General features: G+C 70.6%; 46 protein-coding genes (2 of these 46 only partly in view). 20 read left to right on the top strand and 26 right to left on the bottom strand.

Annotated elements, in window-relative coordinates; genetic code table 11:
• Positions 1-1,049: the final stretch of a right-handed parallel beta-helix repeat-containing protein gene (locus ND450_RS15795; RefSeq protein WP_253326873.1), read on the top strand. Its footprint begins 2,296 nt before the window's first position; 1,049 of the gene's 3,345 nt are visible here — the last part of the coding sequence; the start codon falls outside the window, past its left edge; its stop codon occupies positions 1,047-1,049.
• A 63-nt stretch (positions 1,050-1,112) separates the two neighbouring features.
• On the opposite strand, the gene ND450_RS15790 is transcribed toward ND450_RS15795, so the two are convergent.
• From ND450_RS15790 to ND450_RS15780, 3 genes are all read right to left on the bottom strand, one after another.
• Complete coding sequence (locus ND450_RS15790) at positions 1,113-3,149, bottom strand: Hsp70 family protein (protein ID WP_253326872.1); 2,037 nt, start codon at positions 3,147-3,149, stop codon at positions 1,113-1,115.
• 147 nt (positions 3,150-3,296) lie between these two features.
• Complete coding sequence (locus ND450_RS15785) at positions 3,297-3,797, bottom strand: hypothetical protein (protein WP_253326871.1); 501 nt, start codon at positions 3,795-3,797, stop codon at positions 3,297-3,299.
• A gap of 207 nt (positions 3,798-4,004) precedes the next feature.
• Positions 4,005-4,250: a cytochrome b5-like heme/steroid binding domain-containing protein gene (locus tag ND450_RS15780; RefSeq protein ID WP_253326870.1), complete on the bottom strand. Its 246-nt coding sequence runs from the start codon at positions 4,248-4,250 to the stop codon at positions 4,005-4,007.
• A 546-nt stretch (positions 4,251-4,796) separates the two neighbouring features.
• On the opposite strand from ND450_RS15780, the gene ND450_RS15775 reads away from it, so the two are divergent.
• Positions 4,797-4,937, top strand: a complete 141-nt coding sequence (locus ND450_RS15775) for a hypothetical protein (RefSeq protein ID WP_253326869.1) — start codon at positions 4,797-4,799, stop codon at positions 4,935-4,937.
• Positions 4,938-4,967: 30 nt separating this feature from the next.
• Positions 4,968-5,201 carry a hypothetical protein gene (locus ND450_RS15770; protein WP_253326868.1) on the top strand — a complete coding sequence of 78 codons (234 nt, stop codon included), beginning with the start codon at positions 4,968-4,970 and terminating at the stop codon, positions 5,199-5,201.
• Between the two features lie 31 nt (positions 5,202-5,232).
• On the opposite strand, the gene ND450_RS15765 is transcribed toward ND450_RS15770, so the two are convergent.
• Positions 5,233-5,760 carry a hypothetical protein gene (locus tag ND450_RS15765; RefSeq protein WP_253326867.1) on the bottom strand — a complete coding sequence of 176 codons (528 nt, stop codon included), beginning with the start codon at positions 5,758-5,760 and terminating at the stop codon, positions 5,233-5,235.
• 300 nt (positions 5,761-6,060) lie between these two features.
• On the opposite strand from ND450_RS15765, the gene ND450_RS46045 reads away from it, so the two are divergent.
• Positions 6,061-6,657: a LuxR C-terminal-related transcriptional regulator gene (locus ND450_RS46045; protein ID WP_253326866.1), complete on the top strand. Its 597-nt coding sequence runs from the start codon at positions 6,061-6,063 to the stop codon at positions 6,655-6,657.
• An 18-nt stretch (positions 6,658-6,675) separates the two neighbouring features.
• Here the strand turns inward: ND450_RS46045 and ND450_RS15755 are convergent, their stop codons facing one another.
• From ND450_RS15755 to ND450_RS15745, 3 genes are all read right to left on the bottom strand, one after another.
• On the bottom strand, positions 6,676-7,059 hold the full coding sequence (locus ND450_RS15755) for a hypothetical protein (RefSeq protein WP_253326865.1): 384 nt from the start codon (positions 7,057-7,059) through the stop codon (positions 6,676-6,678).
• Entirely contained in the window at positions 7,026-7,655 is a 630-nt protein-coding gene (locus ND450_RS15750) for a GNAT family N-acetyltransferase (RefSeq protein WP_253326864.1), read from the bottom strand. The genes ND450_RS15755 and ND450_RS15750 overlap by 34 nt, the downstream gene beginning before the upstream one ends.
• A gap of 74 nt (positions 7,656-7,729) precedes the next feature.
• Positions 7,730-7,951, bottom strand: a complete 222-nt coding sequence (locus tag ND450_RS15745; protein ID WP_253326863.1) for a hypothetical protein — start codon at positions 7,949-7,951, stop codon at positions 7,730-7,732.
• 406 nt (positions 7,952-8,357) lie between these two features.
• On the opposite strand from ND450_RS15745, the gene ND450_RS15740 reads away from it, so the two are divergent.
• Positions 8,358-9,182, top strand: a complete 825-nt coding sequence (locus ND450_RS15740) for a hypothetical protein (protein WP_253326862.1) — start codon at positions 8,358-8,360, stop codon at positions 9,180-9,182.
• Positions 9,183-9,268: 86 nt separating this feature from the next.
• Here ND450_RS15740 and ND450_RS15735 read toward each other — a convergent pair whose 3' ends face one another.
• Both ND450_RS15735 and hutH read right to left on the bottom strand, forming a co-directional pair.
• Complete coding sequence (locus ND450_RS15735; RefSeq protein ID WP_253326861.1) at positions 9,269-9,967, bottom strand: O-methyltransferase; 699 nt, start codon at positions 9,965-9,967, stop codon at positions 9,269-9,271.
• A gap of 28 nt (positions 9,968-9,995) precedes the next feature.
• Complete coding sequence (gene hutH / locus ND450_RS15730; RefSeq protein WP_253326860.1) at positions 9,996-11,570, bottom strand: histidine ammonia-lyase; 1,575 nt, start codon at positions 11,568-11,570, stop codon at positions 9,996-9,998.
• Between the two features lie 1,053 nt (positions 11,571-12,623).
• On the opposite strand from hutH, the gene ND450_RS15725 reads away from it, so the two are divergent.
• From ND450_RS15725 to ND450_RS15705, 5 genes are all read left to right on the top strand, one after another.
• A complete protein-coding gene (locus tag ND450_RS15725; protein ID WP_253326859.1) occupies positions 12,624-14,159 on the top strand; it encodes an AMP-binding protein in 1,536 nt (511 codons plus the stop codon).
• Positions 14,160-14,550: 391 nt separating this feature from the next.
• Positions 14,551-15,774, top strand: coding sequence for an acyltransferase domain-containing protein (locus ND450_RS15720; RefSeq protein ID WP_253326858.1), 1,224 nt, complete (start codon positions 14,551-14,553; stop codon positions 15,772-15,774).
• Positions 15,775-15,777: 3 nt separating this feature from the next.
• The gene (locus ND450_RS15715) at positions 15,778-18,027 is read left to right on the top strand and encodes a beta-ketoacyl synthase N-terminal-like domain-containing protein (RefSeq protein WP_253326857.1); all 2,250 of its coding nucleotides are present in this window, start codon (positions 15,778-15,780) and stop codon (positions 18,025-18,027) included.
• On the top strand, positions 18,024-20,405 hold the full coding sequence (locus ND450_RS15710) for an SDR family oxidoreductase (RefSeq protein ID WP_253326856.1): 2,382 nt from the start codon (positions 18,024-18,026) through the stop codon (positions 20,403-20,405). Before ND450_RS15715 ends, ND450_RS15710 begins: the two co-directional genes overlap by 4 nt.
• Positions 20,405-21,640, top strand: a complete 1,236-nt coding sequence (locus ND450_RS15705) for a cytochrome P450 (RefSeq protein ID WP_253326855.1) — start codon at positions 20,405-20,407, stop codon at positions 21,638-21,640. Before ND450_RS15710 ends, ND450_RS15705 begins: the two co-directional genes overlap by 1 nt.
• A 430-nt stretch (positions 21,641-22,070) precedes the next feature.
• Here the strand turns inward: ND450_RS15705 and ND450_RS15700 are convergent, their stop codons facing one another.
• Genes ND450_RS15700 through ND450_RS15690 form a run of 3 tightly spaced genes read right to left on the bottom strand, consistent with a single transcriptional unit; the run spans position 22,071 to position 25,642 of the window.
• Positions 22,071-23,072 (bottom strand): zinc-binding dehydrogenase, encoded by a 1,002-nt coding sequence (locus ND450_RS15700; RefSeq protein WP_253326854.1) that lies wholly within the window; start codon positions 23,070-23,072, stop codon positions 22,071-22,073.
• Entirely contained in the window at positions 23,069-23,944 is an 876-nt protein-coding gene (locus ND450_RS15695; protein ID WP_253327931.1) for an alpha/beta fold hydrolase, read from the bottom strand. Before ND450_RS15695 ends, ND450_RS15700 begins: the two co-directional genes overlap by 4 nt.
• A gap of 12 nt (positions 23,945-23,956) precedes the next feature.
• Complete coding sequence (locus tag ND450_RS15690; RefSeq protein ID WP_253326853.1) at positions 23,957-25,642, bottom strand: acyl-CoA dehydrogenase family protein; 1,686 nt, start codon at positions 25,640-25,642, stop codon at positions 23,957-23,959.
• A 272-nt stretch (positions 25,643-25,914) separates the two neighbouring features.
• Here ND450_RS15690 and ND450_RS15685 point away from each other — a divergent pair, with 272 nt between their 5' ends.
• Positions 25,915-26,898 carry a hypothetical protein gene (locus ND450_RS15685; RefSeq protein WP_253326852.1) on the top strand — a complete coding sequence of 328 codons (984 nt, stop codon included), beginning with the start codon at positions 25,915-25,917 and terminating at the stop codon, positions 26,896-26,898.
• 61 nt (positions 26,899-26,959) lie between these two features.
• Here ND450_RS15685 and ND450_RS15680 read toward each other — a convergent pair whose 3' ends face one another.
• The gene (locus tag ND450_RS15680; RefSeq protein ID WP_253326851.1) at positions 26,960-27,796 is read right to left on the bottom strand and encodes an IclR family transcriptional regulator; all 837 of its coding nucleotides are present in this window, start codon (positions 27,794-27,796) and stop codon (positions 26,960-26,962) included.
• 324 nt (positions 27,797-28,120) lie between these two features.
• Here ND450_RS15680 and ND450_RS15675 point away from each other — a divergent pair, with 324 nt between their 5' ends.
• On the top strand, positions 28,121-29,407 hold the full coding sequence (locus ND450_RS15675; RefSeq protein WP_253326850.1) for a chorismate-binding protein: 1,287 nt from the start codon (positions 28,121-28,123) through the stop codon (positions 29,405-29,407).
• Between the two features lie 13 nt (positions 29,408-29,420).
• Here the strand turns inward: ND450_RS15675 and ND450_RS15670 are convergent, their stop codons facing one another.
• Together ND450_RS15670 and ND450_RS15665 are read right to left on the bottom strand one after the other, a co-directional pair.
• The gene (locus tag ND450_RS15670; protein ID WP_253326849.1) at positions 29,421-32,264 is read right to left on the bottom strand and encodes a LuxR family transcriptional regulator; all 2,844 of its coding nucleotides are present in this window, start codon (positions 32,262-32,264) and stop codon (positions 29,421-29,423) included.
• Between the two features lie 60 nt (positions 32,265-32,324).
• Complete coding sequence (locus ND450_RS15665; protein WP_253326848.1) at positions 32,325-32,573, bottom strand: hypothetical protein; 249 nt, start codon at positions 32,571-32,573, stop codon at positions 32,325-32,327.
• Positions 32,574-32,842: 269 nt separating this feature from the next.
• On the opposite strand from ND450_RS15665, the gene ND450_RS15660 reads away from it, so the two are divergent.
• Positions 32,843-33,043, top strand: a complete 201-nt coding sequence (locus ND450_RS15660; protein ID WP_253326847.1) for a hypothetical protein — start codon at positions 32,843-32,845, stop codon at positions 33,041-33,043.
• Positions 33,044-33,164: 121 nt separating this feature from the next.
• Here the strand turns inward: ND450_RS15660 and adhE are convergent, their stop codons facing one another.
• Both adhE and ND450_RS15650 read right to left on the bottom strand, forming a co-directional pair.
• Positions 33,165-39,290, bottom strand: a complete 6,126-nt coding sequence (gene adhE, locus ND450_RS15655; protein ID WP_253326846.1) for a bifunctional acetaldehyde-CoA/alcohol dehydrogenase — start codon at positions 39,288-39,290, stop codon at positions 33,165-33,167.
• Between the two features lie 175 nt (positions 39,291-39,465).
• Positions 39,466-40,017 (bottom strand): NUDIX domain-containing protein, encoded by a 552-nt coding sequence (locus tag ND450_RS15650; protein WP_253326845.1) that lies wholly within the window; start codon positions 40,015-40,017, stop codon positions 39,466-39,468.
• A gap of 265 nt (positions 40,018-40,282) precedes the next feature.
• Here ND450_RS15650 and ND450_RS15645 point away from each other — a divergent pair, with 265 nt between their 5' ends.
• The 7 genes from ND450_RS15645 to ND450_RS46040 are packed head-to-tail and all read left to right on the top strand — an operon-like array spanning position 40,283 to position 46,689.
• Complete coding sequence (locus ND450_RS15645; protein ID WP_253326844.1) at positions 40,283-41,314, top strand: NAD-dependent epimerase/dehydratase family protein; 1,032 nt, start codon at positions 40,283-40,285, stop codon at positions 41,312-41,314.
• Between the two features lie 2 nt (positions 41,315-41,316).
• Positions 41,317-42,648 carry a D-arabinono-1,4-lactone oxidase gene (locus ND450_RS15640; protein ID WP_253326843.1) on the top strand — a complete coding sequence of 444 codons (1,332 nt, stop codon included), beginning with the start codon at positions 41,317-41,319 and terminating at the stop codon, positions 42,646-42,648.
• 28 nt (positions 42,649-42,676) lie between these two features.
• Positions 42,677-43,561: a sugar phosphate isomerase/epimerase gene (locus ND450_RS15635; protein WP_253326842.1), complete on the top strand. Its 885-nt coding sequence runs from the start codon at positions 42,677-42,679 to the stop codon at positions 43,559-43,561.
• A gap of 38 nt (positions 43,562-43,599) precedes the next feature.
• Positions 43,600-43,911: an L-rhamnose mutarotase gene (locus ND450_RS15630; protein ID WP_089919555.1), complete on the top strand. Its 312-nt coding sequence runs from the start codon at positions 43,600-43,602 to the stop codon at positions 43,909-43,911.
• Positions 43,896-44,888: an aldo/keto reductase gene (locus tag ND450_RS15625; protein WP_253326841.1), complete on the top strand. Its 993-nt coding sequence runs from the start codon at positions 43,896-43,898 to the stop codon at positions 44,886-44,888. Before ND450_RS15630 ends, ND450_RS15625 begins: the two co-directional genes overlap by 16 nt.
• A 30-nt stretch (positions 44,889-44,918) precedes the next feature.
• On the top strand, positions 44,919-46,328 hold the full coding sequence (locus tag ND450_RS15620; protein ID WP_253326840.1) for a glutamate decarboxylase: 1,410 nt from the start codon (positions 44,919-44,921) through the stop codon (positions 46,326-46,328).
• Positions 46,258-46,689: an SAM-dependent methyltransferase gene (locus ND450_RS46040; protein WP_371927712.1), complete on the top strand. Its 432-nt coding sequence runs from the start codon at positions 46,258-46,260 to the stop codon at positions 46,687-46,689. Before ND450_RS15620 ends, ND450_RS46040 begins: the two co-directional genes overlap by 71 nt.
• Positions 46,690-46,897: 208 nt before the next feature.
• Here ND450_RS46040 and ND450_RS45730 read toward each other — a convergent pair whose 3' ends face one another.
• The 9 genes from ND450_RS45730 to ND450_RS15575 form a co-directional block, all read right to left on the bottom strand.
• The gene (locus ND450_RS45730) at positions 46,898-47,029 is read right to left on the bottom strand and encodes a hypothetical protein (protein WP_256557516.1); all 132 of its coding nucleotides are present in this window, start codon (positions 47,027-47,029) and stop codon (positions 46,898-46,900) included.
• A 204-nt stretch (positions 47,030-47,233) separates the two neighbouring features.
• Complete coding sequence (locus tag ND450_RS15610) at positions 47,234-47,821, bottom strand: hypothetical protein (protein ID WP_253326838.1); 588 nt, start codon at positions 47,819-47,821, stop codon at positions 47,234-47,236.
• A gap of 151 nt (positions 47,822-47,972) precedes the next feature.
• A complete protein-coding gene (locus tag ND450_RS15605; RefSeq protein WP_253326837.1) occupies positions 47,973-49,430 on the bottom strand; it encodes an aminotransferase class V-fold PLP-dependent enzyme in 1,458 nt (485 codons plus the stop codon).
• Positions 49,427-51,547, bottom strand: a complete 2,121-nt coding sequence (locus ND450_RS15600; RefSeq protein WP_253326836.1) for a molybdopterin-dependent oxidoreductase — start codon at positions 51,545-51,547, stop codon at positions 49,427-49,429. Before ND450_RS15600 ends, ND450_RS15605 begins: the two co-directional genes overlap by 4 nt.
• A gap of 10 nt (positions 51,548-51,557) precedes the next feature.
• Positions 51,558-52,421, bottom strand: coding sequence for a diaminopimelate epimerase (gene dapF, locus ND450_RS15595; protein ID WP_253326835.1), 864 nt, complete (start codon positions 52,419-52,421; stop codon positions 51,558-51,560).
• Between the two features lie 5 nt (positions 52,422-52,426).
• Positions 52,427-53,134 (bottom strand): 2OG-Fe dioxygenase family protein, encoded by a 708-nt coding sequence (locus ND450_RS15590; RefSeq protein ID WP_253326834.1) that lies wholly within the window; start codon positions 53,132-53,134, stop codon positions 52,427-52,429.
• Positions 53,135-53,174: 40 nt separating this feature from the next.
• Positions 53,175-54,200 (bottom strand): iron-containing redox enzyme family protein, encoded by a 1,026-nt coding sequence (locus ND450_RS15585; protein WP_253326833.1) that lies wholly within the window; start codon positions 54,198-54,200, stop codon positions 53,175-53,177.
• Between the two features lie 1,212 nt (positions 54,201-55,412).
• The gene (locus ND450_RS15580; RefSeq protein ID WP_371927711.1) at positions 55,413-56,789 is read right to left on the bottom strand and encodes an aspartate aminotransferase family protein; all 1,377 of its coding nucleotides are present in this window, start codon (positions 56,787-56,789) and stop codon (positions 55,413-55,415) included.
• Positions 56,780-57,671, bottom strand: partial view of a tryptophan 2,3-dioxygenase family protein gene (locus tag ND450_RS15575; RefSeq protein ID WP_253326832.1) — the 3' portion only. It continues 308 nt past the right edge of the window; only the last 892 of its 1,200 coding nucleotides appear in the window; its start codon lies off the right edge, out of view; the stop codon is at positions 56,780-56,782. Before ND450_RS15575 ends, ND450_RS15580 begins: the two co-directional genes overlap by 10 nt.

Raw genomic sequence — 57,671 nt, 5'->3', positions numbered from 1 at the left:
ACGCGGTCGACGTGCTCACCGACTACTTCGAGCGCGTGCCGAAGAACGACACGTTCGGCAACGGCCGCGTGGCCCGCAAGCTGTTCGAGTCGATGGTGAACAACCAGGCGTCCCGGCTCGCGCTGGCGCCACCGGACAAGGACACCGAGCTGAACAGGCTCACCGGGGACGACCTCGCGGCGGAGGTCACCGCCCTGGGCGAGGTGGCGCCCAGGACCGCGGGGCCGGACTCGGCCACGAACCCCGTCGCCGCCGTGGAGGTGACGCTCGGCTGGCAACGCGTCGTCGCGATGTCCGGGCTCACCGGTGTTCGCGAAGCCCTCGGCCGCACCCTGGTGCAGCTGTGCGGGCTCAAGGCGCGCAACAAGGGCGTCGGCCGGCACGCGAACGTGGTGCTGTCGGGCAGCAAGGGCATGGGACGGCGCGCGGTGGCCGCGCACTACGCGCAGGCACTGGCGGAGCTGCGGCTGGTCGACTCCGGTCACGTGACGCGGTTGTCGCTCGGCACGGACCTGTGCCCGCGCTGGCCAGGACAGGCGATGAGCCTCATGGCCACTGCTTTCGACGACGCGCGCGGCGGCGTCCTGCTGCTCGACGTGGACGACGAGTGGGCCGCCGACTCCGCGGAACGCCGCATCGAGGTGCTGGAAGCGTTGGTGGAGGTGACCCGGCGCAACCCGGCGGGACCCGTCGTCCTGCTCAGCGGTGAGGACGTCGCGCTGGCCCGCCTGCTGGAGTTCTCCTCTGAACTGAGCGGGTGCTTCGCCCAGCGGTGGGACTTCGAGGACTACGACGTGGACCAGCTGGCGGCGCTGGTCGTGCGCCACCTGACCCGGCGCGGGCACGAGGTGCCGGAGGAGGTGACGGCCGCACTGCGCGACCTCCTGCCGCACACCCGCGGCCGGACGGCCAGGGACGTGCACCGGCTCGCGCAGCGGCTCGCCACCACGGCGGCCTCCCGCACCCTCACCGCCGCCGACCTCGAACTGCTCATGAGGAACGGGATGCCGCGGGTCGCCGCGGAGGAGGGGCTGGCCTCCGTGGGCTGAGCCGCCACCGTGACCAGCGGTTCCAGCCGGAGCTGGAACCGCTGGTCACATCCAGGCGAGTGCTCAGGAGAGGTCGGCGCACGAGGTGACCGGCCCCGAACCCGTCGTCCCCGTGGGCTCCCACCGCACCTCGGCGAACTTGACCTCGAACGTGCCGGTGGTGTGCACGAGGAACGGCACGTCGACGGCGGCCGTGTCCAGGCCCTTGCCCGCGAAGCATCTCAACGGGATCCGCATCGTCGTCTTCTGCCCGATCGGCAGCCGCTGCAACGGTTTCGTGGCGTTGAGCTGCGCCGCGCACGGGTAGCCGCAGTGCGCGGCGAGCGACACCTCGGCGGTGGGCGCTTTGACGACGACCACGTCGAACGTCAGGGTGCCCGACTCCACGTAGGGCGTCGCGTCCAGGCGGCCCTGGGGGTTCTGCACGTAGAACTGCGCCGCGCCCTTGCCGGTCCACGTCACCTGCCGCCCGTCCTTCGAGCCGTTGACGTCGGCGGGGCGGACCGCGACCGCCTGCTGCGAGGCCTTGCCGTCGGCCGTCAGCGCGGTGCCCGCCCAGTTGGCCTCGGAGCCGACCATGCTGTGGAACGGCGCCACGTCCCGGCCGTCGTGCAGGAACAGGGGACCGGAGGAGGCCGGGGGAGCGCTGGTGCCGTTCGCCGCGGCTGGAGCCGGCGTTTCGGCGGAGTCCCCTCCCGAGGTCAGCACCACGGCCGCGGTGATGGCGCCTGCGGCCAGCACCGTCACGGCCGCTGTCGCGATCACGGCGGTGTTCCGCCTGCGCATGGACCGGGTGGGCTGTGCCGCCGTGAAGTTGCGACGCCGCACCGGGAGCTCGTCGACGGAGGCGGCGGGCCGGATGCCGGGCAACGGCGGGCCTGCGTGCGCCGACGGGCCCGAGGGAGTCGGCGGGTTCGTGTGCACCGGCATGCCCGCGGTCGGCACACCCGCCGGAACCGGCGGCCCGGCCGGACGTCCGGGCACTGCGTGAGCAGGCGCAGCGGACCGGCGGGCAGCGGCCGGCACGGCAGGGGAGCGCTGGAGTGCGTTGCGCGCCAGGGCAGCGGCGCCCAGGGCGACGGAGAGCTTGGGGTGCAGTCCTGCGCGGAGCGGTTTGCCGACGGTCTTGGACAGCGTGTCGGCCACCAGGGGGATCTGGGAGGACCCGCCGACGAGCAGCACGCTCGCGAGGTCGTCCGCGCGCAGGCCGGCCGACGAGATCGTGCGGCGGAACGCGTCCGTCGTGAGCGCGAGCTGGGGTGCGATGGCACGTTCGAAGTCCGCGCGGGTCACGGTCACCTCGCGGGAGCCGTCCGGGAGGTCGAGGTGCAGCAAGGTGTCCGTGGCGGCGGACAGCTCCTCCTTGGCCCTGCGGCAGACCTCCCGCACCGACAGCAGGATGCGGGCCTGCTCGGCGTCGGCCGGGTCGAGCCGGGTGATCTCGCCGTCCACCCGCTGGTCCACGAGCGCCAGGAGCGAGTCGTCGAAGTCGATGCCGCCCAGCCGTTCGACCCCCTCCGGGGTGCCGAGGATCTCCATTCCGTGCCGCCGCGCCTGCAGCACGGTGGCGTCGAAGGTGCCGCCGCCGAGGTCGTAGACACCGACGATCTCGCCCTCGCCGAGCCGGCGTTCCACCGAGTGGTGCATGGCAGCGGCTTCTGGCTCGGTGACGATGACGGCGTCCTTCACGCCCGCCAGCCGCGGCACCTCCGAGAAGTGCTCGCGGCGGTACGGCCCCCACACCGCAGGGCAGGTCAGCACGACCGACGCCGGCGGGCGTCCCCGCATCGCGGTCGCCAGCGAGATCGCGTCGCGCAGCTGCGCGGCCATCAGGAGTGCTGGAGACCGCACCACGTCGCAGATCTTCAACGGCGTAGGGTCGGCCAGCCTCCGCTTGTGGGAGTGGGAGGCCCGCAGCGGCTGCTTCCTCGACTCCCCGTCAGCGGCGTCACCGGTGATCAGCTCGCCGCCCTCGGTGGCGAACACGACGGAGGACACGACGACGTCGCGGCCGAGCGGGATGGCACGGGTGCCCGAGGCGTCCGACACCGCGGCGGCCGTGTAGGTGGTACCGATGTCGACACCCAAACCGTAAGACATGCGAGAGCTCCATGGTGTTTGCCGCAGTGCGGTGACATCCCAGTCAACTGGAGATCGCAGCACCCACCCGGAACTCGAACCGAACAGGCAGACATGTCTGCCTCCGGTCGGCCCGGATGTGCCGGTGACCGCGGAGCCGGTGCGACCTCAGCCGATGAGCGTCCGCGTTCGCACGGCAGCGGTGACGGACCTCGCCGGGCGCAGGCCGGGTGGAACCACCGCCATGAAGGCCGCCAGCACCGAGCTCGCGGACGGGAGCCGGCGGTCATCGGCCTTCGGGCAGCGCACCCAGGTCCTGTCCTGGGCGGCCGCGGCGGCGTGCACCACCGGCAGCTCGACCGTGCTGGGTGCCATGAGGTAGCGAACGCCACCGGGCATCTGGCACTGCCCGAGCACGGCACCGTCGGACTCCGCGAGCACCACCGCCGTCCTCCCGCGCCGGTCCAGCACCGTGGGAGGCATCTCGATCCCGCTGTCCTCCATGACCTTCCGCGCCCGGAGGAGAAGGGAAGCGGTGGTCTCGAACGCGACCAGCCCTCCGCCGAGCGACAACACGATCGACTTGCCGGCGACCGCCGCGTTCCAGAGCATGCGTTCGCGGTACCACTGCGCGCCGACCTGCGCCGGCTCGGGCTTGGTGAGCACCATCGGCGACCTCCTCGCTGAGCACCCGTGAGCGGGTGCGGTTCCGAGGTTAGGAGCCCGTTCCGCTCCGGTGGGGGAACAGGTGCTCAGGGGCAGCGCGGTTCTCCCTTGTGGTCCACCTGCGGGCGTGTTTCCCGTGATCTGGACCGATTTCGCCGTCCGGAAGGGCAGCGTCGTCCGCCAGGAGCAAGGGCCTGGCCCGAGTCGCGCTCAGGTCTGGTTCTCGTCCACCGCGAGGACGGTGCGCTCGTCCCTCGCCCGCTGAAGCTTGTCGGCAACGGCGGTCCGGGTGGCGTCGGCGAGGAATATCTGGTCGTGCGCGGTGCGCGCGTGATCGGGGACGCGGTAGAAGCCCGCGGACATGTTCCGGCCGAGGCTGGCGAGGAGCACGGACGGCCCACCGGGGTGGTGTTCCAGGAAGCCCGAGAGGTCCAGTACCCGGCCGTCCAGAACCACGAGGGGAACCGAGGTGCTCGCATTCCCCCTTCTCGAAAGCGTCTCACGATGTCTCCCGGTCCTGCGGGGTGATCCGCCCGGCGCAGGTCGCTGATGGCGGGGAGCTGCCGGCGTCTCGACCCCGAGCTGGAAGGACTGCTCGCCCCGCACCGGTTGTGCGTTCGCCGAGCTGGCCGGTCGGTGCCGCTGTGGCCGCTCACCGGACCGCCTGACCGGAGGTGCACGGCGGCGCGATTTCGTGTGCGTTCGGGCAGAACGGAATCGCGGCCGGCCTGATCGGAATACAGTGGCCGTCGGCTGATCCAGCCGTTGTACGCCGCGCCACGGTGTACCCGTCCCGGGTTCGTGCCATCAGGCCGGGCCCGGGATGCAGCCGCCCGCACGCTGACGTCTACTTAGGACTGTTTCGGCCGCTGGGATTCATGCAGAGTCCGGAGTTCGTTCGGGCAACGAGCTTGAGCCGCCGCTCGGCACACGGGACCCTGGTTCGGTCGTCCTACGCGATCACCGCCGATGACGGCGGCCGCCGCTGCGATCGGAGAACGGATGTCTGAGCCCGGTGGGGAGAACGAGCACGGCTCCCTGGTCGATCTGGTGAACGACGTCTCCAGGACCGTGGAGGCGGACTCCGCGCGGATCGTCGCCTCGGCACGCGAACGCCTCGCGCGCCTCCCGGAAGCACCTTGACGAGTTCTCCGTCCTGCGAGGTGGGCTGACGTGGCGAAGTCGCTCGAAGAAGTGCTGCGGCGGCTCTGCTCGGCACTGCGGGACGCCGGTGAGGGCCGTGCCGCGCGGGACGTGGGAGAGCTCCAGTTCGCCGCCGCCGTGGCCGCCGAGATGATGGCCGCGTTCGAGCGGGACGATCACGAAGCGGTGGCCTTCCACCTCGACCTGCTCGCTCGTCAGGTGGAAAGCCCGCGAAACCCGGGTTTCCGCATCAGCGAGGAGTGAACGGCGGTCAGTCCATAATGGACGTCCGGTGTCAGCGACCGGCCGTCATTGTAGGGCTGGCGGTACCGTCGAGCACCGCGCTGAGACCCGCCGACACCTCGGTCAACCAGGACACCGTCGGCTCACAGGCGTTGCCGCGCACCTCTCCCCGTTCGTCGGCCACGGCGGTGATGGTGACGAGGACGAGCCGGATGCAGCTCAACCAGGCTTCCGCTTCCGCACGGGAAGCGAGGCGGACGACGCCGGTCGAGGACGACAGCGCGCACGCCATGAGGTGAGCGCGGGTCGAGACGTCGCGCAGGCACGGGGCCGCCGAGACGGAGTGGACCCAGTCGGGTTCATGCTCCCCGATCTCGGCACGGAGGATCGCGGTGGCCCTCACGTCGCTGTGCAGCGAGGGATGCGGCCAGGACCACCCGTCCGGCGTCGTGTCGAACAGGGCGAGGTGGTGGTCCAGCAACGAGACGAGCCCGCCGGTGTAGCTGCGCAGCACCTCGATCTCGTACCTGCTCAGCACTCCGACGTAGGTGGAGTCGCCGCAACGGTCCCAGCTGATCATCGAGACTCCTCCGGTCCGTTCGGCGTTCGCCAGGTCGGTGGGGATGCTCGTCCCCTCACCGGAGGTTCTCGACCCCACCTGTGCTTTCGAGTCCGTTTGGGCAGGAACTGTGCGCGAACACCCCTCCTTGCGCCGTGCGAGGTACTCGGTCGCGGACCGGGTGTGATCAGGTGTCGTTTCGGGCGGAACGACCTCGTCGAGGCGTGACACCGCGGGAGCGGCTTGCTCGAGGAGCTCGGAAGACCGTCCGAACAACGGAGTTCGACGACCGCGGTCTGCCGCGCGGCGAAGGTGGGGATGATGTTCTGGCCGCCTTTCCAGGGCGACCGCGGGGGTGCCGCGTTGGTCGTGAGCGCCGACGCGCACGTCACGTCGTTGGTGGCGGACTCGCTGGACGCGGTGGACGTGCGGGTGGTCCACCCGGCGCCCGGCTTCGAGTCGCTGCGCCGCGCGGTACTCGACGAACCGCCGGGAAGGCTCGCCCTGGTCGACCTGGCGGCCACCGGAAGGCGCGGCCCGCACCTGATCAGGGCGCTGCGCACGCTGGGGTGGAGCAGTGTGCTGGCGGTGGTGCCGCGGCACCACAAGGAGGCGCGCGCGGCGGTTGTCGACGCGGGCGTCGACGGTGTGCTGGTCCGACCGGACGCCCACCTGGCGGGGGGTGGCTGGGCCGGACGGGTCCTGTCGGGGGATCTGTGCCCCGGCGACCTGACGGCGCGCGAGGTCGAGGTCATCCGGCTGGTGGCGGCGGGCTGCACCAACCGCGGGGCCGCGGGGCAGCTCGGACTGTCCCCCATGACGGTCAAGTCCCACCTGGAACGCATCGGGAGGAAGCTCGGCACGGGCGACCGGGCGGCGATGGTCCTGCAAGCCCTGCGCCGAGGGGTGATCTGGTGACTCCGGGACGGCCCGCTGTCACCTGGTGTCGATCCACGCCTGCGTCTGCAACGAGCGGAGGGCTTCGTGCCACGGGTGGTTCGGGTTGTTCTCCAACAGTTCCAGCTTCTCCCGCATCTTGCCGAGCACCGCCGGCTCCTCGTCGTCGTCGAAGAAGTCGCCCTGCAGCAACCGGACGAGGTCGAGCCGGTGCTCCGGATCACGGATGTACGAGCTGAACAGCACGTTGAGCCGGTAGTAGAGAACGATGAAGTTGCGCCACCACTGGGTGGCGTTGCGGCTCTTGCGCTCGAACTCCGCGAACGCGGCCTTGGAGAACCCCGTGAGAGCGGCGGCGATGATGCTGCTCGCCGCGCCGGACGCCCGTGTCAGCGCGCCACTCCCGCGGTGATGATCCCGCACGACGGGTCACGGCTGATCTCCGGCAGGGGCATGCGCAGGCCGGGGTCGCGCACTCCGTACAGCCCACCGGGATAGCGGTCGCGGATGAACGGCAGTCCCGCGGCGTCGGCGCCGAGATGTGCGGCGCAGGAGCGGACAGCCGTGGCGATGCCGGGGTGGTGCAGCGTCCGCAATGGACGGTCAGACGCCAGGTCGGGTAGTACCGTGCGGAACTCGGCCGCCATCATCCGGCACACCGCCGGGTTGCGCGTGACGGTGGCGACGGCGTTCGCCCCGGTCGTGTCCACGAACTCGCGGAAGCACCGCGTTCCCAGCCCTCCCCGCTGATGAGCGGGTGTGATCGCCCGGCCCTCGACGACCCACAGGTCCTGCTCCAGCCGGTTGAAGAGGCCGAAGCCCACGATCTCACCGTCGACCCGCAGGATCTGCGCGAGCGTCGCCTTGGCGAACCGGTCGGCAACTTGTTGCCTCATCACGGGTTCGGGCTGGGCGAAGGCAGTGGCGCCGATGCCCGTCAGCACCTCGGCGTGGCGGCGGAAGAACGCCGCGGGGTCGTCCGGCCACTCGATCCGGAGGGCGTCCACCGATCTGGTCACGAGGGCCTCCCAACCCGTGCGGCCGTGCCCGAGCCGAACCGGCTCGGGCACGGCGGCGGGTGATCAGTAGTGGACTACCGGGGCTGGACCCAGAGACCGACCTGCCTGGAGTTGGGGTAGCCCTGGTACCTGCACGTGTCGTACCAACGGCCCTGGGCGACGCCTTGCTTGCAGGCCTTGGACGCCGCGCTGTGGCTGGGGTAGACGCCCGCGAACGACGCGGCGTGCGCCGCCGGGGCGACCACCACGAGCGAAGCGCACGCGAGTGCGGCGCCGGCGATCAGCTTCTTCACCATGCTGTTCCTCTCAAAAAGATCATGGATGTGTCCGACTGGGGCTGCGTGTGGCACAGCCTGGCCACCAGCTGCGGTGGTGCCAAGGAAAAGACGACGACAAGGGCATTGGGCGCACACTTGCTTTCCTTTACGCCCACGGGTCACACCGCGCACCCGCACTCGTCCCGGACGGTGGGACGCGCGCTTCCGTCGTTGCGGCACAACGGGTTTCGATGGATTCGCCGGTGACGACGGGAGGGCACGTACTGCCGGCACGACAGGCGTTCCGCCGGGCGGGACATTTCCGGGCCATCGGGCCGAGAAGGCGAATGACCATGTGCGCACAAAGCATTTCCCCTTCGTCCGGGTGTCAGCGCGCCGGTGTCCCGCGCACCGCGAACCCGTCCGACGGACTCCGGACCGCGTGATGACGACCGCGCGCGAGCGACCGCCAGGGCTTGACGTCCTGCGCCTGCCGATGCCCGGCGAGCCGCTGGCCGAGCCGGACCCTGTCCTCGGGGCCGGTCCGAAGGTGTCCGCGCCCGTCGCGAGGGTGGAGGCCGACGACTCGGATCGCGCGTTCTACCGCTGGATGATCGGCCACCACGTGACGTTCGGCGTGTGGCGCATGCTCGCGGACGTGCTCGCCGACGCGGGACGAACCGGCGGCCTGTCCGAGGCCGGCACGGCGCGGGCGGCGTGGTGGTACGACTGCTACAGCGCGCTGCTGCTCTACGCGGGCAGCTGCACCCCGGAGGTCTACGCCCGGTCCATCCGTCCGCGGATGGCCGCGATGCACCCGGCGTTCAGCGGACTGTGGGCCCGCGACCACGAGTGGGTGGCCGGTCTGCTCGGCACGCTGAGCCTGCCCCGCGACGGCGTGCTCAAGCGAGCGCTCAAGCGCAACCGCCTGGTGCACATGACCGTGGCACAGATGCTGGTGCCCGAAGGTGCCTCGCTGTTCAAGGGCCACGGAGGCCGCGCGGCCAACGGTGTCACGGACGCTGAACGCGACCTGTTCGACGAGTTCTTCCTGGTGCACCGCGGAGTGGTCACGCGAGCCGGCTTCACCGCCGCGATGCTGACTCGGCTGAGTGCCATCCGAGACGACCTCGCCGCTGACCCGATCGACGCGCGGGCCGAGGTGTTCGCCCTCCTGCCGACCGACCTGCGCGGCATGGTCGACGAGCTGATCGCCGTCGTCGGCGAGCCCTTGCCGGTCGAGGCGCCCGTCGGGGTCGCACTGCCGTGACCGTCCGTCCTCGTAGAACCGGAATCGAGCTGACCGACTCGGTCAGCTCGATTTCTCGTGCCCGCGCTCGAACCGTCCTCGTCAGCTCATCGCCGGTACCCGGCGGGCAGCTTGCGCGCGATGGTCAGCCCGTCGGCCAGCGGTAGCATGACCGCCTGTACCCGGTCGTCGGCCCGCACGTGCTCGTTGAACGCGCGGATCGCAGCGGCGTTGCCCTCGGCGTGGGCGCTGGTCGCCTCACCGGCGTACAGCACGTTGTCGGCGATGATCAGCCCGTTCTCGACGACCCGCGGCAGCAACTGCTCCCAGTACCCGATGTAGCTCACCTTGTCCGCGTCGATGAACACGAGGTCCACCGCCGGCTCCAGGGGCAGCCGGTCGAGCAGGTCGGCCGCCGGGCCGACGTGCTGGCGGATGCGGTCGGCGAACCCGGCCTCCTGCCAGGCCCGGCGCGCGGTCGGCGCCCACCGGTCGGTGATGTCGTAGGTGTCGATGGTGCCATCCGCCGGCATGCCCTTGGCGAACGCGAGCGCGGAGTAGCCGGTGAACGTGCCGACCTCGACGATCCGGCGCGCCCCGCTCGCAGCGGCGAGCAGGGTGAACAGCACCGCCTGCTCGTGGGCGATCTGCATCTCTGCGACCTGGCCGAGCGCGCTCGTGGCGTCGATCAGCCGCTGCTGCACCGGCGTCGGCTGCTCGGTGCAGGCGAGGACGTAGTCGAGGATTTCGGGGGTCAACTGGATCCGCTTGTCCACCTGGGTGGCGCCGTTCAGGGTCACGCTCATGCCAGACCTCCTCGATCGGTGCGGCGGCTCAGAGGCCTTGGTTCCACGCTGCGGTCGTGACGTCCCCGGAATCACCGGGGTCACCGGGCTCGGCCATCCCGGCACCGGCGACGTAGGCGTCCACGACGTCGGCGGCCAGGCGCACGTCGGCGTCCAGCGGCCGGTCCTGCTCGATCGGCGGGATCGCCTCGGCCAGCCGGTCAGCGAGGCCGGCGCAGAACGGCGCGGTCGGCCGGTCGGCGCGCAGGTGCGCCGCCTGCCGCAACGCGACCGCCAGCCCGCCCTGGAGGTGCCGCAGCAACCGTGCGGTCTCCCACGCGTTCTGCGCCGCCTGCGTGCCGAACGGGACGACGTCCTGGTTGTGCAGGTTCGTCGGGAGGCTCTGCACGCTCGCGGGCACCGCCTGCCGGCGCATCGCCGCCACGATCGCCGTCGACGCCAGCTGCACGCCCTGGACCCCGTGGTGCACACCGGGACGCGGTGACAGCATCGGCGGGAGCCCGGTATTCCGATTGGGGTCGACGAGCAGGTCCAACTGCCGCTCGGCGAGGTTGCCGACCTGCACCGCGACCGTGGTGAGCAGGTCGCTCACGAAAGAGCATGGCTGGCCGAAGAAATTGCCGCCGTGCGCGACGGCCTCGTCGTCGACGAAGAACAGCGGGTTGTCGCTGACCCCGTTGAGGTCGTCGTGCACCACCCCGCCCGCGTACCGGTGCGCCGACGTCGCGGCGCCGAGGAGCTGCGGGGTGCACCGGACGCTGTACGGCTCCTGCAAGGGCCGCAGCCCGGTCGGACGGGTTCCGGCGAGCATCGCGGTCATCCGTGCGCCGATCTCACCGGCGGCGGCGTGGCCGAACGCGGCGAGCAGCCGGTGGTCGAGGAACGCGGTGGTGCTGCCCAGCACGTCCGCCAGCAGCGCGCTCAACGCGGCGGCGGTGTGCAGCGACCGGCCGATCGACCGCCACGCGAGACCCGCGGTGGCAGCGGTCAGCGAGGTGCCGTTGACCAGGGCGAGCGCGTCGCGCCCGCAGAGCTCCAGCGGCGTGAGCCCGGCCGCCCGCAACGCCTCGGCCGCGGGCAGCCGCGCACCGTCCACATAGGCGTGACCGGTGCCGCGCAGTGCCTGTGCGACGTAGGCGAGCGGGACGAGGTCACCACTGGCTCCGACCGACCCGTAGGCCGGCACCGCCGGGGTGAACGTCGTGCGCAGCATCGCGGTCAGACCGTCCACAACGGAGGGCGTGACACCGGACCTGGCCTTGGTCAGCGACGCCAGGCGAGCCAAGACCGTCGCCCGCACCACGGGGATCGGCAGGTCGGCGCCCTGTCCTGCGGTGAGGTGCTGCAGGGTGTTGTCGCACTGCCCGGCCGCGGTGTCCCGGCCGGCGTAGGTCACCAGCGGACCGAACCCCGTGGTGGCGCCGTACACCTCGTGGCCGTCGGCGACGACCGAGTCGACGAACCGGCGGCAGCGTTCGAGCTCACCGCGGCCGGACTCGGACAACCCGATGTCGAGCACCCCAGCCGCCCGCTCCAGCATGGCCGCGTCGAGCCGGCCCGGCAGGGTGACGTCGTGGGTGACGATGTCGTGAACCGTCGACATGCGGGCTCCAGTGGGTGGTGGTGGGCCGGTGAACGGTGCACCAGCGGCTCGTGCGTGTCACCGATGCGCGTTTGCCGCGACCCGGCCGGTGACCACGACGCGGAGGTCGTGCTCCGCCGGGTGGCGGCAGGTGTTGCGCTCTTCGATGTCCACCGGCTGATTGTGTGTCGATGGGCGCGTGCTGTCTGCCACTCGTTCCAAGCGCTGGAATGTCGTTCGCGCATCGGCTCGACCGGTGTCGAACCCAGCTGCGGCAACGGTCAAGCCGGAAGCGGGCTGCACAGCGTTCTGGTGAGCCCGAGGACGTGGCGCCGCAAAAGTCCGCCGCACGCCACGTCGTACTGGCCGATCTTCGCGCAGACCGACAACGCAACCGGGAGGGGGAACGTTGTGCCGTTGCTGTGCAATGGCACGGCAACGGACACCACACCGCGTTCGGTGTCGATGCGGTGTGCGCTCGCGCGTTTGCGGATTTCGACGAGGTCGCGCTCGGAACTGGTCGCCGGAGTCCCAAGTGGTGCTGCAGGCGTGGAGGACTCGTTCGACCGTGCTCCGGTACGAGAAGCACATCGTGACCTTGAAGCCTTCGTGGCCGTAGATCTGGCCGAGGTGGCGGAGACCGGTGGCGGACAGCACGCTCACACTTGCGGTCTCGTGCTGGAGTTCAGGGCTGGCAGCACGATCAGCGCCTTGGCCACGGCCCCGATCGGGGAGATGGCACCGTCTTGCACGTCGGAACGTACTTGCAGCGCGTTCATGAGGAACGCCTTCCCGCCGTCGTGGGTGCTGCGAGCTCCGCGGTTGCGGGGAGAGCTGCAGCCATTGTGTGCCGGGGAGACGGCCGACGTGACTTGTGGACAACCGCATTCTCCGAGTCGTGGTGCTGCATCCGGGTGACAGCGGCCCTGGCCTCTCGGCGTGCGAGCGTCAATTGCGGAACTCCACAGCAGTGTTCTGCTCGGCTCTGCCCCTACTGTCGGGAGCGTCCTACCGGGCCGCGCTCCGCAGCGGCGGGGTTCCTCGGCGCGACGCGTGCAAGCGGCAGGAGAAGACATGACGACATACGGGCAGTGGACGACCAACCTCGCCGAGTCGGTCTGGCAGGACGCCACGTCCCATCGCACGGCGCTCATCGAGCACAGCAGCGGACGCTCCTACCACTACGTGGAGTTGAAGCAAGCCGTTGAACGGTTCGCCGCCGCGCTGCGCCCCCGGCTCCGAGGTCCGGACGAGGTTCTTGCGCTCGTGTGCGACAACACGACCGAGTTCGTCGTGGCTTACCACGGCACCCTGCTGGCAGGTGGTGTCGTGCTCCCGCTCGAACCGCTCGGCACCCCGGACGAGTGGCAGCCGGTGCTGGAGCGGTGCCGTGTCGTCCACGTGGTCGCCCCGGCGAAGGTGTGGCGGCAGCTGTCCGCGCTCCCGGCGGCCGCGTCGGTGCGCAGCGTGGTCCTGCTCGACGACGTCTCGTCCGACGACCTGACGGTCGGCTGGCACGAGTGGCTCAACGGACCGGCCGCCGCCGCGGCTCCGGCGGCAGGGGACGAACGGCCGGCGTTGCTCGCCACCTCGAGCGGGTCCCTCGGGCTCCCGAAGCAGATCGTGCTCACGCACCGCAACCTGGTGTCCAACCTGGACCAGATCGGCGCGGTGCACCGGATCGCCGCCGACGACGTCGTGCTCGCCACGACACCGCTCCGGCACATCTACGGCATGCAGATGGCGATGAACCCCACGCTTCGCGCGGGCGGCACACTCGTCACGGTCCGCACTCCCTTCAACATCGACGACCTGGTGGAGGTCATCGAAACGCAGAAGATCACCGTCGCGTACCTGGTGCCGAGCATCCTCGCGGAGCTCGCCCGCCGCGGCGGCACCGGTGGCCGTGACACGAGCAGCCTGCGCCTGGTCTACTCAGGTGGCGCCCCGCTTCCCGCGAACGTCGCCCAGAGCTGTGCCCGCCTGCTCGGTGTGCCGGTGGTGCAGGGCTACGGCATGACGGAGGCCGGGTGCACCTTTGCCCCACCCGACGGCATCCCTCCGGTGCCGACCTCGATCGGCAAGGCGTTGCCCGACACCGAGATCCGGCTCGTGGACCCGGCGACCGGGCTGGACGGGGAGACCGGGGAGATCTGGGTTCGCGGCCCGCAGGTGTCGCCGGGCTTCCTGGGCGAGGACGGCACCGTGCACGGCCTCGCCGACGGCGAGCGCTGGCTGCACACGGGTGACATCGCCCGGCGCGAGCGGGACGGACACGTCACGATCATCGGCCGGATCAAACAGCTCATCAAGTACAAGGGCCACCAGATCGCGCCCGCTGAGCTGGAATCCGTGCTGCTCAGCCATCCCGACGTCGCCGACGCCGTCGTGACCGGAGCGCCGGACGAGGTCGCGGGCGAGATCCCGGTCGCATACGTCGTGCTGAGCGGGCCGGTGGCGTTGTCCGAGGTGACCGACTTCGTGGCGTGCCGGGTCGCGCCCTACAAGAAGATCCGTTCGATCACCGCGGTCGACCGGATTCCGCGTTCCGCCGTGGGCAAAGCGCTGGTGCACCAGGTGAACGACGTCGGCGCCGGAGGAACGCGATGAGCAGAGGGTTCTGGTCACGGGCGGAGCCGCAGGGTTCGGTCGCGTCTTCGCGGAGGAGATGTGCCGCGCCGGAGCGGCGGTCGTCATCACCGGCGGGGAGTCCGGGTCACTGCTGCGAGCCCGCGACGAAATGCTCGACCTGATGCACGGATCGCATTGCGGCGAGACGACCCCTTCATGCTCGGACACACGAGCGCGCTCACGGCGCCTGCGCGGTGTCCAAGCGTCGTGCAACAACGTCCAATGAGGACAAGAAGTGATGACGTCGCGGGTTCCATGCGCAGTGGTTCCAACGTACGGGACAGTGCCTTGGCTGCGATGTGAGCGTGTTCATAACATGCCGGTGCACGACCGAGTACCGGCTGTCCCGGCATCCGACCGGAGGAGGAAGATGCCCACCTCCGCAGGCTGGCGGACAGCTTTCTGCTTCTCCGGTGCGGGAGCCGTTTTCGCCGATCCGTTCGCCTACTACCCGGCCGGCCGTGGCATCGCCGCCGGGATCGCGAGGCGGATCGACGCCGTCACGTCGGGCTACGGCTGGCCGTCCGTCTTGACCGGACCCGATCTCAGCTCGTGGAGCCCGCTGCTCGAACTGCAGACCTACCACGCGCAACTGGCCTGCTACCAAGTCCTCCTGGACGAGTTCGGGGTTCGCCCGGACGCTCTGCTCGGGCACAGCCTCGGCGAGATCACTGCATTGGTGGCCGCGAACGGCTTTGCCGTCGAGGACGGTGCGTTCCTGCTGTGCGAACGCGCCGTCGCGCTCGCGGCCCACGCGGACGACGATGCCGCGACTGCGGCGTTCATGGTGTCGCCGCAGGAGGGAAAGGCGTTCGCCGAACAGGCGGAAGGCGTTTCGGTCGCGGCGGTGAACAGCCCCGCACAGGTGGTTCTGTCCGGTCCCGCTGACCAGATGATGCGGCTCGGAGACCTCGCCGTCGCACGAGGCGTCACCGTGACTCCGTTGCGTGCGGGGCCATACGCCCAGCACCACCCCGCTCTCGAGCCCGCGTTCGAGCGCTACCTCCAGTCCGTGCGAGGCATCCGGGCCGCGCCGCTGCGCACCGCTGTCTGGTCCCCGGTGCTCGCCAGGGCTCTCGAGCCGGAGGACGATCTGGTCCTGCTCGCCGCGCTCCAGATGGTGCGGCCACTGGACTTCCGCGGCGCCGTCGCCGGGTTGCGGTCGGCCGGGGTCGGCGAGTTCGTCGAATGCGGTGTGAAGGACACGTCGACACGGCTGGTCACCGCCACGCTCGGTGACCGGGCGCGTGTGTCCGCGCCGTTCAGGAAACGTGCGACCGAAGCCGAGATCCGCCAGATCACCGCCCACCTCACCAGTCACGAGGAGCACGCCATGACCGACTCGAACGACGACATGATCGGCTACCTGCGCGAGAACTACGCCGCCGCGCTGGAGATCCCGGAGGAGATGGTGACTCCGGACGTGGACCTCGAGGCGGAGTTCGGACTCGACTCGCTGCAGCACCGCCTGGTGCTGGTGAAGGCGGCCGAGCGGTGGTCGGTCGACCTCGGCCGTGCCGAGTCGCCCGCGACGATCACCGTCCGCTCGGTCGCCGGGATGGTCAGGGACGCGGGCGCGGCGGGACAGGCCTGAACCGTGCACACCGACCGGGTCTGTCTCATCGCGGCCGGTGTCGTGACGCCGGGGTGCGAGAACGTCGAAGAGTTGTGGCGGCGGGCACAGGACGGCCCGATCGTGTTCGGCCGTTCCGCCCGCTTCAGCGGGACCGGGCTGGCCTCCACGCTGAAGCACAGCGAAACCGGTCTGCCCTACGACCTCAGGTACGGGGAGGTGCCGGACCTGACGGCCGACGGGTCGGGTGACCTCCAGGTGGGGTGGCTGCGCCATGCACTGCGGCAGTGCCTCGCCACCACGTCCGCCCCGGCCGGCCGCACCGGTCTGTTCGTCTCCGCCTCGACCGACACGAGCTACGAGATGGACCTGGCGCTCGCCGCGGACACACTCGCGGCACAGGTCGCCGCGCGGTTGCCGGAGAACGGGCGTGCCGGGCGGTACGAGGCGATCCGGCGCGGGTTCGCCGAGTCGGACGCCTGCGTGGGCCGCGGACACACCGAGTTCTTCCCGCACAGCCAGGTCGCGCGTGCCGCCCGCGGACTGCTTCCGCCGGACACGAGAACGCTCGTGTCGAACAACATCTGCCCGTCCGCCCTGTACTCGGTGGACCTCGGGGTCCGGCACCTGCTGGACGGCGCGGTGGACGTCGCGTTCTGCGGGGGAGTGAGCTCGCACGGGCCACTGCGGCAGGTGTACTTCGCCGAAATGGGCACCCTGTCGCGCTCCGGGCAGCTGCGCGCCTTCGACGCGGACGCGGACGGCACGGTGTTCTCCGAGGGCGCCGGCGTGGTGGTGCTCAAGCGGTGGAGCGACGCGCTGCGGGACGGTGACGAGGTGCTGGCCGTGCTCGCCGGGTTCGGTGCCGCCTCGGACGGCAAGAGCAAGGCCATCTTCGCGCCGAGCCAGGAGGGGCAGACCCGCGCGATGACGCGGGCGAGGTCGGTCAACGGGGTGACCGGTGCCGAGGTCTCGTGGGTGATCGGACACGGGACGGCGACCCTGGCGGGTGACGCGACGGAGCTGCGGTCGATCGCGACCGCGCACCCCGGCGGCGAACCGTGGGTGACGGGGAACAAGGGGTATCTCGGTCACACCGGCATGGCCTGCGGTGTCGTCTCGCTCATCCATGCGGCGATCGGCCTGCACCGGTCGACGGTGCCGCGGCAGCCGAACCACGTGGAGTTGCCGGAGTACGCCCGCTCGTTGTCCCTGCGGGTGCCCTCGGCACCGACGCCGCTGCCGGACGAGGACTCCTCGTACGTCGGGGTGTTCGCCTGCGGGCTCGGCGGCATCAACGGGTACCAGCTGCTCCGCTCGCCCCGCGGACAGGTGGCCGGCGTGAGGTCCGCCCTGCCCGACCTCGGTGACGAACTGGTGCTGGTGCGGTGGAGCGCGTTGCTGCCCGGCAAGCCGTCGGACGACGAGGTCGCGGCCCGGCTGGCCCGAGGTGACGAGCCGGCCGACGACACCCGTTTCGAGTCCCCCTACCCGCTTCCGCCGTTCCCGGACACGCTGATCACGCCCAAGGTCGCGGCCGCGCTGGACATGAGCCAGCTGCTCACCGCCGAGCTGGCGAGCAGGCTCTCCGGCCCCGCCGGCGGCGCGCCCCTCTGGGAGGGGGTCGAGGAACGCACCGGCGTGTTCGGCGCCCAGTACGGCCTCAGCACGTCGGCCGTCGAGTCCACCGTGCTGTGCCTGGGCGACGGGTTCGTGGAGACGCTGGAAGGCGAGGAGAAGGCGGCCGCCGCGGCCTACCTGGCCGAGCTTCGCGGACGGGTCGCGCCCATCAGCCCGTACAGCCTGGTCGGGCGCATGTCGTCCACCGCTCTCGGCTGGGTCAGCAACCGGAGGAACCTGCGCGGTCCCACGATGATGGTCGACACCGGTGAGACGTCCGGGCTCGCCGCGCTGCACACAGCGGGCAGCTACCTGCGTCGCGGCGACGTCGACCTCGCCCTGGTCATGGCGTGGAACGCCGCCGCGCCGCAGGACGCGGCACGCTCGCTCGGCATCGGTGAGGAGGACGCCGCCGAAGGTGCGATCGCGGTCGCGCTCACCCGCCGGGAGATCGCCACGGCCCGGGGCTGGGAGGTGCTCGCGCGGGTCCGGACCGACCTCGGCCCGGCGCCGGAGCCGTCGCGCCGCGGAAGCGGTCGCTACCGGGCCGCGGACGGCATGCTCGACGTCGTGCGGTGTGTCGTGCGGGGAGAGCTCCCGCAGTGGTTCTCGGCCGAGTCCGGTCCTGCCGTCCACGTGCTCCCGCCGTCATGACGTCCGCCGTCGTGGCAGGAGGGGTGGTTCAGCCGTACGCGCTGAGGCTGGTGGCACGCCCCGCGACGCCCCAGGTCCCCGAGCGCGAGCCGCTGCCGCCCGGCGCGCTCGTGCTCACCGACGACGCGGAGATCGCGGACCAGGTACGCGCCACCGCCGGACACGACATCACGGTCGTGCTCGTACCGGAGACGATGGCCACCTCGGACGAGGAAACGGTGACAGGCCTCCTCGCCGCGGCGGGACCGGTCGGCGGTCACCTGCGCGTGATCACGTCCTTGCGCGACGCCGAGTGGCCCGCCCCGCCCCGTCAGGGCCTGGTCGCTCTCCAGGAGGCGGCGTTCGTCGCGTTGAAACGGCTGGCCGGCTCCGCTCACGACGACTCGTCGGTGGCGATCCTGGTGCTGGACCGCCTGGACGGGAGAGCGCCGCACCCGCACTGCGCGCTGCTGACCGGCCTGGCGAAATCCGTCGTGTGGGAGCTGCCGGAGACGCACGTGCACGCCCTGGTCACCGATGCCGGCTTCACCGCCGCGGTGGCCCAGCTCCGCGTGGAGTCCGGCTGCGCCAAGGGCCTGCCCGTCGCCTACTACCGCACGGCGTCCGCCCCGGTGGGCCGGTGGGAGGAACGGCTCGTCCCGTTCGGCGAACTCGCCGCGGCCGTCGGCCACTCGGGTGCCGAGGGTCCCGTCGTGGTCGCTGCCGGAGGTGCGCGGGGCATCACCGCGCGCTGTCTCGAAGGCATGAGCCCTCCGCCGTCGATGCTGTGGTTGCTCGGCAGCACCGAACCGGAGGCCATGGCTGCCCTGTCCGCGGAGATCGGTGACCTCAGCGGTGCCGATTACGTGCGGGCGAAACGTCTCGAGGACCCGAGCGTCCACATCGCAACGCTGCGGGCGACCTACGACCGGGCCCGCCAGACGCGCGAATCGCTCACGACCATCGAGGCCCTGCGCGAGCGGATCGGCGCGGAGCGGGTGCGCTACCTCGGGTGCGACGTCACCGATCCCGCCGCTGTCCGGCGTGCGGCGGCGGCGGTCGCGGCGGACTCGTCGCGCATCGACCTCCTCGTGAACGGAGCGGGAATCGGCGGCGCTCGCCGTCTTCAGTCCAAAGACCTCGCGACGTTCCGCCGGGTGCGCGACACCAAGATCGCGGGTCACCACAACCTCAAGGCTGCCTTCCGCGACCCCGCGCCATCGGCGTGGTGCACCTTCAGCTCCGTCGCCGGAGCGTTCGGCCTGCCCGGTGAGATCGACTACGGACCCGCCAACGACGTGCTCAACGCCTCCGCCCGCTACGAGCAGGGCCGCGGCTCGCACGCCGAGTGCGCGATCGGGTGGAGCCTGTGGGGCGAGTCCGGGATCGGTCCGCGCACCGGGTTCACCGACTACACGGCGAAGACCGGGCAGCTCGGCCTCCTCGGTGACGCGGAAGGGCAGCGGCTGTTCGCGAGCATGGTCGCGCCGGACCGCATCGGGCGGCACCCTTCGCCGGTTCTGCTCGGCGAGGCTGAGCGACGGCTGGTGAGGACGCGTTTCCCCGGCCTGGTCGACGACGGCATCCGGCCTCCCTACCTGAGCAGCCCCCCGCACACCCGTCAGGACGACACCGTCTGGCCGTTGGACCTCTCCCGGCACGACCACCTGCGGGGACACGTCCGCCAGTCGCGAGCGCTCGTGCCGGGCGCCCTCGTACTGGAACTGGCCGCGCACGCCACCGACCACCTCGCCGGGAACGGTCTCGTGGACAGGTTCCAGGACATCAGGTTCGGCGCTCCGGTCGCCGTCGACCCGCAGCTGGCCGAGTACACCGTCGCCGCGTCGTTCGTGCCGTCAAGCCCGGACGGCGGCGTGGTCCGCGTCGCCGTCCAGTCACAGCTCGGGGCGGGGAACGGCGACCGCCGCGTCACCCACGTCGAGCTGGCGGTTCCGCTCGGCGACGACGTGCCCGTCCGCCTCCAGCCACCTCAGCCGAGTGTCCGCCGCGCACCCGCGACGATGTCCATGTCAGGACTGTTCGACCAGGTCCGCGACTTCCACGTCACCGACGACACCGCCTCGGCCCGGTGGGAGCCGTCGCTGACCGCGCGCGAGTTCTTCTCCTCGCACCGGCTTCCGTGGCTGCTGATCGACGCGCTGTTGCAGACCGCCTGCGCCACCGGCGTTCCGCATCGGTACGCGACACCGCACTCGATCACGGAGGTGCGTCTGCACACCCGTCACAACGACCTCGCGCTGGCCGACCAGGCGACGAGCGTCCGCCTGCACGTGGCCCACGAGGCGGGCGTCGCCAACGGCGTGGCCGCCACCGATGACGGCACCGCGCTCGTGACGCTGACCGGGCTCGTGCTGAGCGGACGGGACGGCGTGGCGTGATGGGACCGCACGACCTGCTGCTGGGCCTGCTGTCGCCCGCGGGACGCGTCGACCCCTACCCGTACTACCGGGACCTGATCGAGCGCTGGCCCGTCCTGCCGATCACTCGTGAGCGCCTGCTCGTCACCGGTTACCAGGAATGCGTGGACGTCCTGGTGAACCCCAGGCTCTACCCGGTTCCCGATCGCCACTGCGCCGACCGGCTGTGGCCGGCGTGGCGCACGTTCCCGTCGACCGATCTGCTCTACCGCAGCCTGCTCTTCCGCAACGCGCCCGACAACCAGCCGGCCCGGCGGCTGCTCGCGCGCTTCTTCGGTCCCGGCGAGGTCGCGCGGATGCGACCGATGATCACCAGGCACGCCGAAGCCGGCACGGCACCGTTCGGCACCGCCCACGCGGTGGTGGACGCAGCGCGAACGTTCACGACGATTCCCAACGGGGTCATGGGCGAGTTGCTCGGCTTGCCGCGGCACGACGAGGAGATGCTGGCGGGGTGGGTCAACAGCTTCCTGGAACGCAACGAGCTGCACCCACCGGACAAGGCGCTCGCGGTGGCGGACGAGGCGGCGACGCGACTCGTGGAGCACCTGGACGCCACGGCCGGCGGGGACGCCCCACTCGTCCGCACGCTCGCGGGCCACGGCCGGCTCGGCGCCGGCGACCTGATGAGCAACCTGGTGTTCCTGCTCGGCGCGGGCACGGTGACCACGGGATCGTTGCTGGGCACCGGTGTACGCCGCCTCGCGGCCTGCAACGACCTGTTGCCGCGTCTGCGGGAGGACGACGCGTTGCTGCGGTCCTTCGTCCAGGAGACGCTGAGGTACGACCCTCCGATCCAGTACGGGGTGAGGGTCGCGGCGGAGGACACCGAGCTCGCCGGAGTGCCGCTTCCCCGCGACAGCGTGGTGCTGGTGAGCTTCGGTGCGCTCGGCCGCGACCCCGCGAGGTTCGCCGATCCGGACGTGTTCGTGGCGGACCGCTTCGACACGCCGGAACCCGCGGTGCGGGACGTCCTGTCGTTCGGCCTGGGCGCGCACCGGTGCGCCGGTGCCGAGCTGGCGCTCGTGACGAGCGAGATCGCGTTCCGGCACTTGGCGGCGCGCGTGGACGCCATCACGGAGGCGGGCATGCCCGAGAGGCAGGCTCGTGCGGTCACCCGCAGCTACACCGAGCTCGCTGTCGAGGTCGTGCCGGTGGATCGCTCCTTTCCGGAAGGCGCCACGACGGTGAGGTGATCAACGACTTCACGTGAGCCGGCCGTTTCCGAGATGGGGGTACGAGTGCTTCGACGACGTGTCCGACTGCCCGGCCATCGTGAACGAGAGCTCAGGACGCCGGCGTGCGAGGTCACGCTGCACCGACTCGGCCGCGGAGTGGCTACGTCGCTCGGACGCTCTCAACCATCAAGCCCAGTTCTGGTGGAGTGCCCTCGACGGTCAACAGGGCTCGCACCTTCTCGATGGTGTAGTTGGCGTAGCCGAGCTCGTGAATGTGCGTGGGCGCCACACTGTTCTGAGCAACTGCCACGCATGACCGCCACTTGCGTCGAGTACGGCCGGGCAGCTCTCAAGCCGAGAACGTCGCCCGTGGCGACAACTGAACGCACGTGGTCTGCCAGATCGGCCTGACCGGGACCGCGTTCCTCGCGCACCGAAGTCAGGCACATCACCGGCCGGGAGCGATCATGACCACCTGATGGTCTCCCGGTCGTCCACTGAGGACGTCCATCATCGCCGCGACCGGTCCGCCGTCCAGCGGCACGACGTCGGTGATGATCTGGTCGACCGGAACGCTGCCACCCGCGATGAGGTCCAGGGCCGCCTCGAACGCGCCCCTGTTCTGGGCGAAGCTGCCCACGATCCGGATCTCCTTGGTGATGAGGGCGACCGAGTCCAGCTCGGTGGGCCGCTCGTTCACCCCGAGTGCGACGACCGTTCCCCGTGTCCGCACGCGCCGGGCCGACTCCGCGAGCGCGGTCACCGAACCCACGCACTCGAACACCACGTCCGCGGGCGCGGTCGTCTCGTCCACGTCCACCGCAGTGATCCCGGTCGCGGCCAGGCGTGCCCGCCGCACGGCGTTCGGTTCCACCACCCACACGTCCTCGACTCCCCGCAGCCGCAGCACGTGCGCCAGCAGGAAGCCGACAGTGCCGCCTCCGAGGACCGTGACGGTGTCCGCCGCCGACACCCCGGAGCGTTCGACCGCGTGGACCGCGCAGGACAGCGGTTCCGTCAGGGCGGCGTGCTGCAGCGGGACGCCGTCCGGCACCGGGTAGACCGTGTGCTCGGGCACCACGATGCTCTCGGCGTAGCCGCCGGGACGGGTGCCCAGGCCGAGGGAGCTCAGGTGCCACGGCTGCACCGCGCACAAGTGGTTGTCGCCCGCCCGGCAGCCGCCGCAGTCCCCGCAGCCCGCCTTCGGCCACACGACCACGGCCTGTCCCTCCGCCAGCCGCTGCCCGCCCGGTGCGGACACGTGACCGGAGATCTCGTGTCCGAGCACGGCCCCGGCCGGGACGACGTGCGGCATGGCCCGCAGGTGCAGGTCGGAACCGCAGATGGCGCAGAACGCCACGTCCACGCGCACCCAGCCGGGTGCCGGCTCGCGGTCCTGGAACTCCGCGAGGCACAGCCCGCGTTCCTCGGTGACGACCAGCGCCCTCATTCTTCCTCCACAGCCTTCTCGTCGGCGAGGAACGCCCGGATCCGCGTGACCAGGACGTCGGGTTGCTCCTCGGCGGGGAAATGCCCGCAGGAGTCGATCTGGGCCCCCTCGACCCCGGTGGCGTAGTCCCGCCACAGGTCGAGCACGGGCAGGCTCCCCACGAGTCCTTGCGCGCCCCAGGCCAGCTGCACGGGCATCGTCAGGCGACGGCCCGCTTCCGCGTCGGCGTCGTCGGCTTCGAGGTCCTCGTGGCGGGCGGCCCGGTAGTCGTCGAAGCTCGCGCGGAGCGCCCCCGGCTGGGCGTAGGTCTCCGCGTAGTGGCGCAGGTCCTCCTCGGTGAACGCCTCGTGCCGGAACGCCCCGGCCGCCAGCATGAACCGCACGTACTCCCCGCCCTTCCCCTCGGTGAGGAACTCGGGGAGGTCGGGAACGAGGTGGAAGAGCCAGTGCCAGTAGGCGGTCCCGACGCGTGCGTCCATGTGCCGCCACATCTCCCGCGTCGGCACGACGCTGAGCAGTACCAGGCGGCTGATCTCGTGCGGCCGGTCCAGCCCCCACCGGTGGGCGACGCGCGCACCCCGGTCGTGGCCGACCACGACGGCCTGCTCGTGGCCCAGCTCGTGCATGAGACCGCTCATGTCGGCCGCCATGGTCCGCTTGTCGTACCCGGTGCGGGGGCGGCTGGACGCCCCGTAGCCGCGCAGGTCCGGCGCGACCACCTCGTGGTCCCGCGCCAGAGCGGGGAGGACGTGGCGCCAGGCGTGGCCGGTCTGCGGCCAGCCGTGCAGCAAGAGGACCAGCGGGCCCTCTCCGGCGCGCCGCAGGCGGAACCGCAGTCCGCCCACCGCACGCGTCTCCTCATGAACGCGCATCGCCACGGCGGTTCACCTGCCCTGTTCCGGGATGTGCACGCCCAGGGCCCGCGCCGGGACGGTGAACTCGGTCAGGTAGCGGTCGTCGACCATGGGGGCGGTGACGAGCTCCGGCAGAGGTGCGAGCAGGTCGGCCAGGAGGTCGATCTTCTCCCTGTCGGGCGACACCGGCCGGTGCGGCTCACGCAGCCGGTGCGCGGCGAAGTCGGCCACCAGGTCGTCCATGACCTGCTGCGGCACCAGCGGCTCGGCGGCGTGCTCGGCTGTGATGAGGTCGAGCATGCGGGCGTGGACGAGCACGACGGCCTCGGCGTGGGTGAAGGACCCGTTCTCCCGACTGCGCCACGTCTCGGTCAGCGCCTTCTCGACCCGTTCCGGCGACGTCACCGGCGGGCGGGAGGCGAACCGGTCGGACCCCAGGGCGCTGCGCGCCACCTGGTAGGCCATCACGGAGTTGTCGCCCGCGAAGGTCACGTTGACCTCGAAGTCGGTCCGCAGGGTGACGATCTGGTTGTGGCCGTGGAAACCTTGCGAGCCGCACATCTCCCGGCATGCGGCCAGGACCTCCAGGGCCAGCCAGGAACCGCACTTCCCCGTGGCGGTGAGGACGTGCATGTTCTTGCGACCGGGGTCGGTGTGCCAGTCGCGTTCGACACCCCTGACGACGGCGCGTTCCAGCAGCCGCAGCGCGAGGCTGCGCAGCTGGACCTGGTACAGGCGGTCGCGGAACAGCGGCTCGTCCAGGAGGGTCCTGCGCCGGGGCGCACCGCGGGTCTCGCGGTGGCCGGCGAACCGCCAGGTGAGGTGGGCCGCGAGCTCGGCGGCCCGCGCCCCGGCGCTGAGCGGGAAGATGCGTTCCTGCACGAAGGTCTCGATCGACTTCACGAAGCGGGTGCCGGCATCGGGCAGCGTGCTGGAGAAACGTCCGTTCTCGTCGATGCGCGAGTACCGTTCCATCAACGCCTCGCGGGGGAGCCGGACCCCGGTGAAGCGGGCACCTCCGACCTGGTTGGCCTGGATGCCTCCCTTGGGGTCGCAGGAGAGGATCGTGATGCCCGCAAGGGGAGGGCCGTTCTCCTCGTCGCGCAGCGGGACGCGGAACCAGTGGTGGCCGACGTCCTCACCGTCGATCACGAGGCGGGCCAGGACCATGCCGACGGTCGCGGCGTGCTTGATGTTCCCGATCCAGAACTTGCACGCGGCGTCCGAAGGGGTGTCGAGCGTGAAGCACTGCTCCGCGCGGTCCCAGGACACCGTCGTGCGGATCTCCCGCAGGTTGGTGCCGCCCCCGATCTCCGTGCAGCAGAAGGCGTAGACCTGCCGCATCTGCGTGATCTCGTCGTGGTGGCGGGCCACCTGCTCGGGAGAGCCGTGGTTGAACAGTGCGCTCCCCGCGATCAGGTGGTCGGTGATGGTCGAGGTGAGCGCGAAGTCGAACGCTCCCGTCAGGCCCATCACGTCGCACATGGACCGGAACCCGTGCTCGCCTGGGCGGCCCATCCACATGTCGTTGTGCACCAGGCCTTCCCGGAAGATCGCCTTCATCCGGTCGATGGTCAGGTCCATGTAGTCGCGCAGGGACAGGTCGTCCCGCAGCCGCGGATCGAACAGGTCCTCCCGCAGCAGGTCGCGCATCGTCTGCCGACAACGAGCCGAGGTGAGGAGCGGGTGCTCGTGAGGACCTGCGGTCGCGGTCATGTGGTCGAATCCTCTCGATCTGTGGGTACGCGCATCCCGATGGGCGGGTACCTGTGAGAAGTCTTCGGTCTGCGGCTGACCGATGAGCGGTGGAGCGTCCGAGGCGAAGCTAGCGGTGTTCCGCGAGTTGATCACGCCCTGGTCCCACGGCGTGGTACGCGTCCGCTGTGGCCTCGAAGTCGCAGGCGTACCGTCGTTCCACTGCCGACGAACGCGCCGTCCGCCGGCAATATCCAGTCCACAGTGGATTCTTCAGCGTCGAGGAGCGTTCCATGACAGTCAACCGCCGCAGTCTTCTGCTGGGCAGTGCGGCTCTGCTGGCGGGTACCGCAGGTGCGGCCGGTACCGCGGCCGCTGCGCCGGCGGGGTTTCCGGACTACCGGTACCGCAGGCTCGCGCTGGTGAAGAGCAAGCTGCGGTACAACCCGACAGGTGAGCTGATCTTCCCGACGATCCGGGGCACCAAGAACCGGATCCCCGGCGCCCGCGCCGCGTACTACCTGTACTACGCGCCGCACGACGCACCGGGCGGGATCTGCCTGGCCTACGCCAACAGCCTCGACGAGGAGTTCACCGAGTACCCCGGCAACCCGATCATCACCCGCAGCTGGCCCGGCGAGTACAGCGCGAGCCACGTGTCCTCACCGCACGCGATGTGGAACGACGACGTCAAGCGCATGTACCTGTACTTCCACGGCGAGAACACCGTGACCCGGCTGGCCAGCTCCGCCGACGGCATCAACTTCCGCTACGAGAAGGAGGTTCTGTCCACCCGGCTGATGCCCGCGGGCACCACCGAGACCTCCTACGCCAGGGTGTTCCGCCACGACCTGCCCGCACGCGGCGCCCGGTACGTCATGGTGTTCATGATCAACAACAAGACCAACCACCGCGACATCGGCTGGGGCTGGTCGCCGAACGCCCGCGATTGGACGTTCGCCCAGACTCCGCTCATCCGTCACCAGGACGTCGGCGCCGTCAACGTCGGCGGGCCGCACCTGCTCTTCCGCAACAACAGCGCCTACGTCGTCTACAACACCGACATCGGCAGCGGCGGCAACATCCTCATCACAGAACTCGGTCGTGACTTCACCCAGCGCCGCCACCTCGGCGTCTTCCACGACTCACTGTCCGGCGCACCCGACAACGGCCGCTCCGCCGCCCCCTCGTTCGGCACCTACCAGGGACGCGAATACATGATCTACGAGGCCGGCGACCGGCTCGCGGGCAACATAGCCATCGCACGAGCGGTCTGACGCCGATCGGCATCGCCGGCCACTCCTGTGTGGAACGGCCGATGCCGGTGGACGGTCGTGCTCATCCGGCGAGTCGGTGACCCGTGGACGGGGGAGTGGAGTGGAGCTCCCTGGACGCGATCTCGGCGGTGTGGTGGACGCGGCGCGCGACGGCGTCCGGGCTGAGGCGCTGCACGGGGCCGAACACGGAGATCGCGCCGACGAGAGTCGGGCCGGGTCCCCACACCGGGGCCGCGACACCGGTGAAGCCGGGAAGCCATTCGCTGCGGTCGAAGGCGACGCCGTGCTTGCGCACGCCGGTCAGCGCGGACTGCAGCACCCCCGCGGAGGTGATGGAGGCGGGAGTGAGCGCCTCCAACCCCTGGGCGCACAGGACGGGGAGCAGGCCGGGATCGCCGGCCAAGAGGACCTTCCCCGGTGCGGTGCAGTGCAGGGGGAGGGGACCGCGCAGGCGCGCCGCGAGCTCGCTCGACTGCCTGCCGTGCAGGCGTTCGACGACGCGCGCCGTGGTGCCGCACAGGACGGAGAGCTGGACGGCCTCGCGAGTGGACTCGTAGAGGTCCGCGAGCACCGGCAGCAGTCGTTCGCGGGTGTGGTCGGAGATCTCCAGGGGAACGGCGGTCGACAACTCGGTGATCTTGGTGGTGAGGAGGAAGCGGTTGTCGATCATCTCGACGAGCCCCTCGGCCCGCAGGAAGCCGACCATGCGGTGGACGGTGGACTTCGGGAGGTCGGCGTAGCGGGTGAGCTCGTTCAGCGACGCCGCGCCGTCACACGCGCCGAAAGCCTGGAGCACGGACAACACCTTCGTGGCCGCGGTGCGTCGCGAAGGGTGGGGGTCTCGCGCGGGCGGCACGGTCGCGGGGACTTCCAAGGCGGTGTTCTGGTTGGTGATCACGATTTTCTTCTTTCGCCTGTGGGTTCCACCACACCGTATTGAGGGCGTCGCGTTGTGTAGCTACGGAGTTCCACAAAGCCGCACGCGAAAGAGTGAACGTTGCGAGCACTCGGGGTTACCGCCCGCTGATGTCCGAAGAGGTTCCACCGGTTGGCACGGCTGGTTGACCGGATGGATCGGTTGTGAATAGGTTCGTTTGGGACCAATTTTATTGGTGCTGGGACGCGGGATCACCGTGGAGCTGCGCAAAAACGGTGGCCGGTGTGGACCGGAAGCCCGATCGCCGAAGTCGTGGTTCCCCCCGCGACACCCGAGGAGCTGGTAATGGCCGTTCTCCCGGAACCCTCCCCGAAACCGTCCGCCGAGCTCGCCGCCGCACTGATCCGCACCGGGTTCTTCGACACGTACTTCCTCTACGAGCACGGCGAAGTCTGGACGGTCGCCTGGGGCGTGCGCGTGGAGATCGTGGTCGATGCGACCCATGTGCGGGTTCGGCGCGACTCGGTGGAGGAGTCGTGGCCGGTCGTCGGCGGGCCCGTGCGCGCGGCACGTGCGGCGCTGGAGCGGTTGTCGTTGCCCGAGTGGACGGTGTGCGGCTGGATCGCGTTCGAAGCCGTGCACGTGATGAACGACCGCTCGGACCTCGCCGGGGACTCGGAGGTCGTGCACCTCGTGGTGCCCGAGGTGGAGGTGCGCATCGAGAGCGGAAGGGCGAGCGTCGTGCGGGGCGGCGACGCGCGGCTTGGCGCACTGCTCGAACACCTGCGCACGGCACCGGTCGAGGACGCGCCGGCATCAGGGCGCGCGACCGTGCCGGTGGACCTGGACCTGGACGCGGGCGGCGGCCGGTACCGCGACGCGGTGCTGGAGGCGGTGGAGGAGATCCGTTCCACCGAATTGCGCAAGGTGACCCTGTCCCGCAGCGTGCCCGTGGACGAACCCGTCGACTTCGTCGAGACCTACCTGGCCGGGCGCGCGGCCACCGCACCGGAGCGGTCGTTCCTGTTGTCGATCGGAGGCCTGACGACGACGGGCTTCTGCCCGCAGACGGTGCTGGAGGCAGGGTCCGACGGGAAGGTGGTGATGCGGCCGCGGCTGGAGACCCGTGCGGACGAGCTGGTGCCGGACCCGGACGAGGCGCACGAACACGCGATCGCCGTCGAGTGCGCGTTCGCCGGGCTGACCGAGGTGTGCGAACCGGGTTCGGTGGTGGTGGAGGAACCGCTGGCGGACACGGCCCCGGGAGGTGTCCACGACCTGGCGTCGCGGCTGTGCGGCCGGCTGGCCGAGGGCAAGACCTCCTGGGACGCCTTGGAGTTGCTGTTCCCCGGCGCCACGATCTCAGGTGCGCCAAGGGAAGCAGCTTGCGAGTTCATCTCTGGGGCGGAAGCAGCACCGCGGGGCGTCTACTCAGGTGCCGTGCTGTTCGCGTCGGACGACGGTTTCCTCGACGCCGGCCTCGTCCTGTGCGCGGTGTACGAGCGGAAGGGACGGCGGTGGTTGCGTGCGGGAGCGGGGATCGTGGCGTCCTCTCGCCCGGAGAGAGAGCTCAGGGAGACCTGCGCGAAGCTGCGCAGCATGTCGGCGCACCTCGTGGCGGGCACTGCGTGACGGAAGCCGTTCCCTACCTGCTGCTGCCGGTCGAGTAGAGCATCGCCGCCAGTTGCGTGCGCCGCTTGATCCCGAGCTTGCGGTAGACGTGCGTGAGGTGGAATTCGACGGCCCGCCGGGACACGGACAACTTCCGGGCGACCTCGTCGTTCGAGGAGCCCGCGGCCACCAGGCTCGCCACGCGGTGCTCCTGCGGTGTCAGCGGAGAGCCCGCGGAAGTGGGAGCGGCCGGCACGGCGTCGGACCGCCGCACCGCCTCCGGCGGCAGTTCGGCGAGCTTGGTGAGCAACGGCAGCGAACCGCACCGCTCGGCGGCCATCTTCGCCTGGGCCAGCTCCTCCCGGGCGAGCTTCTGCTGCCCGTGGTGCCACCGCGTCGTCCCGAGCTCCACGAGGATGGTCGCGCGCAGCAGCAAGGCCTGCGTGTTGCGCAGGACGTGTTCGGCCTCCATGAGCCACGGCAGCGCTGCCGCACCACCGGTCGCGAGGCCGACGGTGAGCATCGCGCGGGCCAGACTCGGTGCGGAGGTCCACTTCTTGGCCAGTTCGAGCTCTTCGAGGGCCAGCTGCACCGCCTCCAGCGACTGACCGAGGTGGAGGTGCGCAACGGCCGCGTACGAGCGCCACGGCAGGACGGCAGGGCCGGGAGCACCCCACGACTTGAGCCTCCGTCCGCACTCCAGTTGGTCCATGAGCGCGCCGGCGTCGTCCCCCAGCCGCATGCGGAGCTGACCGCGTCCCTGCAGGAGGCTGGTGTGGTGCCAGCTGTTCGGCAGCGGGCGGGTGAGGCCGATGGGCTCGACCAGCTCCCGTGCCGCCTCGACGTCACCGAGGTGCAGCAGCGCGGACAGGAGCGCGTCCATCGGCCAGATGCGGCCCGGGTGGCGCTGGTGCAGGTTCATCCGCTGGGCCTTGGCCAGTGCGAGCCGGGCGTCCACGACCGACTGGGACAGCGCCCCGCGGTGGAAGTGCACCCTCGACCGCAGCGTGTGGCCAAGGACGAACACCAGGTCCAGCTTCTGGCGGTGGGCTTCCAGGATCGCCTCGCTGGAGTACCGCAGGGCCAGCTCGAGCTCGTCGGTCCGGATCAGCGAGGTGATCGCGGCCATCATCCGCTGCGGATCCTGCATGATCGACACCGCGCCCATCGACAACGCGGCCAGCGCGGCCTCACGGGACGTCGTGAGGTCTTCTCCCCGGTTGCTCAGGTCCTCCGCCACCAGTGCGGCCAGCCCGCGGCCACGGGCGTCGCGGCGCCGCCAGTCGACCGCGACGCGGTCCGGAGCGGCGTCGTGCTCCCCGGACTGCTCGGTCGGCAGGGTGACGCGGAGCGCGAGGCGCAGCTGAGCGGAGAATTCCGGCGCCGAGGCGCACATCCTGGCTATGGACTCGCTCAACGCCCCACGCGCGTCCTCGTAGCGCCCGTCGAGGTACAGCGTCCGGGACAGCAGCGAGGTGACGTCGAGGAGGAGTTCAGGCTCCTCGACGTCCTCCAACGCCTGTTTGAGGTGCGTGGCCGCCTGGTAGGGGTCGAAGAACGACTCGGCGTGGCCGAGCTTGACGAGCAGCTTCGTCCTGAGTTCGGTCGGCACGTCCTCCTGCAGAGCCCTGGTGAGGAAGCTCGCGGCGGTGGTCGCGTCACCGTCGTGCAGCAAGCCATCCGCTGCCCGGTGGAGGGCGTCGGCGGCCCACCGGCCGAGCTTCGCGGAGGTGCACTGGACGTGCCGTGCGACAAGCGCCGCTCGTGCCCCGGACGCGTGCAGGCTCGTGGCGGCCCGTGCGTGGAGGGCGTCCCTGGCCGCACGCGTGATCGAGCCGGTGATCGCATCCGTGAACACGGAGTGGGTGAACGCCGGCTTGCCCGCGCCGGTCAGCAGTCCCATCCGCGTCAGTCGGTCAGCGCCGTCGGTGGCTTCCGGCACCGTCATCCCGGCGACCTCGGCCGCGAGCCCGAGGTCCGGGGGTTCCACGACCGCGATCGTCCTGGCCAGCCGGACGAGGTGCTCGGACTCGCCGTGCAGCCGCGCGAGCACCGACTCGCCCAGCTCCTCCACCCCGTGCGAGGACGGGATCTCCTGCACGGAGAACTCCCCGGTCGTCGACAGCAGGGAGCGGAGGAGCAGCGGGTTCCCACCCGTGGCCGTGTGAAGGGCTTTGACGGTCTCAGGTTCGGGCCGGCTGCCGAGCACCGGCTCGGCGAACTGCGACACCTCCTCCGCGGTGAGGCCGCCGATCCGCACGCGAGCAGCGTAGATCTGCACCTCCGCGACCTGGAGCGGGTCCGCGGGGTACACCCCGGTCGTGCAGCTGAGCAGGACGGCGAGCGGCAGCTTGGTCGCCCGCCGCATGAGGTAGTTGAGCCATTGCAGCGACGAGACGTCGGCCCACTGCAGGTCGTCGACGACGAAGCAGACCGGTCCGCGGTCGGCGAGGCCGCTCACGAGCCGGTAGAGGTCGTCGTAGGTCTGGTGGGTCGCCAGTTCGTCGAAGCCCGCCGCGGTGAGGTGGTCCGCTCCCGGCCGACCGCGCACACCGATGATCGACTCCAGGGCGCCGGCCCCCGGTCCCGCGGTGAGGTTCTCGAACAGCTGCCGGACGACGGAGAACGACATGAAACTGTCCAGAGTGGACGTCACGGCACCGGCCACCTGGAACCCGCGCGCCCTGGCGGCGTCCGCCACCTCGCCCAGCAACGTCGTCTTGCCGACGCCGGTGGTGCCCTCCAACAGCACCACCGCCGGCCTGTTCGTCTCCGCCGCGGTGAGCGCGCTGAGCAACCGGCCGAGCTCCTTGCCCCGGTGGACCGGCAGGGGCGCGTCAGAGGAAGTCCTATGTGGTTCGTTGCGCTGCTGAGCCATCTGCGGAGCTCCGTCGTGAGTCGGTCCGGTTGGTGAGCACCAGCGACGCCACAGCCTGGCTCAGGCCTGCTGCGGCGCCATGTCGTGCAGGGTGGACCCCTCGGCCATGACCGCGTGCAAATTCGAATTAGCACGGAGTTTGCGGCAGTGCTCAGTCGACGTCAACCCGCTGCTGACCCAGGTCGGCGCCGTGTCGAGCCGCTGCTCGTGCGAGTGCCCGACCGTGATGCCGGCCACTCCGCCCGGCTCGGCCCGCGTGGTGGATGCGGGGTCCACCGGCCACAGCCGGCCCTCGGGTTCCTCTAGCATGTCGCCTCCGCTGCCTCGACGTCCGCCAGCGCTTCGGGGCGAACAGTACGACAGCCGCGCCAGTCGCCGTCGCGTCCACATCGGCGGCGAACAAGCCGTGGTTCCCGGACTTCGGCAGTGGGGTACGGTGCTGGAACGCTCGTGCGCGAGGTGCCGTCGAGGGTGTCCACACCATCCGGTCGCGAGGCGGTCCACCGCAGCCGGTGATCCTGTGCGAGCGGTGTGACCCGGAGCGTGCGGTTCGCTGCTCATTGATGTCGTGACCAGCGGTGACGTTGCCCGCCAGGTCGGCGGAACCCGAATTCCGCAGCGGTCCGGCCGCCACACCCCCGGTGATCTCCGCGGTGACGGCCGCCGTCACCGCGGGAGCGGTGCCGAGCGCGCCGGGACACCGTGTGCGGAACACGGGCTCGCTGCGCGGCTTGGACACGACGGGCAGGAGCGCGCCCGATTCCGCACTGCCCGCCTAGACCCCCGTGTCTGCCTCAGCGATCACGTCGCGGACAACCCAAACGAGACGTGACCAGACGAGTTACGCCTCGGAACACGACGATGCCGGTGGGTCCGCACGGGCGGACCCACCGGCATCGCTCAGCGACCGCTGTGGGCCGCGGCGCGCACGTCTTCCAGGTCCACCACCCCGTTGGCGTAAGCGGTGCGCATCAGCTCCTCCATGTCGGCCAGCACCGGCTGCCTGGGGTTGGCCGGAGCGCACTGGTCGTCGAACGCGTTGAGGGCCTGCTGCGGCAGCGAGCTCAGGAACGCCGCCTCGGGCACCCCTGCCTCCGCGAACGAGGCGGGCAGCCCGACGGCCGCACGCAACCGTTCGATCGCGGCGGCGTAGGAGCGCACCCCCTCCTCAGGCGTGGCGGCGGGCAGTCCCAGCGTGCGGGCGATGTGCTGGAAGCGTTGCGGTGCCTGGTAGTTCTCGTACTTGGGCCAGCCGGTGAGCTTCGACGGCGGCTGTCCGTTGTAGCGGATCACGTGCGGCAGCAACAGCGCGTTGGTCCGGCCGTGCGCCAGGCCGAAGGTCGCGCCGAGCGTGTGCGACATGGCGTGGACGATGCCGAGGAACGCGCTGCCGAAGGCCATGCCGGCGATGGTCGCCGCGTTGTGCATGGCCTCCTGGGCCTTCTCCGCTCCCAGCAGCACGGAGTCCTCGAGGTTCTCGAAGATCAGCTTGATCGCCTGCAGGCACAGGCCGTCGGTGAAGTCGTTGCTGTAGACGGAGACGTACGCCTCGGTGGCGTGGGTGAGGGCGTCGAACCCGGAGTCCGCGGCGAGCCCGGCGGGCAGCGAGCGCACGAGCACCGGGTCGACGATGGCCACGCTCGGGGTCAGCGCGTAGTCGGCCAGCGGGTACTTGCGGCCCGTCTCCCGGTCGGTGACCACCGCGAACGGGGTCACCTCCGAACCGCTGCCCGAGGTCGTCGGCACGCACACGAGTTTGGCGCGCTCCGGTTCGGGGAAGCGGTAGAGGCGCTTGCGGATGTCGGCGAACCGGCCCCTCGCCTCGGCGAAGTCGACCTCGGGGTGCTCGTACCACAGCCACATGAGCTTCCCGGCGTCCAAAGAGGACCCGCCGCCGATGGCCACGATGGTGTCCGGCTGGAACTCGCGCATCATCTCCGCGCCGCGCTGCACGGTCTGCAGCGACGGTTCCGGCTCGACGAAGTCGATCAGCTGCACGGCCACGGGCTCGGAGCGGGCGGCCAGCACGGAGCGCACCTTGTCCGCGTAGCCGAGCTTGGCCACCGTGCGACCGGTCACGATGCTCACCCGGTGCACCCCGGCCATCTCGCCGAGGTAGCGGATCGAGTTCGGCTCGAAGTAGATCTTCGGCGGCACCTTGAACCACTGGATGTTGTTGTTGCGACGGGCGATGCGGCGGATGTTCAGCAGGTTCGCCGCGGTGACGTTGCCGGAGACCGAGTTGCCGCCGTAGCTGCCACAACCGAGGGTCATCGACGGCAGGAACGCGTTGTAGAGGTCACCGATACCGCCCTGCGCCGCAGGTGAGTTCCACACCACCCGCACGGCCTTGACGCCGTTGCCGAACCGCTCCGCCAGGCGCTCGTCGGCGGTGTGCACGACCGCCGTGTGGCCCCTGCCGTGGAACTCGACGACCTCAGCGGCCCGCCGGATGCCCTCCTCGGCTCCGGTCACGCGCAGCAGCGCCACGACCGGGCACGGCTTCTCCCTGGTCAGCGGTTCGTCCGGGCCGATGCCACCGACCTCGGCGAGCAGGAGCGTGGTGTGCTCGGGGACGCTGAACCCGGCGCGGCCGGCGATCCAGTGCGCCGACCGGCCGGAGGCGGCCGGGTTGACGGACACCTTGCCGTCCCTGCGCGGGTCCGGGCCGAACAGGAAGTCCTCCAGCGCGCGCTTCTCCTGCGCGGTCAACACATGCGCGTGCCGAGTCCGCAGGCCGTCCACGGCCTGGTCCCACACCCCGGTGTCGATCAGCAGGGTCTGCTCGGCGGCGCACGTCATGCCGTTGTCGAAGCTCTTGGACAGGACGACGTCGTGCGCGGCGCGGGCCAGGTCGGCGTCGGCGGCGATGAACGCGGGCACGTTTCCCGCTCCCACGCCGATCGCCGGCTTGCCGGCCGAGTGCGCGGCGCGCACGACGTCGTTGCCGCCGGTGGCCAGCACGAGCGAGACGCCGTCGTGGTTCATCAACGCCTGCGTGACCGCACGCCTGGGCGTCTCCACCCACTGCACGCAGTGCGCGGGCGCACCGGCCGCGACGGCGGCGTCGCGCACGATGCGGGCCGCCTCGGCACCGCAGCGGGGAGCCAGGTGGTGGAAGGCGAAGATGATCGGGTTCCTGGTCTTGAGCGCTATCAGGGCCTTGAACACGACGGTCGAGGTCGGGTTGGTGACGGGCGTGATCGCACACACCACACCGACGGGTTCAGCGATCTCCACCAGGCCGGTGAGCTCGTCGCGGCGGACCTCTCCCGCGGTGCGCAGGCCGGTCATGCTGTTGGTGACGTGCTCCGCGGCGAAGAGGTTCTTCACCGCCTTGTCCTCGACGACCCCGCGCTCCGTCTCGGCGACCGCCAGCACGGCGAGGTCCAGGTGGCTCGCGGCGGCGGCACGCGCCGCCTTCGCCACGATGTGGTCGACCTGCTCCTGCCCGAGCGCGTGGAACGCCTCCAGCGCCTGCAGCGCACCGCGGACCAGACCGTCCACGAGGGGTTCCACGTCCTCCGCCGGAGCCGCGGCGGACGGCTGCGGCCGGTGGACGACCGGGCCGAGGGAGGCGGCGAGGTCACCGACGGTGCGGTGCTCGTAGAACACCTCCAGTTCCAGGGCACCGAAATGCGCCTGCAACGCGACCGCGGCCTCGACCAGCGCGAGCGACGAGGCACCGAGCTCGGCCAACGCGCTGTCCGCCGTCAACGCTCCCTGCGGCAGTGCGAGCACGTCGGTCAGCGCGTCGACCACGATCGCGAGAGCGTCCTGCTGCTCGGAACCCGGGGCCTCGCCGGGTTCACGCGCGCCGGCCGGGTTCTCGGCCAGTGCGGCGAGCGTGCTCAGGCGCGGTCCCGCGTCGACCACCGCGACCGCGGGAGCCGCCGGGGCATCGTCTGCCAGGACGGCCGACTCCGGGTCGAAGCGGACCTCGGCGGCCTGCTCCGCCGTCAGCAGGTAGTCCGTGCCCCCGGCCGCCGGTGCTCCGCCGGCGACGCTGTCGAGGAAACGGCGAGCGGGCTCGTTCTTGGCGGTGGGCACGTAGGGCAGGCGGATCTTCGCGGACGTCCCCGACCCCAGCGACGCCAGGACCTGGTGCTCCACGCCCCTGCCGAGCACCCGGCAGCTGAGCAGGAACGTGTCGACGACCAGCTCGTCGTTGTCCTGCCTGCTGATCACCGCGCCCACCACGCCGTGGTCACCGAAGCGGTCGGTGGCGCGCACCACCTCGCAGCGCACGCCCGGCTCCGCCAGCAGGGCGCGCAGCTCGTTCTCCTGCCTGCGCACGGTGCTGAAGTTGAACTGGTTGGTGCGCTGGGTCATCTGCGCGACCCGGCGCAGGTCCGCCTCCGTCGCGGGCGCGATGTCCACGACCAGGTCGAGGCCCGCGATGAAGTCGGCGAAGGTCAACGAGGACCGGCGCAGCTCACCGCGGTCCCGGTTGGCGTCGTAGGCGGCAGCGCGACCGCGGTCCTCCTCCGTCACCACCAGGCGGTCGAAGGCCCACACCCGTTGCAGGAACGGCTTGATGTCCCCCTCGTCGGCGGGCGCGGTGAGCGCCAGCACGCCGGGGCACGCGGCACGGACCTGGGCGACCTCCACCGGGTTGTCGTCGAGGAAGACGAAACTGTCGAGGCCGAGGTTCAGCTCCGCGGCCAGCCGCGCCAGGCCGACGGGCTTGGGATCCCACCCGATCGCCCGCGCGGCGACGTGGTCGAGCCGCAACGGGAACTCGGGACGGGCGCGGAAGACCGCGTCCACGGTCTCCGGGTCGTTCTTGCTGGCGAGAGCGAGCAGCACACCCCGCTCGCGCAGGGCGACGGCCCACTCCTGCACGTGGCGGTGACCGCCGGTGAGCTGAACCCCTTCCGGACCGTCCTCGCCGGCCACGCCCGCCCACAGGGTGTTGTCGCAGTCGAGGACGAGCACCTTGAACGGCCGGGCGAGCAGGGCGTGCACCGAGCGGGCGATCCCCGTGGCCAGGGCGTCGTAGCCCGCCGGCGTGTAGGCGAGGTGCGCGATGCGGTAGCGGGCCTCGTCGTGCACGTCGCCGGGATCGGTGCCACCGTGCCAGTCCTCGGCGCCGAGCAGGTGCACCCCGGAGGTGTCGCCCAGATCGGCGAAAAGCCGTTGCTGGCGTGGATCTGCGCCGGGGGCCGACGGGCTGGGGCAGACGCGGAGCAGCAGGGGGACGCGGGCCCGAGCGGCGAACGACCGCACGGCCTCGGCGAGCTCGCGCAGGGTGCGCTCGGTCTCCTCGACCGGCCAGTCGTCGAAGCGCACCAGCACCACCGCGCATCCCGACCGCGCGGCCCCGAGGGTGCTCGTGGGGTCGAGCAGCTCCTGGAAGACCTGGCCGAACGGCGCGAGCACCGGGCGCAGGCCGAGACCGAGGTCGCGGCACCACGCGGCGAGGGGCTCCGCCAGCGGGTCGGTGGTGAAGGTCGCGGCGACGGCGAGCACGGCGACGTCCGCCGCCGGCGTCTCGGACGAGTGTGCGGTTGCGAGCACGGCGACATCCGCCATCGGCGGCTCAGTTGCGGGTGCGGGTGTGAAGGACTCCAGCACCTCGACCCGGCCGGCGCTCATCTGACCGAGCCCGGCCACCGCGGCCGCGGCGACCGCTTCGACGGCGAGTCCGTCGACGACCCCGCGGACCGTCGGCGAGAACCCCGTGTCCATCCTCGGGGGCCGCAGGACGAGCCCGCCGAGGCCGGGGTGCCCGCTGATCGTCGTGCGCAGCAGCTCCTCGCAGCGGCGCTTGGCGTCCACGTAGTGCTGCCAGGTCCGTGCGGCGCCGGTGACCACGTCACTGGACACGAGCACGATCCGGCCACCGGCCGTCGACAGCGGCTCGGCCAGAGCGGAGAGCGGTGCGGACACCGCCGTGACGGCCGAGGTGACGTACTCGGCGGCGCGATCGGCGGTGTCCGGCCCGGGCAACAGCGGCTGGAAGCTCGGGAACGCGTTGAGCACCACCAGGTCCAGCCTGCCCTCCTGGGCGAGCACGTGGTCGCGCAGCCGTGCGCACCCGCCGCTGTCGGCCGCGTCGGAACGCACCGCGTGGATGCGCTCGGCGGCCGCTCCGAGGCCTGCCAGCAGGTCCGGCGGGAAGCCGGGGTCCCGGCGGTGGGTGACGTACACGTGCGCACCGCGCAGGGCCAGTGCGGCGGCGAACGCGGCACCGAAGCCGCGACTGCCACCGGTGACCACGGCGACCTTGCCCTCCAGTTCGACGTCCTGGCCGGCGAGGGCGGCGGCCAGGACGTGCGCGTTCGGTTCGGCCGGAACGGCCCTGGCGACGACGGCCAGCTCGGCGCGCCCCAGACCGGGCAGGACGCCGCCGAACCGCACCATGTCGTGGCGTTCGTCCACGGCCGTGACCTGGATCGAGCCGTCGCCGGTCGCGGCCGGGTCGAGTTCGACGGTCAGCGAGGAGATGAGCGACTGCCGGCCGGGGACCTCCATGCCCGCCAGGTAGCTCGCCCAGCCGAGCAGCCGCGCGACCTCTTCCCGCACACCGCTGCCGATGCGGTCGAGCAGGCTCGTGAAGTCGCCGGGATCGCTGCGGTAGGACACTGGGATGTTCTGTCCCACTTGGAGTTCCACCGGCACGCGATCAGCGGCCTGCTGCCTGCGTTCTCCTGACCCCACCCGCACCGCGCCGACCTCGGTGCTGCCCGTGCCATCCAGTTCGAGGTCGACGGTCGCGACCGGCTGCCCACCGTCCGACACCTCGAGCCGGACACCCCCGTTCCCGGCGCGGGCCACGTCCAGCGAGTACGACTGCGCCGGGTAGACCGCGGCGTGGAAGCGCGCCCGGACAAGCCGCACCGCCGCGGCGTCCTGCGAGGGCAGGCCCGCCAACGCGTGGAGGACGGTGAGCGCGCCCTGCGCCACCTCCGCGCCGAACCCGCTCCTGGACGCGTAGGCCGCGTCGAGGTGCAACGGGTTGAGATCGCCGCTCGATCCAGCGAATCGGCCGAGATCATCAGGATTGACATGCACTGCGAACACCGAGGACTCCGTTTCGACGCGCCCGTGAACGGGCAGAGCAGGGATTGGAGTTGAAGCTAATGACGTCGCGGCAAAGCAAGAAGCTCGCGTTCCAACCGTTGGGTCGGCTGACGAAATCGCCATTGGCCAATCCTGGAATATCCCGCGCATTCACCGAAGCGCGACGTGAGTGAATTCAGCTCTGCCCGGCGACGCCCAACTGCTCCGTCGCCAGCGCGAAGAGCTGGTCGAGGTAGGCGTTCCCGGTGGGCTCCGTCAGCGGCCACCAGACGAAGTCGTCGTGCGTGTTGTCGACCCGCGGCCGGGCGTCGTGCTCGGCGTGGGCGAGGAAAGTGACGTTGACGGTGTGGGTGGGGGAGTTGCCGTGTGCAGACGCCTCGAAGACGGTGGAGAAGGTCCCCAGCACACCGCGCAGGGTCAAGCTCAGCCCGGACTCCTGCTCGGCCGTGCGCGCCGCGGCCTCGGCGAGCTGCTCGCCCTTGCGCATGCGGCCGCCCTGCAACCACAGGGAGCCTGCCTGGGGTTCCTGGCTGCGGCGGGTGAGCAGCGCCTCGCCGCCGCGGACCACGAGCGTGTCGACGCAGACGACGGGCATCCGTTCCAGGATCTCGCGGTAGAGCTCCTCCGGTACCCAAGCGTGGCCCCCGGCGCCGCGGCCGTCGCGCCAGTCGAGCACGGGTGCCGCGGGCAGTGCGTCCGACTGCACGGGGTTGAGCGGTCCAGGCATCGTCCTCCGCCTTCCGATGATCGCATTCCCGGTGGAAGGTATGGACCTGTTGCGCACCGGACCACCTCCCGTCCCGTCGGGTGGAATGAACTCCGCTTCATCCGGCCCGGCCGGAATTCCGTCCCGAGCGCTGGAACGGGCTCTGGATGATCGATGCCGGCTGTCACACACTCCCTTCAACCGACGGGTGGCTGCTGGTCGAGAACTCCGATGGGCAGCTGCGAAGAAAAACACGACAGCCCGATCTCACGAATGGAAATTCCTCATGACCCAGCAGGAATTCTGGCGCGGCAAACGAGTGCTGGTCACCGGTGGCTGCTCGTTCATCGGATCGCACCTGGTGGAGCACCTCGTCGGTGCCGGTGCCAGGGTGCGCGTCGCTGACGACCTCAGCTCGGGACGCTTGGAGAACCTCAGCGCCGTTCCGGAGTCCGCCTGGGAGTTCGTGGAGGGCGACCTCTGCGACCCGCGGCTCGCCGCCGAGGTGATGCGCGGCGTCGACGTCGTCTTCCACCTCGCCGCGATCCACGGGGGACGAGGGTTCATCGAGCTGCACCAGGCCGCGTGCTCGCGCAACTTCGTCCTGGACGGCGTGGTCTCGCAGGCGGCGGTCGACGCGGGGGTGGAGAACTTCGTCTTCGCTTCCTCCGGCTGCGTCTACCCGGTCGACCTCCAGGCCGACGTGAACGAGGAGGTGCGACTCACCGAACCCCAGGTGGGGCCGCCCTTCCACGCGGACGGGATCTACGGCTGGGCCAAGTTGATGACGGAGCAGCGGCTCGCCGCGCTCCACAGCGAGCTCGGGTTCCCGTCGGTGTCGTGCCGCCTGTTCACCGTCTACGGCGAGCGCTGCCCGGAGAGCCACGCCCTGACCGCCATGGTGGGCCGGGCGTTCATCCAGCAGAAACCCTTCGAGGTCTGGGGTGACGGGACGCAGATCCGCAACTGGACCTACGTCACGGACATCGTGCGCGGTCTGGTTCTCGCCGGTGAGCGCGTCCACGACGGCAGCGCGATCAACCTCGGCACCGAGGAGCCCATCCAGGTCAAGGAGGCGGCCAGGATGATCCTCGAGTTCACCGGGCAGGCCGACACGGAGATCAAGCCGTTGCCGGACAAGCCGACCGGCCCCTACAACCGGGTCGCGTCCGCGGCCATGGCGTTCGAGCGGCTCGGCTGGACGCCCGAGGTGCCGTTCCACACCGGTCTCAAGCGGCTCACCGAGTGGTACTTCGAGTCGCGGCAGGCGGAGCGGATGACGACGGACGAGTTCGCCGAGCGGCTGACCACGAGGTAGGGATGACCGACGCACCGCGGTTGACACCAGGACCGGAGATCACCACCGGGGAACACCGGCGCACGGCGTGGTCCAACTGGAGCGGGGCGGTCCGCGGCATCGCGGACCGCCTCCTCGCCCCCGACACCGCGGACCAGCTGCGCGACATCGTGCTCGACGACACCGCACGCGCACGTGGCATCAGCGTGGTGGGGTCCGGGCACTCCTACGCGAACCTCGTCGCACCGACCGGCCGGACACTGGTCGACCTGCGCCACCACCGCGGTGTCGTCGCCGTCGACCCGGCGGCCATGACGGTCACGGTGAAGGCGGGCACGACGATGCGCGAGCTGAACCGGGAGCTCGCCGCGGCGGGCTTCGCGTTGCCGAACCAGAGCGCGATCGACGAGCAGACCGTCGCCGGTGTCGTGGCCACTGCCACCCACGGGAGCAGTCCCCGGCACGGCACGCTCTCCAGCCACGTCGTGGCGGCGCGGATCCTCACCGCGGACGGCCGGGTGCGCACGATCACGCAGGACGAGCCGGAGCTCGACGGCGTCCGCGTGCACCTGGGGTGCCTCGGTGTGGTCCTCGACCTCACCTTCGCCGTGGTGCGCGGCCACCGGCTGCGCAAGGTCGTCCGGCGCCGGCCGCTGGCGGAGGTGCTGGCGGACCTCGACGAGTTCCGCGGAGTTCACTTCGGGGGCTTCTGGTGGTACCCGCACACCTCGCAGGCGATCGTCTGGGAGGCCGCGCCGACGGACGAGCCACCGACCCCGCCACCGGGACCGCCCGGTGCACTGCTCGGGTTGCTGTGCAACAACTCTTGGCCGCCGCGGATGGCGGGCGCCGCGCACTACGCGGCCGCCGTGGCCGCCGGCCGGGGCGGTGCGCAGGTCATGCGCTGCGACGACGCACTCCTGCACCACCTCCCGCCTCCCGTGCAGGGCACCGAGTACAGCGTTCCGTTCGACCGGGCGGCCGACGCGATCCGCGCCCTGGTCAGCGAGGTGCGCCGAGGCGGGTTGCGCGTCTGCGCACCGGTGGACGTCCGCTTCACCGCCGCGGACACCGCCTGGCTCAGCCCGAGCAGGCAGACCACCACCTGCCATATAGGGGTGACGCATCCCGTGTCGGCGCGGGATCCCGAGAGGTGGGTCGCACCGCTTCGCGCCGTGGACTCGGTGCTGTGGGACTTCGACGGCCGCCCGCACTGGGCCAAGGTCCACTTTCGGACGGGCCGGGAGCTGGCCGGGCGCTACCCGGAGTGGGACCGGTTCCAGGAGCTGCGCAGGGCATGGGACCCGGACGGCGTCTTTCTCGGAGGGCACCTCCGAGAGCTCTTCGAACGCTGACCCCTTCGAGAGGCGGAAGCTCATGGCGATGAAGTTCGGCTACCACACCTGGTCCTACTCCAGCTTCGGCAGCTGGGTCCCCGCGTACACGTTGGACGAAACGGTCAAGCGGCTGGCGCGGATCGGCTTCGACGGCATCGAGATCGGGGCCGCCGCACCGCACGCCTATCCGCCGTACCTGAGCCCCGCCAGGCGGCGCGAGGTGCGCAGTCTGCTCGACGACCACGGCATCGAGGTCTCGGGCATCGGCCCGGCGCCCACCGGGGGCCCCGGCTACAACCCGAGCTCTCCTGTGGCCGAGGAACGCGAAGCGACCGTGGAGCACTACCGGGCGATCAACGAGCTGTGCGCCGAGTGGGGTGCCGCAGCGGTGGTCTACCTGCCCGGCTGGGTCGTGTTCGGCACCCGGCGGCGGCAAGCCTGGGCGTGGTCGCGCGAATGCCTGGCCCGGGTCGCCGACGACGCGGCGCAGTACGGCCTCACGGTGGTGGTCGAGCCGCTCGCGGAGAACTCGAACCTGTGCGAGAGCGGCGAGGACGCCATGGAGCTGATGGAGGACATCGCGCGGCCGAACGTGAAAGTGATGTTCGACTGCAGCCACGTCCGCTACCGGCGGGAGTCGCTCACCGACCAGGTCCACCTGATGGGCGCGGACCTGCACCAGATCCACATCGCCGACACGCGGGGAACGCAGACCCGGTTGCCCGCCGGTCTCGGTGACGAGGACTGGGAGGGCCTGGTCGACGCCTTGCTCGACACGGGTTTCGACGGCTACCTCACGGCCGAGACGGGTTTCCACCGCCGCGGGATCGACCCCGACCACGACGCGCGAACCGGGCTCGCGTTCCTCAAACCGCTGGTGGCCCGGAAATGCGCCGAACGCGCCGCCGCGTCGACGACCCTCGCACCCTGACCGCGGCCCCAGCGACCCGATCGAAAGGTACCGGCACGATGGAGACAGTCGCCCTGCACACCAGGCTCAAGCCGGGCAAGGAAGCCGCCTACGAGGCCGCGCACGCCCGGATACCCGATGAACTCGACGCGGCGTTGCGCGCGGCGGGTGTGCGGTCGTGGCGGATCTGGCGCAGCGGTCTCGACCTCTTCCACGTCGTCGAGGTGGACGACTACGCGGCCATGATGCAACAGATGCACGGACACCCCGCAGACATCCCGTGGCAGCAGAAGATGGACGAGTTCCTCGATGCTCCGCTCGACTACGACTCGGGCCGCTCGGACGCGAAGTTCGTGTGGGAACTACCGTGATCAACGGCCTCGGCCTCGGCGGGTCCGCACTGGGGAACCTGTACCGTCCCGTGTCCGAAGTGGACGCACATGCCACCGTCGACGCCGCGTGGCGGGCCGGCGTCCGGTACTTCGACACCGCTCCGCACTACGGCCTCGGCCTGTCGGAGCGGCGGCTCGGGGCAGCTCTCGCGGAGCGGCCTCGTTCGGAGTTCGTCATCTCGACCAAGGTCGGCAGGCTGCTGGAGCCCTGCGCCACCGGCGGCGACGACCTGGCCGAGGGCTTCGCCGTGCCCGCGACCCACCGGCGGGTGTGGGACTTCAGCGCGGACGGGGTGCGCCGGTCGCTGGAGGCTTCGCTGACCCGGCTCGGCCTGGACCGGGTCGACCTCGTCTACGTCCACGACCCGGACGACCACAGCGAGCAGGTCCTGCGCGAGGCGTTGCCGGCCTTGGCGGAACTGAAGGCCCAGGGCGTGGTCCGCGGGATCGGCGTCGGCGTGAACCGGTGGGAGGTGGCGGAGCGGTTCGTGCTGGCGCATCCCCTGGACCACGTCATGCTGGCCGGCCGGTACACGGTGCTCGAACACGCCGCGACCGCGGACTTCCTGTCGCTGTGCGCGGAACAGGGCGTCTCCGTCGTGGCAGCCGGCGTCTTCAACTCCGGGTTGCTGGCTCGCCACGAGGTCCCGGCCGACGCCACGCACGACTACACGACGGCACCGGCCGCGCTGGTCGAGCGGGCACGCAGGATCGCCGGGATCTGCCGGCGGCACGGCGTCCCGCTTCCGCAGGCGGCGCTGCACTTCCCGCTCGGGCATCCGGCGGTGCGGGCGGTCGTCGTCGGTGCCCGGTCGGCGGCGGAGGTCACCGAGAACGTCGCGATGGTCGCCGGCGAGGTGCCCGCCGGCGTCTGGTCCGACCTGCGCGCAGAGAACCTGCTCTCCTCGACCGTTCCCGTGCCGCTGCCGAAGGGCTTCGAGAAGGCGACCGGCTGATGTTCCTTCGATCTTCGTTTGGGGTGTGTGATGTCTGAGCTGCAAGGGAATCCCACGGGCTGGCGACTGCCGCAGGAGCCGACGACGGCGGGCGCGGCGTACCAGGCGGTGCAGGACGAGCTGCGCCCGGACGTGCGGCCACAGCTGAACCTGGCGACGTTCATCACCACCGGAATGGAACCGGAGGCCGAACGGCTGATGGCCGAGTTCCTCTACCACAACACCGTTGACGGTGTGCAGCCGTTGCACACGGCCGACTTGGCGCAGCGGTGCGTCGCAGCGCTCGCCGATCTGTGGCACGCTCCTGATCCGGACAGCGCGGTCGGCACGTCGACCGGCGGTTCCAGCGAGGCCTGCATGCTCGCCGGGCTGGCGATGCTGATGCTGTGGCGCTCCCGCACCAGCGGCTCACGCGAGCGGCCCAACCTGGTCATGAGCACCGCCGTGCACGTCTGCTGGGCCAAGTTCTGCGCTTACTGGGACGTCGAAGCGAGGCAGATCCCGGTGGCCGAAGGGGGCTCCGGCATCGACCCGCACACCGCGGCCGAGGCGTGCGACAGCAACACCATCGGCGTGGTGACCGTGCTGGGCACCACCTACGACGGCTTCTACGAGCCGGTGCAGCAGGTGTGCGCCGCGCTGGACCGGCGGTGCGGCCGCGACGGCGTGGACGTGCCGGTGCACGTCGACGCGGCCTCCGGCGGGATGGTGGCACCGTTCCTGGACCCCGCGCTGGTCTGGGACTTCCGGCTGCCCAGGGTGAGCTCGATCAACACGTCCGGGCACAAGTACGGCATGGTCGCCCCGGGACTGGGGTGGATCGTGTGGCGCGACCCCGGCGTGGTGCCCGCCGAGCTCGGGTTCTCAACCGACTACACCGGTGGCCGCATGTCGACCCAGACCCTGTCGTTCACCCGGCCCGTCGCGCCGGTCATCGCGCAGTACTACCAGTTCCTCCGCTTGGGTGCGGAAGGTTACCGCGCTGTCGTGCAACGCTGCCGCGACCTCGCCCGGTCACTGGCCGCCCAGCTCTGCCGGTTCCCCGAGTTGCGGGTGATCTCCTCCGCGGATCACCTGCCCGTGGTCGCGTTCACGACCCACGACCACGCCGGTTTCAGCGTCACCGACCTCGCCGACCGCCTCCGCCAGCGCGGCTGGCTCGTGCCCACCTACGCACTCCCGTCCCACCAGGCCGACGTCACCGTCGCGAGGATCGTCTGCCGCAACGACCTCTCCGACGTCCTCGCCCGCCGGCTCGCGGATGACATCGCCACCGCGGTCACCGCACTCCGCGCCGACCGCAGTGGCTCGCGCTCTCAGCGACGCCCCGACGTGGTGCCGTCGAGCTCAGAGATCGCCTTGACGATCGATGCGGGGAAGACCCTGGGGCGCATGGGATCCACCGATCTCGGCACCGTGGTCGCCGGGGTCGCGCCCTGACGCTCGCCGGAAGTCACCTCACCACGTGCACGCTGTGTCCGATGATCTGCCTGCGCACCCCGGCCTCCCCGGGTGCGCGGGCCGCCGAGGAGTCGTCACGTCCCACCCGGACGACGAGTCCTTCCCACTGCCGGGCACCGATCTGACCCGACCGGGCGTCGCCCCGATCCACGACCACCACCTCGGCGGAGCCGGCGACCGGGAGGTCGACAGGCAGTTCGCCGAGCGCGTCCTTCGCGACCACCCGGTGGTCAGGTCGGTCGTCCACGCCAACCGGATGTTCCAGCGCAGGGTGGTGCCGTACCCCGTCCGGCCGGGCATCCGCCAGTTCACCGACATCGGGTCCGGCACGAGCCGGTGACCGTCGATCACGCGAACCCGCTGCTCGAAGGCAACGGCGAGCCCGGCCGGCATGCGGCCGTCCACGCGGACATGCGCGACACGGAACGGGTCTGGTCGTGAATCGCGGGCACCGGCGTGATCGGACTGCGGGGACCGGCGGCGGTGCTCCTCATGGTGGTGCTGCGCAGCGACAGCACCGAGGGCCTCGGCCCGTGCCTCGACGCCACCTACCGCGACCTGCTCGTGCCGGGGTCGCACCTCTCCCCGTCCCGTGTCACCGACACGGAGATCTCCCGGCAGGGCACCGCGATGCTGGGCGAACTGAAGAGCATGTACGCGAACTCCGTCAGCGCAGCCATCTTCCGCGTCCGCACGGGGATCACCGCTCTTCCGGAGACTTCACCCTCCTGGGGCCACCCAGGCACCCGACTGGCATCCGGAAGAGGCGAGCGGGCACGATCGGGTAGCGGATCTCAGCGATCCGGGCGGGTCGCTGCTCCTGGTCGGCACCGCCCGGAAGTGAGGCGCCGGACCGGGCGAGCCGGTTCCGGCGCCGAAGCCGGTCAGCCCGGCCGACGAGCTGTGCGCCACATCGGTTGCAGGAGTTCCTGGCCGTCGAGAACGACGGGTAGGCCGAGCGGCGTGTAGTCGCGGGAACCGAAGAAGTCCACCAGCCGCCTGCTCGAGGCTTCGCCGTAGGCGTCGCGGCCCAGCTCGTCCAGGACCTGGTGGTGGTGGTTCAGCAGCAGGCTGGCCGCACCGTTGTTCTGCTCGGTCGGGCGCACGGCGAGATAGGCGCCGTAGTAGTGGGACTGGTGCGGATGCGCGGAGAGAAAGGCCGCCTCGAACCGGGCGAACCGTTCGAAGTACGGACCGGTGAGGTCCCTGAGCCAGCTCTCCCGTTCCGGTGCCGGCTCGGGTTCGACCGCGTGGTCGAACGCGACCAGGGCGGCGGACAGGTCCGGGAGGGTGTAGACCACACCGCAGGCGATGGCGTCCCGAACCTCGCGTTCGAGGTAGTGAGGACCGATCTTGCGCCAGTCCTCCAGGTCGTCCACCAGCCAGCCGGTGAGGTCGAGGTCGCGGAACGACTCCGTGATGAGTTCGCCGAGCGCTGGAGCGTCCGACTCTGTCGCGAGCACGATCTGCATGGCAGAACTCCTAGGTCGAAGCCGGGCGGCTGATGGGGATCGCCGCGCGACGCATCTTCACAGCGGGCACGTTCGGCCCGCTGACCCGTTCGCGGCCTCCTGCTCGAAGCGCTCGGACGTCCGCCCGCCGGTGCGCACCGTCCCAGCCGGATCACCGGGATTCCACCAGTCCTGCTTGTTCTTCCGCCGCAACGGCGACGACCTGGTCGAGCAGGGAGCGGTAGTCGGCGCCCGATGCGTTCGGGTGCAGGAGGGTGAGCTTGAGCCACAGCTTCCGGTGACCGTCCACTGCGTCCGGCAGTGCGGCCCGCCCCACGATCGCGGTCCCCCTGGCCAGCAGTTCGCGCCGGATGCGGCCGACGAGCGCGTCCCCCGCGGCGATCGGCAGCTCGTCGAGGACGGTCGGCCGGAAGAGCACGGTGGACAGGGAGGGGCTCTGCCACAGCCGCAGGTCGGGCCGGCGGTCGATCTCCGCCGCGACCTCCAGCGCGGTCGCGCAGCAGTGGTCGACCAGGTGACCGAGCCCGTTGGTGCCCAACGCCATCAGCGTGACCGCCATCCGGAACGCGTCCGCGCGCCGCGAGGTCCAGATCGACCTGCCGAGCAGGTCCGGCAGGCCGGCGTCGACGTCGTCGGACGCGTTGATGTAGTCCGCGCTGATGGTCAGCGCACCGAGGTCCGCCGCGTTGCGCGTCGCGAGGAGACCGGCCGCGATGGACTGCCAGCCGAACTTGTGCATGTCCAGCGTCACCGAGTCCGCCAGCTCAACGCCTCGCACGTGCCCCTTCCACTTCTCGCTGCACAGCGCGAGTCCGCCGTAGGCCGCATCCACGTGCAGGCGGGCCCCGAACCGGCGGCACGTCCCGGCGATCTCGGCGAGCGGGTCGATCCTGCCGGTGTTGGTGGTGCCCGCGGTGGCGACGACGAGGGTGGACGAACCGAGCCGCTCCAGAGCGGCCTCCAGGGCCGCCGGAACCATCCGGTCGTCTTCACAGGCGACGACGACCGGGGTGGGCAGGCCGAGGAGCCAGGCCGCCCTCGTCACGCTGTGGTGGGCGTTCGCGCCGCACACCACCTGGAGGTCGGCACCGAGCAGAGTGCGCGCGAGGAGGAGCGCGAGGAGGTTCGACTCGGTCCCCCCGGAGGTGACCACGGCGTCGGGGGAGAGCTCGGCCGGGTAGCAGAGGCCGGCGATGCCCGTGGTGAAGTCCCGCTCGATCTCACTGGCCATCGGCGCCAGCTCCCACACGTCCATGGACGGGTTGAGCGCGCTCGCCACGACGTCCGCGGCGACGGACACCGCCAGCGACGAGCAGACCAGGTGGGCCGCGCAGTGCGGGTGGGCGGGATCCGCCGAGCCGAGGCCGAGGAGCCTGCTCATCTCCTCCAACGCGCGTTCCTCGCCGATGCCCTCATGGGGCAGCCGGCCCGTTCCCCCGCCGGCTGCCGCGAGAGCGGCCGAGACGACAGCGGGCCCTCCCGCGGGCAGCGGGCCGCCGCGCTCGCGGATGCCGGCCTCCATTCCGCGCAGGGCCACCCCGAGCAGAGCGCTCAACTGCTCGGCGCCCTGCGGTCCGCTCGCCAGCCGGACACCGTTGTGCGCGCTCATGTCGACGCTCCTCCTCGAATCTGCGCTGCCGGGATCTCGAGGGCTTCGACCGAGACCCGGTTGTCGTGGAACACCGCTCCACCGCCCATGTCCGCATCCCGCTCGTCCACCGTGGCGTTGACCGTCGTGCCACCGGTGAGCTTGAGCCAATGACCTTTGGTCGTGCTGAGGACACCGCGGCGGACCCGTGCGTCGACCAGCACGTCCGCGGTGAACTCACCGCGTCCGTTGAACACCCTCACGTGGGTGCCGGTGACGAGCCCGTGTGCGAGGGCGTCGTCGGGGTGCACGACCACGGTCGGCGAGCCTGCTCTGCGCCGCAGCTCGTCGTTGTTGCCGAAGATCGTGTTGATGGCGAAGTGCGATGCCCCCGCTATGAGCACGAACGGGTGGCGTGCGGCCATTTCGTCGTCCGCGACCTCCAGCGGCGGGGTGTAGCCCGGCATCGGGTCGAGGCCGTCGGCGGCCGCCGAGGCCGAGATGAACTCGAACTTCCCCGACGGGGTGGGGAACCCGTGCTCGAACGGCGCGAGCGGCCTGGGGTAGTTGAGCCGGGCCCACCCGCTGGCCCGCAGACCGTCGAGCGTGATCCCGTGCAGCGAGGGGTGGTCGGAGTCGAGGAGCTGCTCGGCGAGCCGCTCGTCGGAGTCGTAGAGGCTGGGCTCGCGCAGCCCCATCCGCTTCGCCAGGTCGCGGAAGGTGTCCGTGGTCGATCTGCATTCGCCCGGAGGCTCGACGGCACGTTCGTTCCACGCGAGGTAGAGGTGGCCGTACGCGTCCATCAGATCCGTGTGTTCGTGCTGCATCGTTGCGGGCAAGACCAGGTCGGCGTAGTCGACGGTGTCGGTCGGGAAGTGGTCGATCACCACGGTGTACAGGTCTTCCCTGGACAGCCCCGCGCGCACCCGGTTCTGGTCGCTGGTGCTGACCACCGGGTTGGCGCCGTACACGACCAGCCCCATCACCGGTGGGTCGCTCGCTTCGAGCAGCCCCTCGGCGAGACGCGTCATCGACAGCGTCCGCACCGCTTTCGGGCGCAGGTCGTCGCGGAACAGCGCCTCGCGGTTCCCGCCGAAGTAGGTGTCGGTGGAGAACATCAGCCCACCGCCGGGCCGATGCCAGTCGCCCGTGACGGCCGGGATGCAGGCCAGCGTCCGCAGTGTCGCGCCCGCACCCGCGTGCCGTTGGATCCCCTGTGAGGTGCGGATCGCGGTGGGCCTGGTGCACGCGATCCGCTCACCGAGATCCCTGATCTGCTCGGCGGGTACACCGGTGATGGACGCGGCGCGTTCGGGCGTGAAGGCCAGCACGCGCTCGCGGAAGTCCTCCCAGCCGAAGCAGTACCGCGACAGGAAGTCGTCGTCCTCCCGGCCAGTCGCGACGATGACGTGCATCAGGCCGAGTGCGAGCGCGCCGTCGGTCCCGGGCATCGGCGCCAGGTGTTCGTCCGCGGCTGCCGCGGTCCGCGTGCGCATCGGGTCGATGGCGACGACGTGACCACCGTTCTTGCGCCCCGCCTCGATGAACCTCCAGAGGTGGTGCCCCGACGTCAACGTGTTCGTGCCCCACAGCAGGGTGAGCTTGGAGAGCGCGAAGTCCTCCGGGTCCATGCCCCTGCTGGTGCCCAGCGCGTACGTCAACCCGGTCAGGCCCGCGATGGAGCAGATCGTCATGTCGTGGTGGGATGCGCCGAGCACGTTCCACAACCTGGTGCCCGCTCGCCCCTGCACTCCCTGGAGGTACCCGAGCGCACCGGTTCCCTGGTAGGGCCACAGCGCCTCACCGCCGTGCTCGTCGACGATGCGGGAGAGCCTGCCGGCCATCTCGTCCAGCGCCTCGTCCCACCCGATCCGTGCGAACCGGCCCTCGCCCTTCGCCCCCACCCGGCGCATCGGGTGCAGGATCCGGTCCCGGTGCGAGGCCTGCTCCAGGTAGCGGTTCACCTTGACGCACAGGGTGCCCCTGGTGATCGGGTGCTCACGGTTGCCCCGCAGCCCGGTCGCCACGCCGTTCTCCACGGTGACCAGCCAGCTGCAGCAGTCGGGGCAGTCGAGCGGGCACGCTCCGGCGACCTCGTTAGTGGTGCCGGTGGTAGTGAGCAGGTTCTGGCGAGGCACGACACTCCCCTCAGGACGGTTGCGGTTCTTTCACCCGCGAGGCGATCCCGGCAGCCAGCCGGCCGGTGGCGACGTGCTCGACCTCACCGGTCATGAGCACGGTGCCCCGGCGGTCGAACCGCGTGGTGAAGGAACCGCCGCTCATGACCACTTCGACCTGGTCCCCGACCAGACCGAGGCGGCGTGCGGCTGCGGCGGCCGCACAGCCACCACTGCCGGAGGCCAGCACGCGGCCCGCGCCCCGTTCCCACACCACCACGCCCAGCACGTCCTGACCGACGACCGCGGCGAACTCGACTTTCACCCTGCCGGGAAACCGTGGATGCGCGGACAGCAGAGGACCGACCAGGTCGACCAGCTGATCATCCACAGAGGACAGCACCAGCACCGCGTGCGGGTTGCCGTTGTTCAGCGCGGTGATCCGCCACCGGCCGCCGCCGACCTCGATCGGCACGTCCACGGCCTCGCCCGCACGGTCCAGCAGGGGCACCGCCTGCGCGGAGAAGTCCGGGCGGCCGAGCTCGATCGACACGATCCCGGCGTCCACGTCGTCGACGGAGATCGTGGACGTGCGGAACCCCGTGTCGACGACCAGCTGCCTCGTCCCGTGCAGGCGTGCGTGCTCGAGCGCGAACGCGCGCAACCCGTTCGCGCTCCGCTCGCACGCCGAACCGTCGGCGTTGTGGATGCGGACCTCGACCGCGCCTGCCGCGCCCGGTCGTCCCAACGGCCCGAACACCACTCCGTCAGCGCCGACCCCGAAGTGGCGATCGCACAGAACGCGTGCGGCGAGCGGACCCGCGGCCACGCCGTCCCGCGGCTCGACGAGCAGGTAGTCGTTGCCCATCGCGTGGTACTTGGCGAACGCCACCATCGCGGTCAGTCCTCTGCGGTACCGGACGTGTCGTCGGCGAGCGCCTTCGCGTCGTGCTCGTCGCCGTACCACTTCCTGCTCCACCGGGAGAACGCCGCGATGAAGATGTCCCTGTTGGCCGGGCGACCGTCGATCGACTCGACGTCCGTGACGTCGTGCTGGATTGCCCGGTCGTCGAGCAGGACCGCTTGCCCCTCCTCGATGGTGCCGCTCCAAAAGGGTTCGTCGGCACCCGGCTTCCAGAGCCTGGTCAACGCACCCCCGACGTTGGCCCGCCGGAGCACGCCGATCATCACGTAGTCGTGGCCGTCGTGGTGTACGCCCTCCGGGGTGAGCGGCGCGGTCGAGGCGTTGGTCGCCTGTGACCGGTTCTGGTGCAGGTTGATCGACCAGTCCTCGGAGAGGTCGAGCGGGAACCCCTGCACGCCCGCGCGGAGCAGGTCGGTGAAGTCGACCTCGACCGGCTCGTACCGGCGCCGAATACCGCCTGCCACCGGGTTGAACTTGACGAAGGTCGTGTAGTCGCGTTGTGGCAGCAGCTCGAACGAACAACCGGAGTCCTGGCCCCGGGACAGCCGGTACTGGCAGAACCGCTTGAACCTCGTGCCATGACCCATGTACTCGTCGACCGGCAGGTCGTCGTAGCTCGCCAGCAACTCGGTGGACGCCGCCGGGAGGTCGATGATGCTGAAGCCTGCTTCGTTGAGTCCCATGTCCGGGAACTCCTTCCTCCTCAAGACGCGGAACGGCCGCTCACCCGGCGGTCGTGAGCCTCGCGGACAGGTCCACTTCGGACATCCGTTCGTCGAGGTAGCGCTGCGACGAGTTCAGGCGCCACAGCGTGCCGCGGGCGATTCCCCTGCGCATGGCGGGTGACGTGGCCGCGGGTTTGATGACGTTGTGGAACCACCCGGCGGCGTGCTGGGCGTCCACGGTGATGTGCAGGCGGTGATAGACGATGCCCACGTCCGGCAGACCGAGCCGATCCCAGGCGTGCACCACCTGGACGAAGCGGTCAGGGACCAGCCATTCGGTCATGCCGAGGAAACCGACCGCCTCCGGGTAGCTGGAGCGGTAGCGGCACAGCATGACCGCGAGGTTGCCGGACAGCAACGCGTTGGCGGTGAGGGCGATCTCCAGTTCGTCGTCGGTGATGTCGAACACCTCGAAGATCTGCTTGAACAGGTGGGTGTGCACCTCCGCCGGGTTCCCGTTGCCCATCTCGTCCCAGAAGTTCCGGGCGATCTCCATCTTGGCCGGACCGCTCGTCCCCACCTGCATCAGTGCGAGGAGGTCGTCGAAACGCCCGTCGATCACCGACTCCTGGATCATGTAACGGCGGATCGCTTCGGAATCGGCGCGGTCGCGGATGAAGTCGGTGTAGTAGGGGTGCTTGAAGACGGTGTGCCGCCGCGCCAGCTTCTTCAGCCAGGACACGAACTCGGCGGGTTCCGCGGGTGCGTTGTCGAGCGCTCCCGCTTCGATCCGTGAGTCCTCCGCCGCCGCGGTCGCCTGTTCCAGCAGGCGCGTCACCCGGTGCAGCGCGGTCGAGCCTTCGGCAGACGGTTCGCCGGGCGCCACTCGCAGCTGCATGGTGTAGATCCGCGACAGCAGGAGCTGCTGCCGGTAGAACATCTCCGGGTCGCTCGCGGCCGCTCGGCGGTTGAGCTCGTGGATCGCACCGAGCACCCGTTCCAACTCCACCGGATGCACGAGCCGGTCGATCTCGTCCGCGGATCGGCCTAGCCAGTCCGATACCCGCTCCACTGCATCGCTCACTGGAAACCCTTTCCGGAGGCCAGGTGTGAACGACTGCGAGTGCCCTTCCGGTGTAGACGGAACTCGACCGCCGTCCCAAGCGAGGACAGAGAATCACTCGAACAGGTCGGGGTGGCGTGCCGCACGTGCGGATTGCCCCCGCACACCAGCGGATCGACCCGAACACCCACCTGGAACAGGAGAGGGTTCACATGCTCAGCCGGGGCTGCCGGGCCGATCGCGGAATGCCGTCGGCAACACCCGTGCCGGCGCGTCCCATGCGGTGGACAGGTAGCAGTCCCGGACGGCCGCGTTGCGCGCACGCGGACTCGATCATGACCACTCGACCACGTTTCCCTGATATGCAGTCTCGGCAAGGACGACCTCGTCAGCAGCAGCGGCACGGCGAACTCGGCAGGCCTGCGGCGCGCATACACCCGTGGCCGCACGACCGCCGGACGGCTGAGGAGCACTTCACACACGGCCGGTGGTGAGCCCGACGCCGTGGTACGGACTGCGGACCGGCGACTCCCGTTCTGGATCCTCAGCCGAGGGCGGTCGATGTCCTCCTTGTCCGAACAGGACAACGGAAACCGGCGCGGCCGTCATGCACCGCGAAAGCCGCACCGGTCTCGGTCGATGCGCAGCAGCGCATGACGCCCAGAATGTCGGCGTGACCGACACCGCGGTGACACCCTCCGCCGCTGTCAGGTCCGCCCAGTGCTCCAGCTGGTGGGCATCCACCCCCCACCCCGAGGAGATCCTGGCCGGGCACTGCCATGGACAAGGCGACGAGTTGCCACCAGGCACAGCTGCCCGGGGTGAAGGGGAGGAGCCATCGGCGGCGTTCCTGGGCCGCTTCACCGTCGTCACCCCGGCGAGCGTGTGAGCCACTCGCTTCGTGCGGCCGGAACTGCCGCCGGCGGAAACCCACGTGCGTCCGGCGCGTGGTGGTCCGGGCGTCCCGGAACGGCGAAGCCCGCCGCTTCGAGCTCGGGAGTGCAGGTCTCGTCGAAGCGTTGCGCGGGAACGACGAGCAACTCCGTGTCGCCGCGCTGCTGGTGCACCGAAACCGTGCCCAGAACCGTGCGGTGGTTCGTTGCGATCACCGCCGAGCGCTTCGAGAGCAGGCCTCCCGCAGCAGGTCGCGCCGGGAGCCTCGGATCTCGCCGGCGAGTTCTCGTCCACTGATCCGGCCCGAACCGCCATGACGACCGCCCGTGCAGGCCGAGCTCACCTGAGCTCGGTGTGGGAGACGGCCAGCGCCTCCACCCTGTCGTGCAAGTGCGGGATGAAGTCTTCGAACTCCGGTTTCATCAGCGCGCTGCGGATGATCCGCGCCTCGGAAGCATCGGCGGTGATACCGGGATGTCGGCTGACGAGTGCATCGGATCGCACCTTCAGGGTGCTCAAGAACACGGGGTCTGCCTCTGTGGCACCGCTTTCCAGCATTGCGGCCGAGGTCCGATCCACCAGCCGCATGCTCGCGGGCCGGACGACAGGGAAGTAGGTGACGATGTCCAGCTCAGGTTCCTGGTACAGCTCAAGGATCCCGGACGACGCTATCCTGGCCGACCACTCCAGGGCGGCCCGCCTGCCGGCGCCGAGCACTCGGCCCAGTCCCGAGGGGGTCGGCGGCAGGACCTGGAAGGTGAGCCAGAGGGCTGCCGCGGCCGCACCGGCCCGCGAGCACTCCAGGCTCGTCTCGCCGGGGTTGAACTCGTCAGGAGCGCAGTAGGTGTACGGGGAGTCGTGGGCGTAGAACCGGTCGACGTCCGGGTCGTTGAAGAGCACCGCGCCGCAGCCGTAGGGCTGCAGTCCGTGCTTGTGCGGATCGACCACCACGGAATCACACCGGGAAATGGCTTGCCACGGCTCTGGCGGTAGCGCCTCCGCGGTGTCCGATCCCGTGAGCAGCGTGAAGAAGCCGCCGTAAGCGGCGTCGACGTGGATGCGGATGTCGTAGCGCTCCCGCAACGCGAGGACCTCGTGGATCGGGTCGACCGCGCCGAGACCGGTCGTGCCGGCTGTCAGGACGACGGTGCCGATCTGTTGCGTCCGCAGCAGCTTCTCCAGGGCCTCGACGTCGATGCGGCCCCGGCGGTCCGCCCGCACCGCATGGCTTTCCACGCCCAGGACGCGGCACATGCGGTTGTGCGTGAAGTGGGCGTCTTCGCTGAAGGCGACGCCTTGGCCCGGTCGGAGTTCTCGCGCGACGTAGAGGGCTTCGAGGTTCGCGATCGTGCCACTGGTGGTCAGGTGGCCGAGCGGGGTCTGGAACCCGAACATGCCCGACAGCTGGGCGACGACCTCCTTCTCCATCTCGACGGTGGCCGGGCCACCGTCGAACGCGTGGTTGTTCGGATTTATCAGCATCGCCGCCAGGTAGCCGATGGTGGCGGCGAAGTGCGGCGGCCGGACCATGTGCCCGGCATACGACGGGTGGAAGAAGGGATAGTTCTTCCCGAGTCTCTCCGTGAGGTCGTGAAAGGCCGCCGCGAACGCGTCATCGCCGACTTCCATCGACGGATGGGGCGAGAACGGTGGAAAAGAGCTCTGCCACTTCGTGTTCTCCTCATGCGCACGGACCATCCACTTCATCAGATCCACGGATATCCTCGACCTCCGTTGAAGGAAGAATCATGCTGGTGGTGTTGCTCGCCGATCGGCCAGAAGAGCAGGTTCTCCGTGCACCGCTGCAAGTACTCGATGCCGTCCGTGCCGCCGGTTCCGCCGCTGCTGCCTATCATCGATCTCGCGATGGAGTGATGGGTGCGCTTCCACTTCTGGTGACTCCGTTCCAGCAGTTGCAGCGCCTTCATCACCATCGTGCTCTCCGCGTCGCTCCACCTGCTCTGCCCGCGACAGTGCCAGGAGGACAGGGAGTCGTGCCCGGAAAAAGCGCGTAGCCGCACGCGAGGAACGGAGAGGAAGGCGGGGGAGTCGAGACGGTCTCTTCTCGGCAACGCGCAGAAGATCTCCACCAGCTTGTACGCTTCCGACTGGATCGCGCTCGACCCGTCGGTCTGCATCCGGAAGGCCCGGAAGTGGGCGGGTGGCATGGTGGCCAGCAGGCTGAACAGCCCAGACGCCTGGTCCAGTGTTGTCGCAGCCGACTCGATCCGAGCGGCGACCTCGGAGACGCATCCGGACCGCGTGACCGCTACTGCTTCCTCCAGCGTGGCCGCCATCATCGTGAACACCGTCTCGTAGCACTGCAGAACTCGGATGAAGAGGTACTCGTCGTGCTGGTCGGAGACGGGAAGAACGCTGAAGCGGACAACGTCCTCGACCAGCTCGTCCGTGAAACGGGGTCTTGTTCCAGGGGGACCGGTGTTCTCGCGCAGGGCAGCTGCCTTGCGGATTCTCCTGAGGGCGATCTGATGACCCGGCCGGCCCCGGGGGAGCAGCCTGCTGCCTTCGTCCTCCAACGTCATCCGTTCGAACTCGGCCAGGTCGCGCAACAGGTGCGAGACGAGTTCCAGTCCGGTG

Origin of the sequence: Lentzea sp. HUAS12 (assembly GCF_024125735.1) — a bacterium.
Classification (GTDB): Bacteria; Actinomycetota; Actinomycetes; order Mycobacteriales; family Pseudonocardiaceae; genus Lentzea; species Lentzea albida.
Note: the sequence above shows the minus strand (reverse complement) of the source record. Positions and strands in the feature narration are given on the sequence as shown.

Bases quoted from the DNA above. Each gene is read 5' to 3' on its own strand.
- ND450_RS15790 (WP_253326872.1), bottom strand. From the start codon at position 3,149: ATGTCTTACGGTTTGGGTGTCGACATCGGTACCACCTACACGGCCGCC.
- ND450_RS15785 (WP_253326871.1), bottom strand. From the start codon at position 3,797: ATGGTGCTCACCAAGCCCGAGCCGGCGCAGGTCGGCGCGCAGTGGTAC.
- ND450_RS15775 (WP_253326869.1), top strand. From the start codon at position 4,797: ATGTCTGAGCCCGGTGGGGAGAACGAGCACGGCTCCCTGGTCGATCTG.
- ND450_RS15765 (WP_253326867.1), bottom strand. From the start codon at position 5,760: ATGATCAGCTGGGACCGTTGCGGCGACTCCACCTACGTCGGAGTGCTG.
- ND450_RS46045 (WP_253326866.1), top strand. From the start codon at position 6,061: ATGTTCTGGCCGCCTTTCCAGGGCGACCGCGGGGGTGCCGCGTTGGTC.
- ND450_RS15745 (WP_253326863.1), bottom strand. From the start codon at position 7,951: ATGGTGAAGAAGCTGATCGCCGGCGCCGCACTCGCGTGCGCTTCGCTC.
- ND450_RS15740 (WP_253326862.1), top strand. From the start codon at position 8,358: ATGACGACCGCGCGCGAGCGACCGCCAGGGCTTGACGTCCTGCGCCTG.
- ND450_RS15735 (WP_253326861.1), bottom strand. From the start codon at position 9,967: ATGAGCGTGACCCTGAACGGCGCCACCCAGGTGGACAAGCGGATCCAG.
- hutH (WP_253326860.1), bottom strand. From the start codon at position 11,570: ATGTCGACGGTTCACGACATCGTCACCCACGACGTCACCCTGCCGGGC.
- ND450_RS15725 (WP_253326859.1), top strand. From the start codon at position 12,624: ATGACGACATACGGGCAGTGGACGACCAACCTCGCCGAGTCGGTCTGG.
- ND450_RS15720 (WP_253326858.1), top strand. From the start codon at position 14,551: ATGCCCACCTCCGCAGGCTGGCGGACAGCTTTCTGCTTCTCCGGTGCG.
- ND450_RS15710 (WP_253326856.1), top strand. From the start codon at position 18,024: ATGACGTCCGCCGTCGTGGCAGGAGGGGTGGTTCAGCCGTACGCGCTG.
- ND450_RS15705 (WP_253326855.1), top strand. From the start codon at position 20,405: ATGGGACCGCACGACCTGCTGCTGGGCCTGCTGTCGCCCGCGGGACGC.
- ND450_RS15700 (WP_253326854.1), bottom strand. From the start codon at position 23,072: ATGAGGGCGCTGGTCGTCACCGAGGAACGCGGGCTGTGCCTCGCGGAG.
- ND450_RS15695 (WP_253327931.1), bottom strand. From the start codon at position 23,944: ATGCGCGTTCATGAGGAGACGCGTGCGGTGGGCGGACTGCGGTTCCGC.
- ND450_RS15690 (WP_253326853.1), bottom strand. From the start codon at position 25,642: ATGACCGCGACCGCAGGTCCTCACGAGCACCCGCTCCTCACCTCGGCT.
- ND450_RS15685 (WP_253326852.1), top strand. From the start codon at position 25,915: ATGACAGTCAACCGCCGCAGTCTTCTGCTGGGCAGTGCGGCTCTGCTG.
- ND450_RS15675 (WP_253326850.1), top strand. From the start codon at position 28,121: ATGGCCGTTCTCCCGGAACCCTCCCCGAAACCGTCCGCCGAGCTCGCC.
- ND450_RS15670 (WP_253326849.1), bottom strand. From the start codon at position 32,264: ATGGCTCAGCAGCGCAACGAACCACATAGGACTTCCTCTGACGCGCCC.
- ND450_RS15665 (WP_253326848.1), bottom strand. From the start codon at position 32,573: ATGCTAGAGGAACCCGAGGGCCGGCTGTGGCCGGTGGACCCCGCATCC.
- ND450_RS15650 (WP_253326845.1), bottom strand. From the start codon at position 40,017: ATGCCTGGACCGCTCAACCCCGTGCAGTCGGACGCACTGCCCGCGGCA.
- ND450_RS15645 (WP_253326844.1), top strand. From the start codon at position 40,283: ATGACCCAGCAGGAATTCTGGCGCGGCAAACGAGTGCTGGTCACCGGT.
- ND450_RS15640 (WP_253326843.1), top strand. From the start codon at position 41,317: ATGACCGACGCACCGCGGTTGACACCAGGACCGGAGATCACCACCGGG.
- ND450_RS15635 (WP_253326842.1), top strand. From the start codon at position 42,677: ATGAAGTTCGGCTACCACACCTGGTCCTACTCCAGCTTCGGCAGCTGG.
- ND450_RS15630 (WP_089919555.1), top strand. From the start codon at position 43,600: ATGGAGACAGTCGCCCTGCACACCAGGCTCAAGCCGGGCAAGGAAGCC.
- ND450_RS15620 (WP_253326840.1), top strand. From the start codon at position 44,919: ATGTCTGAGCTGCAAGGGAATCCCACGGGCTGGCGACTGCCGCAGGAG.
- ND450_RS46040 (WP_371927712.1), top strand. From the start codon at position 46,258: ATGCGGGGAAGACCCTGGGGCGCATGGGATCCACCGATCTCGGCACCG.
- ND450_RS45730 (WP_256557516.1), bottom strand. From the start codon at position 47,029: ATGGCTGCGCTGACGGAGTTCGCGTACATGCTCTTCAGTTCGCCCAGC.
- ND450_RS15610 (WP_253326838.1), bottom strand. From the start codon at position 47,821: ATGCAGATCGTGCTCGCGACAGAGTCGGACGCTCCAGCGCTCGGCGAA.
- ND450_RS15605 (WP_253326837.1), bottom strand. From the start codon at position 49,430: ATGAGCGCGCACAACGGTGTCCGGCTGGCGAGCGGACCGCAGGGCGCC.
- dapF (WP_253326835.1), bottom strand. From the start codon at position 52,421: ATGGTGGCGTTCGCCAAGTACCACGCGATGGGCAACGACTACCTGCTC.
- ND450_RS15590 (WP_253326834.1), bottom strand. From the start codon at position 53,134: ATGGGACTCAACGAAGCAGGCTTCAGCATCATCGACCTCCCGGCGGCG.